This is a genomic window from Oceanibaculum nanhaiense (genome assembly GCF_002148795.1).
Taxonomy (GTDB): domain Bacteria; phylum Pseudomonadota; class Alphaproteobacteria; order Oceanibaculales; family Oceanibaculaceae; genus Oceanibaculum; species Oceanibaculum nanhaiense.
On the sequence record NZ_MPOB01000001.1, the window covers coordinates 1 to 55,829 of the forward strand.

The window sequence follows — 55,829 nt, forward strand, 5'->3', positions numbered from 1 at the left end:
CAGGATACGACAGACAGCCAAACCTACAGGCCGCCGCCCACGCATCCCTTCTCAGAATATTAACTTGTCAATGAGCGTTTGCTTGAGGTTTCCCCCAGGCTTTCCCCACAACCGCCGGGCCGTTTCGTTGGCCCCGCACCGTGGCGAGGCCGGGGTTATAGGCGGCTGGTTCCGACCTGTCAAACGGTTTATTGCAGATTTTTTCCGATCGTTTCGTTACGCCCGGAAAACCCCCCTTATAGAAAGACTTCAGCCTCGTGCACGGCCTGACATTACCTACCGGGCCTTTCCCGGATAGTGAAACAGGTCGCCCTTCCCGCCGGAACTGCCGGTGGGGGGGAACGGCCCTTGGGGGAACTGCCCTTGGGGGGAACTGTTCACGGGTACCTGTTCGTGGGTACCTGTTCGTGGGTACTGGCGGGGATGCTGCGGCAGACCCCTCACGCATCGCTCCATCTATCACGAGGAAGCCCTTGTTTCATAAGGATAGCCCGTTGACTTCCCGTGCTGAAACCCGCATCGTTGTGCCTGATTCCATACAAACGGTGGGGGATGGCGGCCAGCAGGGCCGGCATCGCAACGGCTAAAGCGAAAGATGGGGGGCACGCATGCGGGCCGATGGCATGGCATGAGGGGACGGATTCTGGCCGTGATCGCGACGGCGGCGGTGCTCGGGATCGGCTATTTCGCGCAGGATCTGGCCGCGCGCGATGCGCAGCCGTCCCCGCGCGACGCGTATCCGGTCACGCAGCGGCCGCAGGTCGCAGCCACGCCGAGCTTCCCCGCAGCCGCCCAGGTGGGCACCCAGGCAGCCACCCCGGCTGAGCGCACCGCTTCGCGCGGTTCCAGCGCCGAGCAGGCGCGCGACTGGACCTGGCTCAGCCGCTGGTTCGGCGACGGTGACAATGCCAGTCGGCCGGGCGGTTTCGCCGAGCGTGAGCTTGACCCCAGCACCTATGCCCATCTCGCCTCCACCCGCCTGCCCGAGGGTGTGGTCGCCGCGCTACAGCGCGCGCCCACCGAACAGGTGGTGACGGTAAAGCGCGGCGACACGCTGATGAAGCTGCTGGTCGATGCTGGCATCGAGCGCGGCGAGGCGCATCAGGCGATTGAGGGGCTGAGCAGCGTCTACGATCCGCGCCAGCTACGCCCCGGCCAGGACATCACCCTGACCTTCCTGCCGCCGGCCAGCCTGAAGCTGCCGCTGGAGATCGAGATCGAGCGCAAGAGCGCGCTGCTCGGCCTCGCGCTGCAGCCCGATGTGGCGCGCGAGGTGCAGGTGCGCCGCGACGGCAATGGCGGTTTCGCCGCCGAACAGATCGAATTCCCGCTTCAGACGGTGACCGTGCTGCGCGGCGGACGCATCAATTCCAGCCTGTACGAGACCGCCATCGATGCCGGCATCCCGATCGCCGCACTGTGGGAAATGGTGCGGGCCTTCAGCTTCGATGTCGATTTCCAGCGCGACATCCAGCCCGGCGACCGCTTCGACATATTGTTCGAGGAGCTGCGCAACGAGGCGGGCGACGTGGTGAACACCGGCGCCGTGCACTATGCCAGCATGACGCTGTCCGGGAAGACCATGCCGATCTACCGCTTCGAGCCGCGGCCCGGCGAGTTCGACTTCTACGATCCGCGCGGCGAATCGGTGCGCAAGGCCCTGCTGCGCACGCCGATCGACGGTGCCCGCCTGTCCTCCGGCTACGGCATGCGCCGACACCCGGTCCTCGGCTATGGCAAAATGCATCGCGGCATCGATTTCGCCGCCCCCACCGGCACGCCGATCATGGCGGCCGGCAGCGGCACAGTCGCCAAGGCGCAATGGTTCGGCGCCTACGGCCGCTATGTCAGCATCCGCCACAACAGCGAATTCTCCACCGCCTATGCGCATATGAGCCGCATCGCCCCGGGCATCAAGCCGGGCGGACGGGTGCAGCAGGGCCAGGTGATCGGCTATGTCGGCACCACCGGCCGCTCGACCGGACCGCATCTGCATTACGAAGTGCTGAAGGGCGGCGGCCAGGTGAATCCGATGAATGTGAAATTCCCGGCCGGCGAGAAGCTGGAGGGAAAGGATTTCGCCCGCTTCCAGAAGGAACGGCAGGGTGTGGAGCGGCAGATCGCCGACCTCCGGCGCGAGATGCAGGTGGCGTCGCGCCCCGGATCCGCCTCTGGTTCGGCAAAAGCGGCCTGCCGCGAGGAAAAGCCCGACATCTGCTGAGCCGGAAATCTCCAGAACAAGAAACCAGCGACGAGGAAACGGGCATGTATCTTCTCTATGGCGGTCCCGGCAATGCCAATCTGGCGCCGCACGCGGCGCTGCAGGAAGCCGGGCTGGCCGAGGGGACGGACTACCGCTTCGTGAAGCTGGACCTGAAGGCCGGCGACAACCGCAAGCCCGACTATCTGAAGCTGAACCCGCATGGCGTGGTGCCGGCACTGGTGATCGAGCAGCCGGGCAGCAGCCGGGTGATCTGCGAATCGGCGGCGATCCTGATGCACATCGCCGATCTTTTCCCGCAAGCCGGCCTGGCACCCGCGCCGGGCAGCGCCGAACGCGCCGCGTACTATCAATGGATCACCTACCTGACCAACACGGTGCAGGCGCGCTTCATGAATTTCTACCATGCCGATTATTTCATCGATGGCGAAGCCGGGCAGGCGGCGGTGAAGGCGAAGGCCGACACCGCGCTGAAGGAGCATTTCGCCTATATCGACGGCAAGCTGTCGGCCGCCGGCCCCTACCTGCTGGGCGAGGCGTTCAGCGCCGCCGATCTGTACCTGTTCATGCTGACGCGCTGGGGCCGCAACCTCTCCCGTCCGGCGCGCGACTTCCCGCAAGTGGGCAAGCATTTCGAGCGCGTGCTGGCCCGCGCCGCCGTGCGCCGCACGCTGGCCATCGAAGGCATCAGCTAGGGCTTCAGCGCCAGCCGTTCCAGCACGGCGGTGGCGCGGTCGCGCTCCTCCATATTGCCGACAATCCGGCGGATCAACGCCTCGGCCTCACACTGGAAAAGCTCGCGGGCGATGCGGGCGATCATCGTGCGCCCGTCCATGGCGGCAAAGCGCCGCCCCTCCGCCCGCACATTTGTGAAGGCGACCGGCACACCGTCCGGCGCCAGCGCCCCGGTGAGCGCCAGATAGGCCGGCGCGTCGGACAGACCGCCGGAGAGATCGCAGGCCACACAGCCGGGCAAAGGCAGCAGCCGGTAGCGCGGCGTCGCCGCCGCCAACCCCTCCGAACGGTCCATGATCGCGCGCTGCGCCTCGGTCAGCCACGTGACATGCACCCGCACCCGCGTCCCGGGCGAGGGGTGCAGCGTCGCCGGTAGCGCGCCATAGAGTGCGAACTGCGCCGAGAACACCACGTCATAGCCGGTGAGCCAGACCGGCGTGACCGGCAGCTCGCCATCGGCACCCTGGCCCTCGCGGCCGAACTTGCGCAGCAGCTGCGCCGGCGCGCGGTTGGAGCCATGCGCCAGCACCGGCGCGCGGCCGGCAAGATCGTAGCCATCGGGCAGCGGCACGGCCTCGCCGGCGCGGAACAGATAGGCGCCGTCCGGTGCCGCATAGGGATAATCGAAGGCGCGGGCGAGAAGCTCCGCCTCATCCGGCGCGCCCAGAACCACACTCATGAGAAAAGCCTACAGCCGCTCAATGCGGAAGCGGGCGTTACAATCATCCACCGTGGACCAGGCCTTTTCCTGCCAGGCCTTCTTGGCCTGCTCATAGGCGTCGAACGGGCCGTGCCGCTCCTCCGGCCCGCCATTTGCCATCTGGGTGAAGCTGGTGTCGGTATAGATGCCTCCGACCACCCAATAGGCGCGGCCATCCTCCTCGATGATGCGGAAGCGCATATGGGCGTCATCCACATTGGCCCAGGTGCGGTTGGCCCATTCCTTCTTCGCCAGTTCGTAATTGTCGAACGGGCCGAAGCGCTGCTCCTCGCCGCGCGCCAGCTCGTTGAAGGAGGTGTCCTTGTACTCGCCGCCGACCACCCAGTATTTCGCCATGGCAGGCTCTCCTGATTTTCGCGGAAAGATGGCGCGTTTGTAGCGAAAATGCCGCGCTGCGGCAAGGGAGGGGTGGTTTCTGCCAGGCGGCATGCGATTGAAGAGACCCGAGGCCATTTGGGCGGACGGTTGCTTTTCGTAAAAACCCAACATCAGAACAGGACAGATTCAATAAAGTTACCCAAAAACTGGCCCCAATCATTCGGTTATTTTTTTGATTTTATCAAATAATCAAGAAACCGAACCAGGGTATTTTCCTTACTTTCGTTTCTTCAGAAAACACAGGCGCCGAAATCTTGATCCACCCGTGACACGGGGCCATATATACATTCTGCTGAATCAGAAAAGGCTGGCCTCCCGGTCACATTGCCGCCGGCCTGTCCATAGGGAGCCACACGATGAGCACCCGTACCACTCAGACCATCGTCCATTTTTCTTCTGCCTTCCAGCTGCCCGACTTCGAGGCGTCGCAGCCGGCCGGCGACTACCGTGTCGATCATGATGAGGAAGCGATCGAGGGCGTCTCCTATACGGCCTGGCGCCGTACCGGTGCCTTCATCCACCTGCCGGCAATCGGGGTCCAGGGGCCGAAGCACCAGATGGTCCCGATCGACACAGCCGATCTCGAGGCCGCCCTGCGATGGGACACCGCCCAGCCGCAAGCCGCGCTGATGCCGGAAACCGGCCCGGCAGCGGCGCGAATGCCCTGAACGCGTAGCGAGAACGCAGAACCGACACGTCCCCTTTCAAAAAGGATATCAAGCCATGGCCAAAGCACAAAAGCGCAGCAATCGCGAAGCCAAGAAGCCCAAGCAGGCAAAGGCCGCGCCGAAGCCTGAGGGTACATTCGCCAATCAGATAAAGCCCGACAACAACACCAGCGGCCCCGGCAAGCGCAAGAACTGAACGCTTCTTGCCCTGCCCCGAAGCCAAGACGATCAGCCAGGAGGCTCTTCAGCATGAATACCGGCACCAGGACCAATGGCAAGCAACCGGCCAAAACCGCGGTGGCGGTCTGGGAAAATGAAGGTGGCGCCCCCGCCAATGCGGGGGCCAATGCGGGAGGATGGGACTTGACCGGTCTCACGCGGGCGACGGCAAGCGACCGGATGCTGCCGCTGCATCGCTTCACGCCGCCGCCCCGGATGGAGCAGGCGGGCGGACGGTGACGATCTCCTTCCCTAATCCCAGCCGCAGCTTCGACGTCAACCGCAACGGCGTGCGCTTCGTCGGCCATGACGGCGTGTTCGAGATTCCGTTCATCGTCATGGCCAGCGCACTCACCCGGGCCCTTACCGGGCCGAGCCAGGATTCTGAAGAGGCGGTGGCGGGAGAAACCGAATATCTCGCGGGTTTCGACGCCTTGCGCGATGCGATCCAGAATGCCGCGCGTGCCGCCTATTCCAGATCAAACGCCCGCCGGACCCTGCACACCCTGACCGGGGCCGATGTCGCCAGGGCGTAGCCGCAAGGCCGATTCGCCAGGGCGACGCGATCAGCCTGACCTGCCCACACCCTTGACGCCGCCTCCCCCCTGCACCATCCATATCTCCGCACATCCTGCGGAGTGACCCCATGCCCTATGCCAGCCTGCGTGACTTCATCGACCGTCTGGAATCCAGCGGGCGGCTGGTGCGCGTCACCGCGCCGGTCTCCACCCATCTGGAGATGACGGAGATCCAGACCCGGCTGCTGGCCGAGAAGGGGCCGGCGGTGATTTTCGAGAATCCGGTAGGGCCGGACGGAAAACCCTACGGCATGCCGGTGCTGGTCAATCTGTTCGGCACGGTGGAGCGGGTGGCCTGGGGGATGGACCGCGAGCCGCATCAGCTGCGCGAGGTCGGCGAGACCCTGGCCTTCCTGCGCCAGCCGGAGCCACCGGGCGGCTTTCGCGAGGCGATGGAGATGCTGCCGTTGCTGAAGACCGTCATGGCGATGAAGCCGAAGACGGTGTCTCGCGCGCCCTGCCAGGAGGTGGTGCTGCAGGGCGAGGATATCGATCTCTCGAAACTGCCGATCCAGGGCTGCTGGCCGGGCGAGCCCGCACCGCTGATCACCTGGCCGCTGGTCGTCACCAAAGGACCGTCGGGCAAGCGCGAGGATGCCTTCAACCTCGGCATCTACCGCATGCAGGTGACGGGCAAGAACACCACGCTGATGCGCTGGCTGAAGCATCGCGGCGGGGCGCAGCATCACCAGCGCTGGAAGAATGCCAAGTCGGAGCCGCTGCCCGCCGCCATTGTGCTGGGCGCCGATCCCGGCACCATCCTGGCCGCCGTCACGCCGGTGCCGGACACGCTTTCGGAATACCAGTTCGCCGGGCTGCTGCGCGGCAAGAAGGTCGAGCTGGTCGATTGCAAGACCGTGCCGCTGAAAGTACCGGCCGAGGCCGAGATCATCATCGAGGGCCATGTCTCGCTGGATGAGTATGGCGATGAAGGGCCGTATGGCGACCATACCGGCTATTACAATTCGGTGGAGCAATTCCCGGTCTTCACCGTGTCCTGCATCACCATGCGGAAAAAGCCGATCTACCTCTCCACCTTCACCGGGCGGCCGCCGGACGAGCCCTCGGTGCTGGGCGAGGCGCTGAACGAGGTGTTCATTCCGCTGTTCCAGCAGCAATTCCCGGAGATCGTGGATTTCTGGCTGCCGCCAGAGGGCTGTTCCTACCGCATCGCCGTGGTGTCGATGAAGAAGGCCTATCCCGGCCATGCCAAGCGGGTGTTGCTGGGTGTGTGGTCCTACCTCCGGCAGTTCATGTACACGAAATGGGTCATCGTGGTGGATGACGATATCGACGCGCGCGACTGGAAGGATGTGATGTGGGCGCTCTCCACCCGCATGGACCCGGCGCGCGATATTACCGTCATCGAGAACACGCCGATCGACTATCTGGATTTCGCCAGCCCGGAAAGCGGGCTGGGCAGCAAGATCGGCCTCGACGCCACCAACAAATGGCCGCCCGAGACCAAGCGCGAATGGGGCGAGAAGCTGTATATGGAAAAGCAGGTGGTAGAAAAAGTGACGGAACGCTGGGCCGAGCTTGGCCTGCCCGGCACCGGCAAACCGATCTGGAAGTGAGCGCCCGATGACCGACATCAGTTTCCGCGATGCCACCCGCGCCGATGTGCCGGAAATCGTGCGCATGCTGGCCGATGATGCGCTGGGCGGCCAGCGCGAGCGCTATGAAGACCCGTTGCCAGCGGCCTATTACGATGCCTTCGCGGCGCTGACCGCACAGGCCGGCAACCGTATCGTGCTAGCGGAGATGGCGGGCCGGGTGGTCGGTTGCGCGCAGCTGGTCTTTCTGCCCGGCCTGTCGCTGGTCGGCATGAAACGCGCACAGATCGAGGGTGTGCGCGTCGATTCCTCGACACGCGGCCACGGCATCGGCGAGAAGCTGGTGCGCCACTGTCTCGTGCTAGCAAAACAGGAAGGCTGCGGGGTTATGCAGCTGACCACGGATAAGAGCCGCGCCGACGCCCATCGCTTCTACGAGCGGCTGGGCTTCGTCGGCAGCCATCTCGGCATGAAGCTGAAACTCTAGGCTCCAGCGACCGGAGGACGTCATGATCGTCGATCCCACATTGCTTGGCGTGTTCGTGCTGGCCTGCCTGGCGCTCACCCTCACGCCCGGGCCGGACATGATGTATGTGATGTCGCGCAGCATCGGTCAGGGCCGGGCGGCCGGGCTGCTCTCCGTGCTCGGGGTGATCGCCGGCTCGTCTGTGCATGCGCTGGCGGCCGGTCTGGGGCTGTCGAAGATTTTCGAATGGTCGCCGCTGGCCTATGACATCCTGCGCTATGCCGGGGCGGCCTATCTGGCCTGGCTCGCCTGGCGCGCCTTCACCGGCGGGGATGCCTATTTCGGCGTTTCGGCCAGGGCGCCGGCACAGTGGCGCACGATCTTCAGCCAGGCGATGCTGAGCAATCTTTTGAATCCGAAGGTGGCGCTGTTCTATCTCTCCTTCCTGCCGCAATTCATCCGGCCCGAGGCCGGCTCGGTCGCGGTGCAGATCTTCGTGCTGGCGCTGGTGCTGAACCTGGTGACGCTGGTGGTGAAGGGGCTGGTTGCGCTGTTCGCCGGCGGAATGGGCGACTGGCTGGCGGCACGGCCGCGCTTCCGGCGCTGGCAGCGCTGGTTCATGGGCTCGGTGATGGCGGCGCTGGCAATCCGGATACTCATCCCCGAGAAGCGCTAGGAAAAAGCCACAGGTTGCGGCGGCGCGCGTCCCGGCCTATCTGTTTGGGGCATATCTTCCTGCCCCGTGACCCAATCGAGACAGCATGCCCGACAGCAACACCGACTCGCTCTCCATCCTGTCCGACCTGATCGCCCAGGCGAAGAAGGCCGGCGCCGATGCCGCCGACGCCGTGCTGGTGGAGGGCGATTCGCTGTCGCATGGCCAGCGACTCGGCAAGCTGGAAAAGATCGAGCGCGCCGAGGGCAAGGATCTCGGCCTGCGCGTCTTCGTCGGCCAGCGCTCCGCCACGGTCTCCTCCACCGACTTCAAGAAGGACGCGCTGCGCGAAGCTGTCGAACGCGCCATCGCCATGGCGAAGCTGGCGCCGGAAGACAAATATGCCGGCATCGCCGAAGCGGGCCAGCTGGCGACAAGCTGGCCGGAGATCGACATGCTGGACCCCGCCGAGCCGACGCCGGAACAGCTGGCCGAACGTGCCGGCGCCATGGAAGAGGCAGCGCTTGCCGTCGCCGGCGTCAGCAATTCGGAAGGGGCCGAGGCAAGCTGGGGCCGGGCGACCGTCAGCCTGGTGACCTCCGCCGGTTTCGCCGGGCGCTATGCACGCTCCAGCCAGGGCGTCAGCGTTTCGGTCATCGCCGCGCGCGATGGCGAGATGGAGACCGATTACGATTATACCTCGGCGGTCTATGCCGCCGATCTGGAAGACCCGGCCCTGGTCGGCCGCCGCGCTGGCGAACGCACGGTGCGCAAGCTGGGACCGCGCAAGGCGAAGACCGCGCAGGTGCCGATCCTTTTCGAACCGCGTATGGCGCGCAGCCTGATCGGCCATTTGCTGGGTGCGATCACCGGCCCGTCAGTGGCACGCGGCACCAGCTTCCTGAAGGACCGGCTGGGCCAGCGCATCTTCGCGCCGGGCATCGCCATCATCGACGATCCGCACCGCACGCGCGGCATGCGCTCCAAGCCGTTCGACGGCGAGGGGCTGGCCAATGGCCGCACCGATATCATCCAGGATGGCGTGCTGACCACCTGGCTGCTCGACCTCGCCAGCGCCCGCCAGCTCGGCCTGTCCTCCACCGGCCATGCCGGGCGCGGCACCGGCGGACCGCCCTCGCCGACCAGCAGCAACACACATCTGGCGGCCGGCACGATGACGCCGCAGCAGTTGATGGCGGATATCGAGCAGGGTTTCTACGTGACCGAGATGATGGGCCACGGCGCCAACATGGTCACTGGCGACTACAGCCGGGGCGCTGCCGGCTACTGGATCGAGAAGGGCGAGATCGCCTATCCGGTCAGCGAGATCACCATCGCCGGCAATCTGAAGGACATGTTCCTGAGGCTGACGCCGGCCGACGATCTGGTATTCAAGGGCTCGACCGATGCGCCGACCGTGCGCATCGACGGCATGACCGTAGCGGGCAGCTGACCCTTCACGTCGAAAGAAACCGCCGTTCCTCGCCTGCCAGCACCAGGCAGGTGAGGCGGCCGGTCATGAAGGCGCCGGTGTCGATGCCGATGCGGTTCGCGCGTTCCTCCGGCGTCCAGGCAACGGTATGGCCATGCACCACTACAGCACCGTGATCGGCCTCTGACGAGAGGAACAGGTCGCGCACCCAGAGCAGCGTCTCCGCCGTCTGCTCCGCAAGTGCCACGCCGGGGCGGATGCCGGCATGCACGAACAGATAGCCGCCCTCGACGTGGTGCAGGCGCAGCCCCTCGTAGAAGCGCCGGTGCGCCGCCGGCAGTGCCTCGGCCAGCAGCCGGCTCATCCGCTGCCAGCCATCCGCCAGCCCGAGATAGCGTGACGGTTCGATGCCGTAGGAACGCAGGGTGGCATCGCCGCCATTGCCGATCCACAGCCGCGCGACATCCTCCGGTTCTTCCAGGAAGCGCAGCAGCAACTCCTCGTGATTGCCCTTCAGCGTGACCAGTTCCGCACCCGGCAGCGGGTCTTCCAGCAACATATCGATCACGTGCCGCGACCAGTCGCCGCGATCCACATAATCGCCCAGCGTAACCAGCACCGTGCGGCGTTCCGGCGCGCGCGCCGCATCCTTGCGGATTGTCTCCAGCAGATCGGACAGCAGATCGGCCCGTCCGTGAATGTCGCCGATGGCATAGACCCGCGTATCCTCAGGAACCGTGGCCGGCACCGGGAGGGCGTCGCGGGCGGTCATGGCTCAATCGGCGCCGGCCGTCAGCCGGCGGGGGGCGGCACCGCGTTCCAGCCGAACATGGCCGGAGGCGAAGGGGACGCTTGCCGTGTCCGCGATCCGCTTCGGATCGGCGCGGTTCAGCACCGTGCCGGCCAGCGCCGCGCCGGCGCCTTCCAGGCTGGCGAGACCGGCAAGGGCCGCCGCTCGTTTCGTCTTGCCGGCAGCCACCACATGGACCGTCTGGTCGGCATGGCGCGCCAGCAGCAGCGCATCGGCGGCCGGCAGCACGGCGGAACTGTCGATCACCACCAGATCGAAGCCGCTGGAGGCCGCCGCCATCAGGTCCCGCGCGACCGGGCGGGCAAGCAGGGCCGACGGGTCTTCCAGCCGGGCTCCGGCCGGGATGACATACAGCCCGTGGGCGAGATGAAACTCCGTGACCTCGGCAAGATCGGCCTCACCGCCCAGATAGTCGGACAGGCCGCGCGCATTCGGCACGCCCAGCGCCTCATGCAGGCCCGGATCGCGCAGATCGGCATCGATCAGCAGCACCCGCGCGCCGCCCTTGGCGGCCAGGGTCGCGAGGCCCAGCGCTACAGCGCTCTTACCCTCGCCCGGCAGGGAGGAGGTGACCAGCACGCTGCGCCCGGCCGTGATGTTCTGCGCCTCGCCGGCCAGCGCCAGCGTGGTGCGCAGGCGGCGCAGCGCCTCGGCATAAGGATCGTCCGCCTGTTCCAGCGCCAGTTCGTGCGGCGCCTGCCCGGCCAGCTGCCGCTTGCGCAGCGCCGGCAGCACCGCCAGCACCGGCAGGCCGGTTTCCGCCTCCAGCGCCTCCGCCCGGTCGAAATACCCGCCGCGACGGCCGGCAAGCCCGGCAGCCAGCAGCCCGGCGGCCAAAGCCACCGCTGCCGCCAGCAGCCAGCTGCCCCAGCCCGTCGCCGGTTCCGCCTGGCGTGGCAGGGTGGCGGCCGACACCAGTCGCGCATCGAAGCCCTGCTGGGCGCGCTGCGTCAGTTCGCTTTCATTGGCCCGGGTCAGCACCGCCTCATAGAGCTGGGTACGGGTGCGCAACTCCTCCTCCAGGGCACGGATGGCCGCTTCCGCCTCATTCTGGCCTTCGACCAGCGCGGTCAGCCGCTCGACCTCAAGCTGCAGCGCGCGCTCACGCACGTGCGCCACCTCGGCCTCATTCTCCAGGCTGGCAACCACCTTGCGCACTTCCTGCGCGATGGTGCCGCGCAGTTCTTCCAGCTCCGCCTGCGCCTCCCTGAAGCGCGGATGCTCCTCGCGGTACTGGGTGCGCAGCTCGGCAATGCGGCGCTGGATCACCGCTTCCTGCAGGCGCAATTCGCGCACCAGCTCGGTGTTCAGCACGATGGTCGCACTGTCGATGGCGCCGGGCCGGTCGAGCAGGCGGCGCACCTGCTGGGCGCGGGCCTCCGCCTCGGTGCGCTGTGCCACGGCAGCGACCAGCTGGGTGCTGACCTGGCCAAGCTGGTCGCGTTGCAGAGAGCCATCGCCAACCTCGACCACGCCGGAGCGGCGGCGATATTCCTCAAGATTTCGGGCGCTTTCCAGCACGTCGGCACGCAGGGAGTCCAGTTTCTGGCTGAGCCAGCGCCCGGCCCGTTCGGCGGCGCTGTCGCGGCGGGTCAACCGGCCGTCGAGATAGAGCTGCGCCGTCAGATTCGCTGCACGCGCCGCCAGCGCCGGATCGGCAGCGGTGAAGCCCACCGTCAGTAGCCGGGCGCCATCGGCCGGCGTGACGTTCAGCCGGTCGAGATAGGCGTCGGTCGCACGGTCCTGCGGATCGGAGGAATCGGTCGTGGACGCTGCCGGGTCCATCAGCCCGGCCAGGGCCTGACGCACCACCGCGATCGCCTGGTCGGCCCATCGCAGCGGCAAGGCGCGCCCGCCCTCCAGAAGTGCCGGATTATTGGCCAGCCCCAGCTCCTGCACGGCCTGGCCGGCAAGCGCGCGGGAGCGCAGCAGCCCCGCCTCGGTCAGCAGGACGGTGCGGTCGACACTGCCCGCGCCGCTCTGCGTACCGTCACGCGGCTCCAGCACCAGCACCGCCTCGGCACGATAGCGCGCCGGCTGGGTCAGGATAAAGCCGGCCGCCAGCGCGAACACCGCCAGCGTCACGCCGATCAGCAGCCCCTTGCGCCGGCCGATTGCCGCGGCAAAACCAGCTTGCGCGGGCGCCGGCCCGGCCCGGCCCATGCCATTCGAAACAACTGCCGATGAGACAGGCCGCGCCCTGTAGGGGGTCAGTTCCGTCATGCCCGCTTTCCCCCTTCTCTCGTGTCTAACGCGCCGGCCGGCTGATTTCGATGACATCGCCGGGCAGCACCGTCGTGTCCGGACGCCCGGCAATCTCCCGCCGGCCTTCGGCACCGTCGCGCAGGATCGTCACCGCCCGAACGGGATCGTCTCCCCGATAGCCGCCGGCCAGCGCCACGGCGCGGCGCACGTCGAGCGCCTGCAGATAGCCATAGCGGCCCGGCCTCTCGACACTGCCCAGAACGAAGACAGGCCGGTAGCGCACGACCTCCACGGCCACTTTCGGATCGACCAGATAGCGGGCATCAAGGGTCCCGGCGATGGCGGTGCGCAGATCGCCCGCGGTGCTTCCGGCGGCCTGCACGGCCCCCAGCAGCGGCATGACGATGCGCCCTTCGGCGTCCAGCTCGGCCTCGGTCGTCAGGTCGGGCTGGCCCCAGACGGTCACCCGCACGCGATCACCCGGCGCCAGTGTATAATCGGCGAGGCTGGCCACAGGCTCAGGCACAGCTTCCGGGGCGTTTTCCGGCGCGGCGGCACAGCCCGCCAGAACCGCCATGAGCAGGGGCGCCACCGCCCACGCCCTCATCGCGGCCGCAGCGCTTTCGAATATGTTGCGTTTCATCGGACGCCCACCCCAACCAATGCCCGGAATGACGGCATCATATCGCATTCGGCCGGTCAAGATGGAGGTTTGATGCGAAACCGGATCGCCGCATCGACTATCCATCTGGAATCCACGGCAGAATGACAGAATTGTGATGCCCGGAATGCGCATTTTATCTGGATATAGATAAAATTATATGTAATTATGTTGCCTTTCATTCTTCGCGGAATGCAAGAGAAACACTGATTTAATGATCGAACTTTGATAAAAGAGCTGCATATCGATAGAAGTTCCACCGCGAACCGTCGCGCAAGGGACCCGGTTCGAACCGGCCATGCCAAATCGCCGTCTTGCGATGGTGTGGACGGTACCCAAAAGAAAAATGCGCACATCAGAATGGCGCACCTACAGAGTGGCGCACCGGCGCCTAACGGCAAATACGATCCGCAAATCGGGGAGCGGTAAATGGCTATTTTGACGCAAGCAGCACAGGGCGGGCAGACCACCCGAGGTCCCAGCCAGGAATATATGCTGCTGGACTATCTGCAGCGCCTGAGCCGCAACAATCTGGAAGACCGCACGGCCGTGCATCTGCACCTGTCGCGTCTGCGGGCGAACAACCGGCGCGACCATCACATCCGCATCGCCGCCGCGACCTTCGAGGGCATCGTCCAGAATTACGAGGGCCAGACCTTCATCCTGTCGAATTCCGACATCTTCTTCATCTGCAAGGGCGCCACGCTGCAGGACATCGACACCGCCGTCATGAAGGTGCGGTTCCTGTTCAGCGAGGACCCGCTGGCCCAGGGCGACGAGGAAGAGGACATCCACAAATTCTGCACCTGGTACAATATGGAGAGCCAGTACGATGACGTGCTGGAAGTCTCCAAGAAAATGCACCGGGAGCGCGAGCGCCAGGCCCGCCTGACCGCCACCGCCGACCCCAAGGCCGCCGCCAAGCGCAGCGGCCGCCGGCCAATCGAGCCGGAGCAGCTGGGCAAGCTGGAGCAGTTCCTGGCGCGCGCCGACATGTCGAACCTGATGCGCCGGCAGTCGATCTGCGCGATCACGCCAGGCATGCCGCCGCAGCCGGTGTTCCAGGAACTCTACATCTCGATCCCCGACCTGCAGAACACGATGCTGCCGGAATATGATATCGGCGCCAATCCGTGGCTGTTCCAGCATCTGACGCAGACGTTGGACAGCCGCATGCTGTCGCTGCTGATGCGCAACGACGACAGCTCGATCGCCAGCTCCTTCTCGATCAACATGAATGTTTCGACGGTGCTGTCGCCGCAGTTCCTGAATTTCGATTCCAGCCTGAAAGCCGTGGCGCGCGGCACCGTGGTGGTGGAATTCCAGAAGATCGATATTTTCGGCGATATGGGCGCCTATGTCTTCGCCCGCGACTTCCTGCGCGAGCGCGGCTACCGCATCTGCCTGGACGGGCTGAACCATCTGACCATCCAGTTCATCGACCGCGAGCGGCTGGGCCTCGATCTGCTGAAGGTGATCTGGTCGCCGGACATGGCGGAAGATAATTCGGGCAACCGCCTGACCGAGCTGAAGCAGCATGTCGATCGCTGCGGCCGTGCCCGCATCATCCTGTGCCGCTGCGACAGCGACGAGGCAGTGCGCTTCGGCCAGTCGCTCGGCCTGACCATGTTCCAGGGCCGCCATGTGGACAAGATGCTGGCCGAGGGGCGGCGCATCTGACGCCGCCCTCCCGCCGCACTTTCTAGGTGATATCGATCAGCAGCGAACCCTGAATCTCGCCGGATTCCAGCGCGGCATGCGCGGCGGGAACCTGATCCAGCGGGAAGCGGCGATCGATGCGCTGCTTCAGGCCACCTTCCGTCAAACAGCGCGTGATGTCGGCAAAGGCCTGGCGCTTCGCCGCTTCCGGCATGTCGAAGATCGCCACCAGGCGGATGTTGATGTTCTTGTACATCAGCAGGTGGAACGGCAGCACCGGGGCCGGCACCGCGTCCGAGGCATAGGTCGCGATGGTGCCGTTCGGACGCATCAGCACCGTCACCGCCTCGATATTCGTGCCGAACGCAACATCCACCACATGATCGACGCCTTTCGGGGCGGCCTCTTTCGCCGCTTCCAGCAACTCCTTGCCATGCGGGATCGCCACATCGGCGCCCAGTGCCTCAGCCTCGGCACGCTTTTCCGGCGTGGAGGCGGTGGCGATGACCCGCGCGCCAGCCCATTTCGCCAACTGCACCGCATAGCGCCCGACCCGGCCGGTCGCCCCCGTCACCAGCACCGTCTTACCCTTGATGTCGCCATCGGCGAACAGGCTGCGATGCGCCGTCACCGCCGGCACGCCAAGGCAGGCGCCCGCGTCGAAGCCGGTGCCCTCCGGCAGGTCGATGGCGTAATCGGACGGCACGCAGGTGAAGTCCGCCGCCGTGCCGAAGGGCCGCTTGGCCTGCGCGGCAAACACCCAGACCCGGCGGCCGATGCGGGACGGATCGACGCCCGCGCCCACCTGGTCGATGGTGCCTGCCCCGTCCTGATGCGGCACGATGCGCGGAAAGCGGTCCAGCTCCCGCCCGTTCGAGCGGCGCTTGCTGTCGGTCGGGTTCACCCCGGAGACGGCGAGCCGCACCCGAACCTCACCGGCGGCGGGAACCGGATCGGGCATCTCGCCCAGCACCAGCACATCGGGCGTTCCCTTTTTCTCGTACCAGACGGCGCGCATCATTTTCTCCCTTGCATTAGTGGCGTCGGAACCCGGTCCTCCGCCCTGGCGTAATAAGCCAGCGCCAGCAGCGTCACCAGCGCCAGCGCCGCGAACATGATCCGATAGGGCAGATCGGCCGCACCCGGCACGGATGCCGCGACAAAGCCGATCAGTACACCGCTGGCCATCTGCAACGCGGCGGCGCCGGTCTGCACCGCGATGTTCACCGTGGTGATGCCGCGCCCGACCAGATGATCGGGGAACAACAGGCGGCCATGGGCGACGACGATCACGTTATAGGTGTTGAACAGGGTGAAGCCGATCAACAGCGCGGCGACCACCCACAGGCTGGATTCCGCGAACAGCGCAAGCCCGGCAAGGCAGGCCATGCTGCCGCTGCCGCCCACCAGCACCAGCCGGCGCCGGCTGGCGATGCGCCGGTCGAGCGGACTGTAGATCAGCGTGCCGACGATGATCGCGAGGCTCATCCCCAGCAGGATATTGCCCCGCTCCACACCCTCCAGCCCGTGCACATCGTGCAGGAAGGGGGCCGCCCACAGCCCCAGTACGGTGATGGTGCAGGCATAGGTCACGAAGCCCGGCGCCAGAATGTAGGGCAGCTGCGGATTGCGGAACACCGCCTTCAGCCCGGCCCAGATGTCGGCTCCGCTCTCGCGCTTGCGGGCGAGGAACTGGTGGCCGAGCGGAGCGTCGCGCACACCGGCCAGCACCGCCAGCACCACGGCCAGCGTCACCAGCCCCATGACCAGGAAGGTACCGCGCCAGCCCAGCCATTCGGTGGCCAGCGCCATCGGCGTGGTGGCCAGCAGATTGCCGCCATTCGACAGCGCGATCATCCAGCCCATCGTCATGGTGAAGGAACGCGCATCGAACCAGCGCGCCAGCACCACGAAGCCGCCCATCATGACGCCGGCGCAGCCGATGCCGATCAGCACCCGGGCCAGCACCACATGCCAGTAGCTTTCGGCCAGGTAGAACACCACGGAACCAGCGACGGCGAACAGCATGGTGCCGGCGATGGTGAGACGCGAGCCATAGCGGTCGAGCAGGATGCCGGTCGGAATCTGGGTCAGCGCGAAGGTCAGGAAGAAGGCCGCCGTCAGCATGCCCATCTCACTGGCCGACAGTGACAGGTCGCGCATCAGCTCCGGCGCGATGACGCCGGTGGCCGAGCGGAAGAACTGGCTGAGGATCGCCGCCAGGCCGAGGCACAGGAAGATCCGCGTGACCGTTCGCCGCCAGCCCGGCGGCCTTCCCGTGTCCTCATCCATGAACGGCTCAGTCCCCGGCCAGCGGCGTCTTGGTCGTTGCCGGCGGCACCAGGAAGTCGAAATCGACGCCCTTGTCGGCCTGCAGGATCGTCTCCATCAGCAGCTTGCGGTAGCCGCGATCATCCTCCGGCCGCAGCGGGCGCGGCGGCAGCGATGCCCGGCGGCGGTCCAGCTCGGCATCATCGACCAGCATGTCGAGCCGCCGGCCGGCAACGTCCAGCCGGATACGGTCGCCGGTTTGCACCAGCGCCAGCGGCCCGCCATCGGCGGATTCCGGCGTCACATGCAGCACGATGGTGCCGGCTGCCGTGCCGCTCATCCTGCCGTCGGAGATGCGCACAATGTCCTTCACCCCCTGACGCGCCAGCTTGCGCGGGATCGGCAGATAGCCGGCCTCCGGCATGCCGGGGTGGCCCTTGGGGCCGATATTCTGCAGCACCAGGATATCGTCGGCGGTCACGTCCAGATCGTCGGAATCGATGCGCGCGGCGAGGTCGGCGGCATCAGCGAAAACCACGGCCCGGCCCTCATGCTGCATCAGCTTCGGATCGGCCGCCGACTGCTTGATGATGGCCCCGCCGGGGCACAGATTGCCACGCAACACGGCGATGCCGCCCTCGCCATAAATCGGGTCCTTGGCGGTGCGCACCACATTCTGCGGCCAGGGCTTGGGCGCGGCCTCGATCTCCTCGCCCAGCGTGCGGCCGGAGACAGTGAGGCAGTCGAGGTTCAGCAGATGCTTCAGCTCGCGCAGGATCATCACCAGCCCGCCGGCCTTGTGCAGATCCTCCATGTAGTAGCTGCCCGACGGCTTCAGATCGACCAGCACCGGCGTATCGGCACCCAGCCGGTCCACCGCCTCCAGATCCACCTCGATCCCCATGCGGCCGGCCATCGCCGTCAGATGCACCAGCCCGTTGGTCGAACCGCCGATCGCCAGCAGCACGCGCAGTGCGTTCTCGAACGCTTTCGGCGTCATGATCCTGTCCGGGGTCAGCCGGTCGGCGGCGAGACGCACGGCGGCAGCGCCGGTTTCCTCGGCATGGCGCTGGCGCGCGGCGGAGACGGCGGGCGGGCACGCACCACCCGGCAGCATCATGCCCAGCGCCTCGGTCACCAGCGCCATGGTGCTGGCGGTGCCCATGACCGAGCAGGTGCCGGCAGTCGGCACCAGCTGGTCATTCACCTCGGCGATTTCCTGATCGTCGATCTCGTCGGCGCGGTAGCGGCCCCAGAAGCGCCGGCAATCGGTGCAGGCGCCGACCCGCTCGCCGCGATGGCTGCCGGTCAGCATGGCGCCGGTGACCAGCTGGATCGCCGGGACATTGGCGGAGGCCGCCCCCATCAGCTGCGCCGGCACGGTCTTGTCGCAGCCGCCGATCAGCACCACCGCATCCATCGGCTGGGCGCGGATCATCTCCTCGGTATCGATGGCCATGAGGTTGCGCAGATACATGCTGGTCGGATGCGCAAAGCTCTCATGCAGCGAGATCGTCGGGAAATCGATGGGCAAGGCGCCCTGCAGCATGACGCCGCGCTTCACCGCCTCCACCAGGTCGGGCACGTTGCGATGGCAGGCATTATAGCCGCTGAAGGTGTTCACGATGCCGATGATCGGCCGGCCCAGCGCGTCGTCCGTGTAGCCCATCGCCTTGATGAAGGCCTTGCGCAGGAACAGCGAGAAGCCGTCATCGCCATAACTGGTCAGTCCCCGCGACATGCCGCGTTTTTCGCTGCTCATTCCCGTTTCTCCCCGTTTGCACTCATGCCCTGACAATAGACCGTCCTTGAAATTGTCAACAATCCTGTTCTACGCATGGCTTGCCTATGCTTAGCTTGACGCTGCAAGGCAGGGAACAGCGCGATAACGATAAGGGGATGGGATGAACGAGGCGCTGGCGCTGGGCGGGGAGACCCCGCAGGACCGCATCGTGCAGCGGATCGAGGAGGATATCGTCTTCGGCCGGCTGCACCCGCGCGAGCGGCTGGTCGAGGAGGCGCTGGCCGAACGCTTCGGCGTGAAGCGCCATATCGTGCGCGAGGCGCTGGCCGATCTGGAACGGCGCGGGCTGATCGAGCGCTTCCGCAACCGCGGCGCCATGGTGAAGGCCTATACGCCGGAAGAGGTGGAACAGCTCTACGCCGTGCGCGCGCTGCTGGAGACCAGCTGCGCCGAGATGCTGCCGCTGCCGATGGACCCGGCCCGCCTCGCCGAGCTGGAAGCGCTGCAAGACGAGCATGATGCCGCAGTGGCGGCGCAGGACCTGCCGCGCATCTTCCGGCTGAACGTGCAGTTCCACCGTGTGCTCTATGCCGGCTGCGGCAACCCCTATCTCGCCGGTGTCATCGACGAGTTCGCGCAGAAGACCCACGCCATCCGCTTCTATTCGGTGGTGCAGCCGGAAACCATCGCCTATGCCCGCGACGACCACCGCGCCATCCTGCAGGCGATCCGCGACGGCGACCGGCAGAGCCTGATGGCGATCTGCCGTCGCCACCTGATGCCCTCCAAGGAAGCCTATATCGACGCCTACCGCCGCCGCTTCGGGCTGATCGAGTAGAGGCGCTTAAGCCACCTCGATCAGGCCCATCATGCCGGCTTCCTGATGCTCCAGCACATGGCAGTGCAGCATCCACATCCCCGGATTGTCGGCGAGGAAGGCGATCTCCGCCGTCTCGCGCGGGGCCAGCAGCACCGTGTCGAGGAAGGCGTCATCCGCCACCTTCTGGCCGTTACGGGCGATCACCCGGAAGGCGTGGCCATGCAGGTGGATCGGGTGGAACCAGGCGGTGTCGTTCTCCAGCACCATGCGGCAGCTCTGGCCGCGCGTCAGCCGGAACAGCGGATCGTGCAGATGGCCGCTGACCGCCGCGCCATTCACCGTCCAGGCAAGGCCGTGCTGGACCATCTCGCGCAGGGCGACCATACGACCATCCATGCGGGCGCTGGCCATCTGGCTCATCATGCCGCCGCCGAAATGCACGCGGTGGGTGACGGCATCGGCCAGATTGGGCGCCGGGACACTGTTGGCCGGCAACCGGATCGAGGCTGCCAGCGGGCTGTCACGGAGCGGCGCCTCGTCGGAATAGGCGAGATCGACGAAACGGTAGTGCATCTGCCGGTAGAACCGGTCCACCACCTCGAACCGTTCGCCGGGCCTGCCCTGCATATCGAGGATGATGTCGGCGCGCATGCCCGGCCCCAGCACGATCTGCCCGTCCTTCGGCGCGTGCGGCGTGACCGGATGGCCGTCCAGCGCCACCACCTGCGGCTGGTGCCCCTTGAACTCCAGCGCGAACAGCCGCGCATTGGCGACATTGACGAGGCGCAGCCGCAGCCGCTCGCCCGCCCGCACCGGCAGCTGCTCGGTCAGCCTTCCATTCAGCGTGACGGTGTTACCGATGCGGCCGTCATGGGTACGGTCATGCATGTCGCCGAAACCGCCTACGATCTGCGCATCGCGCCCCAGCCGCCAATCGTCCAGCAGCCAGACCATCTCGCGGTCAACGCGGATGGGTTCGCGTTCCTCGACGATCAGCGCGCCGGACAGGCCGCGCCCGAGCTGTTCGGAACTGCCGAGATGCGGGTGATACCAGTAGGTGCCAGCATCCGGCAGATTGAAGCGGTAGGTGAAGCGCCCGCCCGGCGCGACCGGCTCCTGCGTCACATGCGGCACGCCATCCATGGCGTTGGGCAGGCGGATGCCGTGCCAGTGCACGGTGGTCGCCTGATCCAGCCCGTTCTCGACATCGATCTCGACGGTCTCGCCCTGCACCGCGCGGATTTCCGGCCCCGGCACGCTGCCATTATAGCCCCAGACCGCGGTGTCAGGATGGCCGTTGCCCACCAGGGGCGCCACCGCCGGCATCGGCTTCAGCGCGAAGCGCCGGACTCCATCGGCCGCCAGAGAGGGCCGGGGCAACAGGCCGGAGAGCATCGCCGCCCCGCCAAGAGCCCCTCCGGCGATCAGCAGGTCACGGCGGGAAAGCGGCGGCAGGCGGCGGTCCATGACCCTACTCCTCGGCAGCAAGCAGCGTGGCTTTGACGGCGCGTTTCCAGCCCGCGAACTTGCGGGCGCGGGTGGCCTCATCCATGTCCGGCTCGAAGCGGCGGTCCAGCTTCCAGCGCTCGGCGAATTTCGCCGGCTCCGGATAGAACCCGGCCTTCAAACCGGCCAGATAGGCCGCCCCCAGCGCCGTCGTCTCCAAGACAACTGGTCTGTCCACCGGCGCGTTCAAGATGTCGGCCAGAAACTGCATGGTCCAGTCGCTGGCGACCATGCCGCCATCGACGCGCAGCACCGTATCGCCGCCAGCGCCCTTGTCCTTCTGGCCCCAGTCGCCCTGCATCGCCTGCACCAGGTCGCGGGTCTGGTAACACACCGATTCCAGCGCCGCGCGCGCCAGCTCCTTAGGGGTCGTGCCCCGGGTCAGGCCGAACAGCGCGCCGCGGGCCTTGGCGTTCCAGTAGGGCGCGCCGAGACCGGTGAAGGCCGGCACCAGATAGACATCCTGATTCTCGTCGGCGGCATCGGCCAGCGCCGCCGTCTCCGAGGCCTGTTCGATCACGCCCAGCCCGTCGCGCAGCCATTGCACGGCGGCCCCGGCGACGAAGATCGACCCTTCCAGCGCGTAGGTGCGCTTGCCATCCAGCTGGTAGGCGATGGTGGTGAGCAGCCGGTTGCGCGAGATCACCGACTGGCTACCGGTGTTCATCACCACGAAGCAGCCGGTGCCGTAGGTCGATTTCAGCATGCCAGGCTGGAAGCAGGCCTGGCCGACCGTGGCCGCCTGCTGGTCGCCGGCAACACCGAGAATACGGATCGTGCCGCCCAGAATGTCGGCGGCGGCATCGCCGAAATCGGCGGCACAGTCCTTCACCTCCGGCAGCAGTGAGGCGGGTACCTGGAACAGTGCCAGCATCTCCTCGTCCCATTGCCCGCGATGGATGTCGAACAGCAGCGTGCGCGCGGCGTTGGTGGCGTCGGTCACATGCGCCCGGCCTTGGGTGAGCCGCCAGATCAGGAAACTGTCGATGGTGCCGAAGGCCAGGTCGCCGGCCTCGGCGGCGGCGCGGGCACCCGCCACATTGTCCAGCGTCCAGGCGATCTTGCTGGCCGAGAAATAAGGGTCGAGCAGCAGGCCGGTCTTCGCCGTCACCTCGGCCTCATGTCCCTTCTGTTTCAGCGCGGCGCAGGCATCGGCGGTGCGGCGGTCCTGCCAGACGATGGCCCTGTGGATCGGCTTGCCGGTGCGGCGGTCCCAGATCACCACCGTCTCGCGCTGATTGGTGATGCCGATGCCGGCAATGTCGGCGGCCGAAACGCCGGCCTTCTCCATCGCCTCGCGGCAGGTCGCCACCACACTGTCCCAGATTTCCTCGGCATCGTGCTCGACCCAGCCGGAGCGCGGGAAATGCTGCGTGAACTCGCGCTGGGCGGTGCCGCGCACCTCGTAATCCTTGCCGAACAGGATGGCGCGGCTGGAGGTGGTTCCCTGGTCGATGGCCAGGATGCAGGACGGCATGATGGTCCTCCCTTTTGCTTTTTTTGATTCAGTGCCTCAGCTTGGACGGTTTCGCATCCAGCCGTCCAGTGCCTCGGCCTGTTCTTTCGTGAGCCTGAGGCCCAGCTTGGAGCGCCGCCACAGCACATCGGCGGCACTCACCGCCCATTCGCGGTCCATCAGATAGGCGACTTCGCGCGCATAGAGATCGGCGCCGAAATGAATCCCCAGCCCGGCGGCATCGGTGACGCCGTCCAGCAGTTCCGCCGCCTTCGTGCCATAGGCGCGCACCAGCCGCCTGGCGTGAGTCTCCGCCAGATAGGGATGGGCCGCGCGCAGCGCCGCAACCTGATCGGCGAAGCCCAGCACCGGGAAATCGCCGCCGGGCAGCGTCGCCCCCTCGGTCCAGGGCCGGCCCATGCCCGGCAGACGCGGCTTCAGCAGCGCCAGCGCCGATTCCGCCAGCTTGCGGTAAGTGGTGATCTTGCCGCCGAAGATGTTCAGCAGTGGCGCGGCACCTTCCGGCGCATCCAGCTTCAGCACATAATCGCGCGTGGCGGCCTGCGCCTTCGATGCGCCATCGTCATAGAGCGGCCGCACGCCGGCATAGGTCCACACCACCATCTCCGGCGTGACCGGCTTTTTCAGATAGGCGCTGACCGCCGCGCAGAGATAGGCGGTCTCCTCCTCGGTGATCGCGACATGTGCCGGATCGTCGCGGAAATCCTGGTCGGTGGTGCCGATCAGGGTGAAATCGCGCTCATAGGGGATGGCGAAGACGATGCGCCCGTCGCTGTTCTGGAAGATATAGGCCCTGTCATGGTCGAACAGCCGCGGCACCACGATGTGGCTGCCCTTCACCATGCGGATGCGCGCCGCCGCATTCTGCCCGACGCCTTCGGTCAGGAAGCGCGACACCCAGGGACCGGCGGCGTTGACCAGCGCCTTCGCCCGGATCGTCTCGCGGCTGCCATCGGCACCTTCCACCGTAACCTCCCACAGACCGTCGATGCGCCGGGCGCCGGTGCAGCGGGTGCGGGTACGGATGTCCGTGCCGCGCGCCGCCGCATCCATGGCGTTCAGGACGACGAGGCGGGAATCCTCGACCCAGCAATCGGAATATTCGAAGGCCTTCACGAAATCGTCGATCAGCGGCGCGCCGGCGGCATCGCTGCGCAGATCGAGCGTCCGCGTGCCCGGCAATATCTTGCGGCCACCCAGATGATCGTACAGGAAAAGCCCCAGCCGGATCAGCCAGGCCGGACGCAGACCCTTATGGTGCGGCAGCACGAAGCGCATCGGCCAGGCGATGTGCGGGGCCATGCCCAGCAGCACCTCGCGCTCGATCAGCGCCTCGCGCACCAGCCGGAATTCGTAATATTCCAGATAGCGCAGCCCGCCATGGATCAGCTTGGTGCTGGCCGAGGAGGTGGCGCCGGCAAGGTCCTGCTGCTCGCACAGGAAGACGGAAAGCCCCCGGCCGGCGGCATCGCGGGCAATGCCGCAGCCATTCACGCCGCCGCCGACGATGGCGATATCGAAAATCTTGCTCATGGAAGGTGATAACATCTGCGCGCGTTGGAGAAACGCATGATCTAGACCATCCGCCGGCACTGCGCCATGGGGTTATATCGCCGCAGGCCGGTCAGAAGCGCCTCATCAGAAACGACGCAGCAGCCGGTCGATATAGTCCAGCTCATAATCGGGCCGGCTGGTGTCGCCGGAACGGCGGCGCAACTCGTCGAAAATCTCGCGGGCGCGCTTCAGGTCGGACTGTTCAGGCACCTCGACATCGCCGGTCGCGAACTGGCCATCATTATTGTAGGGCCGGCCGAACGGATCGCGCTCGCCCTGGCGGCGGCCCTGCTGCCCCGGCCGGTCCTGCCCCTGCTGGCCCGGCTGCTGGCCGGCCATCATCTGCTGGGCCATCTGTTCGGCCATCTGCTGCGCGCCGGAGCGCAGCTGGTCCAGCGCCTCGGTCTCAGCCGGGATCGCCTCGCCCGGCTGGTTGCCGCGCAACGCATCGCTGGAATCGCGCATGGCGCGCTCCGCCTGGCCCAGCTGGCGCGGAATCTCGCCGACCTCACCCATGCGCCGCATCAGGTCGCCCAGCGCCCGGCGCAAGGCTTCCTGCAGGGCGGCACCGCGTTCCGGAGTCATGCGGGAACGCCCCTCGGCCTGGCCGCTGCGGCCCTCCTGCCCCATCTGCCGGTTCTGCTGACCCTGCTCCGGCCCCTGCTGGCCCTGCAATCCCGGCTGCTGGCCGCGCTGCGAGGGCTGGTCGGCATCGCCCTGCATCTGCTGCTGCATCTGGAAGGTTTCATCCAGCAATTGCTGCTGCCGGCGCGTCAGATCCTGCAATTCCTGCAACGATTGCATCTGCTGCTGCATCTGCTGGCTGTTCTGTTGCTGCTGCATCATGCCGAAGCGCAGATTCTCCATCATCTGCTGCATCTGGGAGAGCATCTGCTGCGCCTTGTCGCGCGCGCCGGAGCGCATCATCTCGCGCATCTGGTCCATCATGCGCTGCAGATCCTGCCGGTCGATCTGCTGCATCTGCGACGGGTCGAACTGTTCCGGCTGCATGCCCTGTTCAGCCATCTGCTGCATCTGCTCCATCATCGCTTCCATGAAGCGGTCCATGGCACGTTCCAGCTCGTCCATCAGCCGTTCGAGCTCTTCTTCCGGCGCGTTGCGGGCGAGCGCCTCCTGCAGCCGGCGCTGAATATCGCGCAAATCGCGCTCGGCCAGCGACACACCGCCATCCTCCAGCCGGAGCGCGGTATCCCACAGCAGATCCTGCACGGCAGCGATCTCGCCGCCCTCCTCATAGAGGCGCGTGACCGAGGATTTCAGCGCCAGGAACACCACCGTATCCTCGTTATAGGCCTGCGGCTGCGCGGCGATGCCGGTCAGCTGCTCGGCAATGTCCTCGCGCGCCTCGGGCTCCAGCGTCAGGCGCTTGCGCTGTTCGATGATGGCGCGGGCGACCGGATGGGTGAACTGCCGTTCCGGCAGCACCAGCAGGAACGGTCCGCTGCGTCCTTCCTGGCCGATGGCATCCTGCGCCGTCAGCTCGATCTGGACCGGCGTGCCAGCCCAGGGATGCGGCGTCAGATCATGGTAGGAGGCGGCGCGCGCCTGCTTCGGCGCCAGCGCCGGCAGCAGCAGCGACAAGTCGATACTCTCCTCGCCGATAGTCGCGGCCCCCGGCTCGGTCGAGGCGGCGCGACGGATAGTCGCCGTCACCGCTTCCAGCCCGTAATCGTCGCTGGCCTGATACTCCAGCTTCAGCGCATCGCGCTCGCCGGCCGCCGGATCGCTGGCGAAATCGATCCGCGGCGCGCCATCGGGCAGCACCTCGATGCGCCATTCCTGCAGGGTCGCGCCATCCTGCGCGATGCCGAGACGGGTGCCGCCGGTCAGCTCGGTCTCCAGACGGTGATTGCTGGCATCGATGCTGTCAAACGCGGTCTCCGCCGCGTCGAGACGCAGCACCGGCTGGCCTGTACCGCCATGCACCTGCACCAGCAGCTTGCTGCCGGTGGGGATGGAGAGCGGCGCCTGATCGGCTGGCTGGGCGGCTGGAACGGCAGCATCGGCTGCCTTGCGCAGATAAAGCGGCGGCAGGCCGGTATAGGCCGGCGGGTTGATCCAGGCATCGACCGTCGGCGGGCCGGCCGGAACCGCACCGGCGAAGCTGGGCGTCACCGCGCGCAACAGCCTGTCATCGGCATCGCGCCAGCCGGCGGCGACGGCGACCACCAGCAGCAGGCCGAGTGCCGCGCGCAGCCCCCAGACATCGCGCCGGGCGAGGCCGGGCGAGGGCAGACCAACGCGCAGGGTGCGCACCAGCCGGGCCAGCCGCGACTGATGCGCCTGCCACAGCGCCTGCGCCATCGGGTCCTTCGGGTTGGAGCCCAGCGTGTCCTGCAGGCCGGACAGCGGACGGTGGCCGAGGCCGCTGGCGGTTTCCAGCCGGCGCAGCGCGGCGCGGGCCTCGGGCAGGCGCAACCGGCGCAGATTGCGCACGGTCAGGAACAGGAAAACACCAAGGAACAGCACCAGCGCCGCCAGATGCAGCGCGAAGCCGAGAGAGGGCAGGATATCGAGCAATGCCAAGCTGAGGAACAGGCCGGCAACGCCGACACTGGGCCACAGCGCGGGCCAGGCCGCCTCCCAGAACAGGGCAAGCCAGGCCAGGCGCGGCTTCAATACACCGGCAAAAGCCGGGACAGCCGGCCGCGTATCCTGTTCCAGAGGGCTCTGATCCATGTCCGCTCCTTCTTACCCCATACAATCGAGATGGGGCGCTGCGCCGGATCGGAAAGACCCCCTTCCGAAACCGGGCTAATCTTCTCCGGCTGCCGCGCGCATGGCCGGCTGCGCCGGCGAGAGCCAGTCTGGCAGGCGGTCCTGGCCGATCAGCGCGTCATAGCTGGGCCGGGGCCGCACCACCGCGAACTCCCCGCCGCGCACCAGCACCTCGGGCGCCAGCAGGCGGGTATTGTAGCTTGATCCCATCACCGCGCCATAGGCACCGGCGGACTTCACCGCCAGCAGATCGTCCGGCTTCAGCTCCGGCAGCACGCGATCCTTGGCCAGATAATCGCCGCTTTCGCAGATCGGTCCGACGATATCGGCGGGATGCGGCGATTCTGGGGCACCGGCGCGCTCCATCACGATATCATGATGGGCCTCGTAGAGGGTCGGCCGGATCAGATCGTTCATCGCCGCATCGACGATGACGAAACGCCGGGCCGTGCCCTGCTTCACATAGATCACGCGGGTCAGCAGCACGCCGGCATTGCCGACCAGCAGGCGGCCCGGCTCGCAGATCATCTCGGCGCCCAGCGGCGCGATCTCTTCGCGCACGATGGCCGCATAGCCCGCCAGATCGACAATATGGTCGCCGCGATAATCGATACCGATGCCGCCGCCCAGATCGACGCGGCGAATGTCATGCCCCTCGGCGCGCAACGCCTTCACCAGATCGGCCATGCGGCGGTAGGCAGCGCGGTAGGGCGCCAGATCGGTCAGCTGCGAGCCGATATGCATGGCCACGCCCACCGGATCGATATGCGGCAGCGCCGCAGCGCGGGCATAGACCGATTTCGCCTGCTCGATCTCGATGCCGAACTTGTTTTCCTTGGTGCCGGTGGTGATCTTGGCATGGGTCTTGGCATCGACGTCCGGATTGACCCGGATCGCGACCGGCGCCATCAGCCCCAGCTGGCCGGCGACATCGTTCAGCAGCTCCAGCTCCGGCCCGGATTCCAGGTTGAACTGGTGAATCCCGGCCTTCAGCGCGAACGCCATCTCGTCCGCCATCTTGCCGACCCCGGCGAAGACGATCTTCGAAGGATGAACGCCAGCCGCCAGTGCCCGCCGCAGCTCGCCCTCCGACACCACATCGGCACCGGCGCCGCGCGCTGCCAGCGTGGCGATCACGGCCTGATTCGAATTGGCCTTCAGCGCATAGCAGATGCCGATCTTCATGTCGGCCAGCGCGGATGCCAGCGCATCGTACTGCGCCTCGATGGCGGAAGCCGAATAGACAAAGACCGGCGTGCCGACCTCGGCCGCGATGCGCGCCAGCGGCACGCCCTCGGCATGCAGACGTCCATCGCGATAGGTGAATGCGTCCATGATCCTGATTCCCGAACCGGTCAGCGCGCCGGGTAGGTGCGCGGGTACTTGTTTTCCTTCTGGCCCTCGCCGGAGGGCGGCGGCTCCAGCCCGCCCTTCTTGCCGCAGGCCGACAGCCCGCCGGCCAGCAGCAGCGTAGCCAGCAAAGTCACGATCAGGGTGCGCGCGGTCATCGCAGCCGCTCCTTCCATGCCTTCACCTGTTCCAGCACGCGCGCCGGGGCGGTGCCGCCATAGCTGACCCGGCTTCGCACCGAATTGTCGATGCCCAGCACCTCGAACACGTCCCGGGTGATGCGCGGCTCGACGGAATGCATCTGCTCCAGGCTCAGTTCCGAGAGATCGACGCCGTTATCCTCGGCCAGCTTCACCATATGGCCGGTAATATGGTGCGCCTCGCGGAACGGCACATTCAGGGTCCGCACCAGCCAGTCGGCAAGGTCGGTCGCGGTGGCGAAGCCGGGCAGCGTCGCCTCGCGCATCGACTGCCGGTTGGCCGTCAGGTCGCGCACCATGCCGGTCATGGCGGAGATGCAGAGGTCCAGCGTGTCGCGGACCATGAAGACCGGCTCCTTGTCTTCCTGCATGTCCTTGCCATAGGTCATCGGCAGGCCCTTCATGACGATCAGCAGCGTGTTCAGCGCGCCGACCACCCGGCCGGCCTTGCCGCGCACCAGCTCCGCCGCGTCGGGGTTGCGCTTCTGCGGCATGATCGAGGAGCCGGTGGAAAAAGCGTCGCTCAACCGCACGAAGCGGAACTGCGCGCTGCACCAGATCACGATCTCCTCGGCCAGCCGCGACAGATGCGTCGCCAGGATCGAGGCGGCGGCCAGATACTCCAGCGCGAAGTCGCGATCCGCCACGGCATCCAGCGAATTCGCCATCGGCCGGTCGAAGCCCAGATCCTTCGCCGTCATCTCCCGGTCGATCGGGAAGGAGGTGCCGGCCAGCGCCGCGGCGCCCAGCGGCGATTCATTCATCCGCCGGCGCGCATCCTGGAAGCGGCCCCGGTCGCGCGCGATCATCTCGACATAGGCCATCAGATGATGGCCGAAGGTGACCGGCTGCGCGGTCTGCAAATGCGTGAAGCCCGGCATCACCGCATCGGCATACTCCTCGGCGCGGGCGACCAGCGCGGATTGCAGGTCGGCCAGCTGCACATCGGCGCGGTCGGCGGCGTCGCGCACCCACAGCCGCACATCCAGCGCCACCTGGTCATTCCGCGAGCGCGCGGTGTGCAGGCGGCCGGCCGGCGCGCCGATGATTTCCGTCAGCCGCGCCTCGACATTCATGTGAATGTCTTCCAGCGAGCGCTTGAAGGTGAATTGACCGGCATCCATCTCGGCCAATATCTGGTCAAGGCCGGCCAGAATCTTGCCACCATCCTCTGCGGTAATGACGCCGGTGGCGACCAGCATGCGGCAATGCGCCCGGGAGCCTTCGATGTCCTGGGCGTACATGCGCTTGTCGAAATCGATGGAGGCGTTGATCTTCTCCATGATATCGGCAGGGCCGGTGGTGTAGCGTCCACCCCACATGCTGTTGCCGGCATCGGCGCCAGAGTTCTTGGTTTCGGCGTTCTTGGTTTCAGCGGTCATCTTGGCTCGCAACTCGGACAGGCTACCGGGATTGATGGAATGTTCAGCGTAACGACAAAGCACACGGCCTTCGCAGCCGCACTGTTCTGCCTCGGCCTTCTCGCCGGCCCTGCGCAGGCGCAGCCGCCGCTAGGGCCGGAAATGGCGGACTTTACCCCCATCCAGCCGCCGCGACCAGCGCCGGAAACGGGCTTCACGGACGAATCCGGAAAAAGCCTGACGCTTGCCGATCTGCGCGGCAAGGTGCTGTTGGTGAATCTCTGGGCCACCTGGTGCGCGCCCTGCGTCGAGGAAATGCCGGCGCTGGACGCGCTGCAGGCGAAGCTCGGCGGCCGGGATTTCCAGGTGCTGGCGGTTTCCACCGACCGCGGCGGGGCGAAGCAGGTGCGGCCGTTCTACGAGAAGCACGGGCTGAAGCGTCTGGCCATCTATCTCGACCCCAAGACCGCGCTAACCCGCGCGCTGGGCGCCAAGGGCCTGCCGACCAGCATCCTGATCGACCGCGAAGGGAAGATGGTCGGGCAGCTGGTGGGCGCGGCGGCCTGGGATTCGCCGGACGCCGTCGCCCTCATCCGGTACTATATGGAGAAGCCGGTTCCCACCAGCCTGCAGCGCGCGGCGGCGGACTGATCAGAGGACTGATCAGCGGGTCGGGACCGGCTTGTCGCCGCTATAGTCGTAGAAGCCGCGGTTGGTCTTGCGGCCAAGCCAGCCGGCCTCGACATATTTCACCAGCAGCGGGCAGGGCCGGTACTTGCTGTCGGCCAGCCCGTCATACAGCACATGCATGACCGCGAGGCAGGTATCCAGCCCGATGAAGTCGGCCAGTTCCAGCGGCCCCATCGGGTGGTTGGCGCCCAGCTTCAGCGCGGTATCGATGGCCTCGACCGAGCCAACACCCTCATAGAGCGTATAGACCGCCTCGTTGATCATCGGCAGCAGGATGCGGTTCACGATGAAGGCTGGGAAATCCTCCGACACGGCGACCGTCTTGTCGAGGTCGAGCGCCAGCTTGCGCACGATCTCGAAGGTCTGCTCGCCGGTCGCGATGCCGCGGATCAGCTCGACCAGCTGCATCACCGGCACCGGGTTCATGAAATGCATGCCGATGAATTTTTCCGGCCGGTCGGTGGTGGCGGCCAGCCGGGTGATCGAGATCGAGGAGGTGTTGGAGGCGATGATCGCGTCAGCCTTCAGCGCCGGCACCAGCGTCTTGAAGATCGAGCGCTTGATCTCCTCATTCTCGGTCGCCGCCTCGATGACGATGTCGCAATCGCCGAAGATCGTATAATCGGTGCCGGTCGCGATCCGCTTCATCGCGGCCTCGGCAGTGGCGGCGTCGATCTTGTCGCGCGCCACCATGCGCTTCAGATTCTGGTCGATCTTCTCGACCGCCGCATCGAGCCTCGTCTGTTCGAGGTCGGACAGCTTCACGTCATAGCCAGCCGTGGCACAGATCTGGGCGATACCGCTGCCCATCTGCCCGGCGCCGATGATGCCGATGATCTTCATGTCACCCACCCTTGCGCCTGTGTTTCCCGGCATCGCGCAACAGCGCGACCCGGCCACCCCTCACCAACCCCGTTTAACGGGGCGGGCGCGCCGCATCAGAATGCCCCCCGGGGCGGCGCACCTTTGTTTCTTATTTGCCGAGTTCGGCTTCCAGTTCCGGCACGATCTTGAACAGATCGCCCACCAGGCCGTAATCGGCGACCTGGAAGATCGGCGCCTCCTCGTCCTTGTTGATGGCGACGATCACCTTCGAATCCTTCATGCCCGCCAGATGCTGGATGGCGCCCGAGATGCCGACGGCGATGTAGAGTTCCGGCGCCACGATCTTGCCGGTCTGGCCGACCTGGTAGTCGTTCGGCACGAAGCCGGCATCGACCGCCGCACGGCTGGCGCCGACGGCAGCACCCAGCTTGTCGGCGATCTTGTCGAGCATATGGAAATTATCGCCCGACTGCATGCCACGGCCGCCCGAGACGATAACCCGGGCGCTGGTCAGCTCCGGGCGTTCCGATTTGGACAATTCCTGGCCGACGAAGCTGGACGTGCCGGCATCGCCGGTCGAGTCCACGCTCTCGACGCTGGCCGAACCACCCTCGGCGGCGACCGGATCGAAGCCGGTGGCGCGCACGGTGATGATCTTCAGCGCGTCGCTGGACTTCACCGTGGCCAGCGCATTGCCGGCATAGATCGGGCGGATGAAGGTATCGGCACCCTCGACATCGACGATTTCGGAAATCTGCTGCACGTCCAGCAAGGCCGCGACGCGCGGCATGACATTCTTGCCCGAGGTGGTGGCCGGGGCCAGCACATGGCTGTAGCCGCTGGCCAGCTTCACCACCAGCGGCGCCAGGTTCTCGGCCAGCGCATGGGCGTATTCCGCGCTGTCGGCGACCAGCACCTTGGCGACACCGGCAATCTTGGAGGCGGCCTGCGCGGCGGCATCGCAACCGGTGCCGGCGACCAGCACGTGAATGTCCCCGCCGCCGATCTGCTGGGCAGCGGCCACGGTGTTCAGCGTCGCCGGCTTCAGCGACGCATTGTCGTGTTCTGCAACGACAAGAATGCTCATTTTCTGTTCCTCGCGTCCTGCTGCCTTAGATGACCTTGGCTTCGTTGCGGAGCTTGTCTACCAGCTCGGCAACGCTGCCCACCTTCACGCCGGCCGAACGCTTCGGTGGCTCGGTGACCTTCAGCGTGGTCAGCCGGGGCGCGGTATCGACGCCGAGATCGGCCGGGCTCATCTGGTCGATCGGCTTCTTCTTCGCCTTCATGATGTTCGGCAGCGAGGCATATCGCGGCTCGTTCAGGCGCAGGTCGGTGGTGACGATGGCCGGCAGCTTCAGTGCCACGGTCTCCAGACCACCATCGATCTCACGCGTCACCTGCACCTTGTCGCCTTCCGGCGCCACCTTGGAAGCGAAGGTGCCCTGCGGCCAGCCCAGCAATGCCGCCAGCATCTGGCCGGTCTGGTTGCAATCATCGTCGATCGCCTGCTTGCCGAGGATGACCAGCTGCGGCTGCTCCTTCTCGATGATGGCCTTCAGCAGCTTGGCGACCGCCAGCGGCTGCAGCTCGTCGTCGGTCTGCACATGGATGCCACGGTCGGCCCCCATGGCGAGCGCGGTGCGGATCGTCTCCTGTGCCTGCTGGACTCCCAGCGAAACGGCGACGATCTCCTCGGCCTTGCCGGCCTCCTTCAGACGCACGGCCTCCTCGACGGCGATTTCGTCGAAGGGGTTCATGGACATCTTCACATTGGCCGTCTCAACGCCCGACCCATCCGCCTTCACGCGGACCTTGACGTTGTAATCGACGACACGCTTAACGGCGACGAGAACCTTCATGGTGGCGCGGTTCCTTCAGGAAAATTCCTCCGATAGAGACGCCTGTGTTAGGGGAGGCGGCTTTTTGTGTCAAGCGACCCTAGCCGATTCTTTCGGCAACGCACAATAAACCATGGCACATGGCAACGATCTTGCCGGCCGTCATTCCGCGTCGCGCGTGCCGCCCGGAATCCACAGCACGTCGCCAGCACCCTTGTCGTTCAGGAAACGGCCCAGCACGAACAGGTGATCGGACAGCCGATTGATGTATTGCAGCGCAGCAGGGCTGACCTGTTCGCGCCGCGACAGCCGGGTAATGGCGCGTTCGGCGCGGCGGGCCAGCGTGCGCGCCAGATGCAGATGCGCCGAGGCCGGCACGCCTCCCGGCAGCACGAAGGAGGAGAGCGGCGCCAGGTCGGCGTTCATCGCGTCGATCTCGCGCTCCAGCCGCGTGACCTGGCCGGGCAGGATGCGCAGCGGCTCATAGCCGAGGTCTTTTCCCTCATCGGGCGTGCAGAGATCGGCGCCGAGATCGAACAGATCGTTCTGAATGCGCGCCAGCAGGGCGTCCGCCTCCGGCATATCGGCCGTGTGCAGGCGCACCAGGCCGATGGCGGCGTTCGCCTCGTCCACCGCGCCATAGGCGGCGACGCGCAGCGCGTGCTTGTCCACCCGCTTGCCGTTGCCCAGCGAGGTTTTGCCCTTGTCGCCGCCGCGCGTATAGATGCGGGTCAGCTTGACCATGGGAGGCACACCGTCCGGGGGCTCAGCGCAGCAGCATGGCAGCGGCGAACATCGCCAGCGCCACGGCCTGGGCCAGGATGCGCAGCCGCATGATCTTGTTGGCGTTGCGGCGGTTGAACTCGCCGCCGCGCGCCATCGAGAACAGGCCGCTTGCCAGCACCGCCAGCGTGATCAGCATGGCGACGATGGTCAGGGTGAAGAAGATATCGCTCATGCCATCCATATAAGCCGGCCCGGCCCGAAGTCACAATGCCAAGGGCGTCCTAGCAGTCCCGTTAGTTGCGGCCTTCCATGCGCCGCGACAACAGGCCGCGCCCCACGACATGGGCCTGAATCTCCGCTGCGCCCTCGAAGATGTTCAGGATGCGGGCATCGCACAGCACCCGGCTGATCGGATATTCATGGGCGTAGCCATTGCCGCCATGCACCTGCAGCGCATTGTCGGCATTCGACCAGGCGACGCGGGCAGCCAGCAGCTTGGCCATGCCGGCCTCGATGTCGCAGCGCCGGTCGCTGTCCTTCTCGCGCGCCGCGAAATAGGTCAGCTGGCGGGCGATCATGGTCTCCACCGCCATCCAGGCCAGCTTGCCGAAGACGCGCGGGAAATCGTAGATCGGCCGCCCGAATTGCTGGCGCTCGCGGGCATAGGCGAGGCCCAGCTCCAGCGCGTTCTGCGCCACGCCGACGGCGCGCGCCGCTGTCTGAATGCGGGCGCTCTCAAAAGTCGCCATCAGCTGCTTGAAGCCCTGCCCCTCGATGCCGCCCAGCAGATTCTCCGCCTTCACGGTGAAGCCGTCGAAGCCCAGCTCATATTCCTTCATCCCGCGATAGCCCAACACATGGATCTCGCCGCCGGTCATGCCCTCGGCGGGGAACGGGTCCGCCTCCGTACCGCGCGGCTTTTCCGCCAGGAACATCGACAGGCCGCGATAGCCGCTGTCCGGCGAGCCGGTGCGCGCCAGAAGGGTCATCATGTCGGTGCGGGCGGCATGGGTGATCCAGGTCTTGTTGCCCTGGATCGCATAGGCATCGCCGTCACGGACCGCGCGGGTGCGCAAACTGGCCAGGTCGGAGCCGGTATTGGGCTCGGTGAACACGGCGGTCGGCAGGATCTCGCCGCTGGCCAGCTTCGGCAGCCAGTGCTCCTTCTGCTGCGGCGTGCCGCCGAGGCGGATCAGCTCGCCGGCGATCTCCGAGCGGGTGCCCAACGAGCCGACGCCGATATAGGCGCGGGACAATTCCTCGGTCACCACGCACATCGCCATCTTGCCGAGGCCGAGGCCGCCATTCTCCTCCGGGATGGTCAGGCCGAACACGCCGAGTTCCGCCATCTGCTCGACCACCGTGATGGGGATCAGCTCGTCCTTCAGGTGCCACTCATGGGCATGCGGCGTCACCTGCTCCGCGCCGAAGCGACGGAACTGGTCGCGCATCATCTCCAGCATCTCGTCATCCAGGCCCAGCGCGCCGAAATCGCCGCTGGTCAGCCCGTCCGCCATCAGCTCGGCAAGCCGCAGCCGCACCGCATTGGTGAAGCCGCCGGCGATCAGCTTTTCGACCGCCTCCGTGCGGAAACCCGCGACATCCGCTTCTTCCAGCCCGAAATCGCGCGGTCGCACGATCTCCACCTGCGAGATCGCGATGCCGCCCGCGATCTGCGCCAGATATTCCCCGAAGCCCGCCTGCAGGATCAGCGCCTCGAACTCACGCAGCGCGCCCTGCGCCTCCAGCCGTTCCGCCCAGCCCATCAACTGCCGCAACGATTCCGTATAGGTCGCCAGCCAGGAAATTCCGTGCACCGCCAGCTGTTCCCGGTCGAGCAGCGCACCGCTGATCTTGCCGTCCGGCGCCACCATCAGTCCGACGCTGCGGAGCGCCGCATCGGTCAGCCGGTCGGCGGCCTCGACCGCGTCGCGGCAGGCCGGCAACAGATCGGCGATCACGGCTTCCTCTGGCGGGGATTTCGGCGCGGCGCTGGACATGGCGGTTTCCTCGAAAGCTCGGTTCTTATCGGTCGATGGTTACTAATTTGCACAAATCGGGCGGTTTGCCACCCTCGCCCCGTGCAAGGCTCCCCTTCCGCCTAGTTGGGCTTCACCCCGGTAGAGACTTCCACGCCGCCCAGCGCCTCGGCCAGACGGGCGGCGGCGCTGCCCGGTTTCAGCGGCTTCTGCTGGGTTGCGGCATCGGGCACCCAGCCGGCGAGGTAGAGCACCTGGAAGGTCGCCGGGATGCGTCCGTCCGGCCTGGCAAAGCGTTCCTGATAGAGCTCCGCCGCGCGCAGCAGCGTGGCGCGCTTGGTGAAGCCCTTGCGGCGTTCCAGATGCGCGTTGGTCTCGCCCATGCCGCGCAGATCGCGCATCAGCGCCAGCGCGTTGTCGTAGGTCACGGTCAACCAGTCACTGTCCACCACCGGCAGGGCGAAGCCGGCGCGCTGCAGCAGCCCGCCGGCGTCACGCACATCGGCGAAGGGCGACAGCCGCGGCGACATCCCGCCCTCGACATCGATCTCCGCCTGCGCCATCACCTCGCGCAGCTCGACCAGCGTGGTGCCGCCCAGCATGGCGGCGAGGAACAGCCCGTCCGGCTTCAGCACCTGGCGGATCTGCAGGAAGGTGCCAGGCAGATCGTTCACCCAGTGCAGCGACAGGCAGGAGGCGACGAGGTCGAGCGACCCGGCAGCGAAGGGCAGCGCCTCCTCGTCCAGCGCCAGCGCCGGATGGCCCGCCGCGCGCGCGGCATCCGCCATGGCCGGCGACAGATCGGCGGCGATGACCCGCTCGATGCCGTTGCGGCCGGCCAGCGCTGCCGCCAGCGCACCGTCATGGCTGCCAAGGTCAAGGGCCAGCGGAAAGCGCCGGTTGATGCCGTCCAGCCGGTCGGCAAGCCGTGCGGCGACCTCCTGCTTCAGGAAGGAAAAGCCGGCATAGCCGGCGGCCGCCCGGTCGCGGCGGGCACGCACGGCAGCGCGGTCGAAGACGAGCATGGAATCGGACATGCCGGGAATATGGCGCGCCGGACCCGCTCTGCCAATCACGCATGTGAAGTCTCGACCCCTGCGCGCGGGGCTTGTAAGGTCGCGGCGCCATGCAAGCCGTATTCAACGTCGCCCTGCCCGTCTTCGGGATCATGTTCGCCGGATACATGTCCGGGCGGCTGGGCCTGCTGGGCGAAAGCGCCTCGCAGGCGTTGAACAATTTCGTCTATTACTTCGCCCTGCCGCCGCTGCTGTTCCTGTCGATGGCGCAGGTGCCGCTGGAGCAGATCTTCAACTGGCCCTATCTCGCGGCCTATACCGGCGGCGTGCTGGCGGTGTTCGCGGCGGCGATGATCGCCGGGCTGATCCTGTTCCCCGGCCGGCCGGCGCTGCACTGCATGCAGGGCATGGCGGCGACCTTCTCCAACACCGGCTATATGGGCGTGCCGCTGTTCATCGCCGCGTTCGGCGAGCAGATGCTGCTGCCGGCGCTGATCGCCACCGTCTATAACGGCGCGCTGGTGGTCGGCGTCATGGTGGTGCTGATCGAGCTGGACATGAAGGCCGGCAGCCGGCCGCTGCTGATCCTGCGCGGCGTGGTCGTGGCCATCGCGAAGAACCCGCTGGTCATGTCCACCGTGATCGGCATCCTGTTCTCCGCCTGGCAGATCGCGGTGCCGGTGCCGATCGAGAATTTCTCCAAGATACTGGGGGCGGCCGCCGGACCGGCGGCCCTGTTCTCGATGGGGCTGTTCCTCTATGGCAAGCCGATGACGGCGGGCCTTGGCGAGGTCGGCATCATGACCTTCCTGAAGCTGATCGCGCAGCCGCTGATCACCTGGTGGCTGGCCGTGCCGGTGATGAATCTCGACCCGTTCTGGGCCGCCTCGGCGGTCATCATGGCGGCGCTGCCGACCGGCGGCCTGGCCTTCGTGCTGTCGCTGCGCTACGGCATCTACACCCAGCGCATGAGCGGCACGATCCTGATGTCCACCGTGCTGTCGGTGGTCACCGTCTCCTTCGTGCTGGTCTATTTCGGCATCGAGTAGGGTTCACCCGCGCGCCCGGTCTGCCTCGTCCGCCGCGCCGAAGAACTCCCGCACGCCGGCCACCGCCTCGGCGAGGCCGACGCGCTGCACCGCCACCCCTTCCGGGAAGGCGCCGGCCAGCCGCGACGGCATCATCGGGTCGAGCAGCACGAACACGCCGTGATCGTCGCCGCGCCGCACCAGCCGGCCGAAGGCCTGCTTCAGGCGCAGCCTTGTGATCATGTCATCATAGGCGCGCTTGCCGAAATGCTCCCGCCGGGCGCGGTGCAGGATATCCGGGCGCGGCCAGGGAACCCGGTCGAACACCAGCAGGCGCAGCGAGCGCCCCGGCACATCGACGCCATCGCGCACCGCATCGGTGCCGAGCAGGCAGGCCGCCTCCTCCGCCCGGAAGATGTCGATCAGGGTGGAGGTGTCCAGCCCATCGACATGCTGGGCATAGAGCGGGATGCCGGCCTGATCCAGCGGGGCGGCGATGCGGCCATGCACGGCGCGCAGCCTGCTGATCGCGGTGAACAGGCCAAGTCCGCCGCCGCCGGAGGCGAGGAACAGCGACCGGTAGGCGGCGGCCACCTGACCGAGATCGTCCTTGCGCACATCGGTGACGACATAGACGCGGGTCTGCGCCGGATAGTCGAAGGGCGAGGGCACCGCGACACGCACGGCCGGCGCCGACAGATGGCGGCTGCCGGTGCGCGCCTCAGCGGCAGCCCAGTCGCGCTCCACCTCGCCGGACCCGTCGCGCAGCGTGGCCGATGTGACCAGCACGCCCTGCGCCGGCTCCACCACCGCGCGGATGAACGGCACCGTCGGATCGATCCAGTGCCGGTGCATGCCGTAATCCATGTCGCGCCCGTCGAAGCGGTCCACCGCGAACCAGTCCACGAAATCCGCATCGCTGTCTGATGCGGTTTCCCCGGCCAGCGCCTTCAGCATGGCGCGCCAGCCACCGATCTGCACCTCGCCGCGCCGCGTGAGGCTGCGCAGCACCGCCTCCATGCGCTGCCGGGCGGCGGTGTCGAGCTGGTCCGCCTCGACATCCAGCTTGGCGGATATCCGTTTCTTCAGCTCCTGAATCGGCTGCAACAGCGCCCCCAGCGCCCCCTCCAGCGCCGTCGCCGCATCAAGCAGCCCGTCGATGAGCGGATGCGCGTCGGTCTCCATGCCATAGGGGCTGGAGCGGTCGGGCTGCCGGGCGTAGGTCTGCTTGCGCACCAGCGCCAGCAGCGCCTCCGCCGGCCCATCCGGCTGACCCTCGCCGATGCGGCTGCCCCAGCCCTCGCCCGGCAGGATGCGCGCGGCGTGCAGCACCCGGCGCAACGCCTCCTCCGCCCGGTCGTCACCGGCGATCATGTCCTCGACGCGGGTCTTCAGGCCGCGCGCCCGGCTGGTGCCGCGGCCTTCGGCGCCGAGCAGCCAGCGCCGCAGCTCGATCATCTCCAGTGCCGTCAGATGGCCGGAGAAGGCGCCATCGGCGGCCTCGAACACATGATGCCCCTCGTCGAACACATAGCGCGTCGGCAGGCCGGCGGCATTCTCCCCACCGCCATCGCCGCCGCCCAGCGCCGCCTGGATCATCACCAGCGCATGGTTGGCGATGACGATCTCGGCGCGCCGCGCCCGGCGGATCGACTTCTCGACAAAGCATTTATGGTAGTGCTGGCAGGCGGCATAGACGCATTCGCCGCGCCGGTCGGACAGGCCGCTGGTGCGCGGCCGGCCCAGCAGATGGGCCAGCCAGGCCGGGAAGTCGCCGCCGACCAGATCGCCGGCGCGGGTTGCCGCCGCCCACCGCGCCATGAGCCCCAGCGCCACCCCGTCCTGCGGGCGCATCGGCAGGGCGCGCACCGCCTCCTCCAGATTCAGCAGGCAGAGATAATTCTCGCGCCCCTTGCGCACCACCACCTTCTGCGCCTTCAGCGCCGGGTCAGGGAACAGCCGGTCCAGCTCGCCATCGATCTGATGCTGCAGATTGCGGGTGTAGGTCGAGATCCAGACCGTGCCGCCATTCTTCTCCGCCCAGACACTGGCCGGGGCGACATAGCCCAGCGTCTTGCCCACACCCGTCCCGGCCTCGGCCAGCACCAGGGCGGGCGCATCCTCCTCCTCGCGCGGGGCGAAGGCGGCGCTGACGGCGGACGCATAATCGGCCTGGCTGGGCCGCGCCTCCGCCTCCCCGCCCAGCAGTTCCGCCAGCCGGGCGCGCGCCTCGGCGGGATCGACCGGGAAGTGGCTGGGGCCGGGCGGCGGCGCATCCTCCGACCATTCCGGCAGGTCGCGCCAGATATCCATGCCGACCGGGCGCACCGGACCGGAATGGACCGGCACCGGCTCGCCCAGCGCCGTCAGCACATAGGGCGCCCAGCGCCAGCCGCAGGCATGCATGGCGCGCGCGACCGGCCGGGCGTGGCGATCATACTCGATGCCGCCGGGGCCACGCGTCGGATCGGCGAGATCGGCCAGCAGCCGCTGCGCCACCTGCAGCAGGCCGGCGGCCTGGTCGGCGAGGCTTACCGCCGCCGGCAATTCCAGCGCCGCGATCAGCCCGCGTGGTGTGGGCAGGCAGAAGCGCGCCGGATGCACGAAGGCGAACAGCTCCAGCAAATCATAGGCGGCGAAGCCCTGCTGGCCGAGCCGCTCCGCCGTGGCCCGGCCATGGCACAGGATCGGCGGCTCCAGCACGACGCGGGCGGCGGCATCGGCAAGGCGCAGCGTCTCGATCTCGCCATCGGCATCGATCCAGACGGCTTCGGTGCGGCCGGCGACCAGTACCGGCGCCCGGGGCAGAAGAAGGGTGGGGGCGTCATTCATCGGCGCGACTATAGCCAACGGCCCGCCGGCAGGCGAACCGTTAACGCCGCGCCGTCAGGAAAATCCGCCGGAACGGGAACAGCGTCTTGCCGTCCGGCTGCTTCGGATAGGCAATGCGCAGGGCAGCGCCATATTCGGCAACGAAATCGGCGCGCTCCGCCCCGTCGATGAGGGCGAAGACGGGCGTCAGCGCCGTGCCCTTCACCCATTCCAGCACCGGATCGTCGCCGTCGAGCACATGCAGGTACTCGGTCTCCCAGATATCGACATGGGAGAAGCCCAGATCGCCGAGCAGCCGGTAATAGACCTCCGGATCGGCCACCGGGTCGCGCAGCAACGCGCTACCGATCCTGTCCTTCCAGCGCGGTCCCGCCGCCGTCTCGCGCGCCAGCACATGCGACGGTGCATTGAAATTGCGCGGCATCTGGATGGCAAGCCCGCCCGTGGCGTTCACCATACCGGCGACATGGCGCAACACCGTGGGATGGTCGGGAATCCATTGCAGCACAGCGTTGGAATAGACCAGATCGACCGGGTCCGCCGGGGTCCAGCGCATCAGATCGGCCTCGACCCAGTCAATGTCTGCCCCGTGCCTGCGCGCCTTCGCCAGCATGTCCGGCGAATTGTCCATGCCGGTGATGCGCGCCTTGGGGAAGCGCGCCTGGATCGCCAGCGTCAGATCGCCGGTGCCGCAGCCCAGATCGACGATGCTTGCCGGGTCGGCTATGGGTGCCTGGGCCAGCAGATCGAGGCCCGGCCGGAAGCGCGGACCGGAGAATTTCAGATATTGATCGGCATTCCAGCGGTCCCCATCACGCGCCATGTCCCGTTCCCCCCTATCGCCTCGCCTTGCCGACTGGCAGCAGGATGCGGAAGCAGCTGCCCTGCGGCCCGGTACGCGCCAGTTCTACCGTGCCGCCATGGGCCTGCACCAGATCCTTCACGATGGCGAGGCCGAGGCCGGTGCTGGCCTTGGTCGATCCGGCGAAGGGCCGGAACAGGGTCAGCTGGATCGACTCAGGCAGGCCCGGCCCGTCATCCTCGACCAGGATTTCGGTCATCTTACCCTCAGGACCGCCCGTATGGCTCGCCGTCACGCGGATGCGCGCGGCGCCGGCCTCGGCGGCATTGCGCGCGAGATTGGCCAGCACTCGGTGAAACTGGTGGCGGTCGATCTCGGCCACCAGATCGTCCGGGATGTCCGGCACCAGCTCGGCCTGGCGCTCGGCCGGAAAGAAGCCGGTATCGATTTCCTCGGCGATCTCCGCGACGAAGGCGCGCAGCCGCACCGGCGCCTTGCTCACCGGCGGATGTTCCTGGGTGAAGTTCAGCGTCTGGGTGCAGATGGTGATTGCCCGGTCGATGGTGCGGTACAGCGTCGGCACCACGCGCTTCACATGCGGATCCTCGCTGCGCGACAGCGTGTCATAGACCAGCGAGGCGGTGGCCAGCATGTTGCGCAGATCGTGATTCACCTTGGAGACCGTGGCACCCAGCGTCGCCAGCCGGGTCTTCTGCCGCAGCGCCGCTTTCAGGTCGGTCTGCATCGAGGCCAGCTCGCGCATCGCCGTGCCGATCTCGTCGCGCCGGTTGCTGGCCGGCAAGACCGGCGTTTCCTCCGGGTCGCGGCGAAACGCCGTCATGCTCCCGGTGATGCGCTGCATCGGCCGAACCAGCATGGTGCGCAGGGTGAAGAAAACCAGCGCCGCGGTGATAAAGGAGATCACCAGCGACAGCGCCAGGATGCGCTCGGAGAAGGCGATCATCTCGGCACGCATCGGCTGTTCGTCGAAGATCACCGAGACCACGACCTCGGCATCCTTGGGCGAGGCGCCGGTCGCCTGGATAATCCGATCCTCGGTCCGCAGCATGGCGGCGAAGGCGTCCAGGATCAGATCGAAAGCCATCGTCTCGCGCAGGTCGAAGATATCCGCCGGGCGAAGCGAATCCTCGCTGCCCAGCATGTGCGTCATCCGGCCATCCTTGAACAGATCGATGGCGTGCGCCCCGACATGGGCCAGCAGGGCCTGTTCAAGATCCTGCGTCACCATGCGGTCAGGGGCGGCATCGATGGTCAGCGCCGCCAGATGGGCAGAGGCCAGCTTCTCCTCGATATAGGTTTCGCGGAACCGGGCGATGGAGGGCGTGTAGATCAGCACTTCGGCCAGCATGACGAAGCCGATGGTCAGCACCAGCAGGCGGGCGGACAGCGACCGGGTGAAGGCGTCGAACGGCATGATCCTGTTTTAGCCGAACTTCAGCAGGAAGCGCACGATCTTCCGTGTCCGCTCGCTGAACAGCTTCGGCGTATAGAAGCTGCCGGCGGCCCGTTTGCTGACCTCGCCCAGTGTCGGATAGGGCAGGATCAGCGAGGCGATGGCGCCGATTTTCATTTTCTGCGAGATCGCCAGCGCCCACAGCGCGATCAGCTCGCCGGCCTGCGGGCCCAGGATCGTCGCCCCCAGGATACGGCCGTTCGGCAGGGTGACGATCTTGGCATAGCCTTCCGTCTCGCGTTCGGCCTGCGCCCGGTCATTCTCGTGGAAGCCCCAGCGCAGGAGGCGAATTTCGCCATGCCTCTCCCGCGCTTCAGCCTCGCTCATGCCGACCTGCGCCAGCTCCGGCTCGGTGAAGGTCACCCAGGGCACGGCGGAATAATCGACCTTCGCGGGCAGGCGGAACAGTGCGTTGCGGATGACGATGCCGGCCTGATAGCCGGCCATGTGGGTGAACTGGTAGGGCCCGGCGACATCGCCGATGGCGAAGATGCGCTTGTTGCCGGTGCGCAGCCGGGCATCGACATCGATGCCCTTCCTGCCGTAGCGCACGCCGGCTGCCTCAAGGCCCAGCCCCTCGACATTGGGCGCGCGGCCGGTGGCAACCAGCAGATGGCTGCCGGCGACTTCCCCGGCGACGCCATCCTTCTCCGTCATCACGCAGACCCCGCCACCCTTCGCGGCGACGCCCAGCGCCTTCGTATGCTCCAGCAGCCGGATGCCCTCGGCGGCGAGCCCGCTGCGCAGCAGTTCGACCAGTTCCGGGTCATCCTTGCCGGCGATCGACGCCATCTCGATCACCGTGACCTCGCAACCGAGATTGCGGTGCGCCTGTGCCATCTCCAGCCCGATCGGCCCGCCGCCCAAGATCAGCAGATGCGTGGGCTTTTCCGGCACCCCGAAAATCGTCTCGTTGGTGAGATAGGGCAAATTGTCCAGCCCCGGCACCGGCGGCACCGCGGGGCGGGAACCGGTGGCGATGACAAAGCGTTTCGCGCGGACCACCGTGTCGCCGGCGACCAGCTCGTCCGGCCCGGTGAACCGGGCATCGGCCTGGATCACGGTGACGCCAAGCCCCTCGAACCGCTCCACCGAATCATGCGGCGCGATGGCGGCGATGACCCCGGCGACATGCGCCTGCACCCGGGCGAAATCGACCGTGGCGTGACTATCGATGCCAAAGCCGGCACTGTGGTTGGCGATGCGCGCGCGGCGGCCAGCGGCAAGCAGCGCCTTGGAGGGCACGCAGCCGTAATTCAGGCAGTCGCCGCCCATCTTCGCGCGCTCGACCAGCACGGTGCGCGCACCCATCTGGGAGGCGCCGGCGGCCACTGACAGGCCGGCGGAACCGGCGCCGATGACGCAGATATCGGTCTCGATGCGCGCGTTCATTTACGGGATCTTTTCCATGTCTTGTAGGCCACCGGCAGCAGCGACAGCACCGCCAGCCCGAGCAATGGCAGCAGGATTTCCGGGTCGAAGATCAGGCCAAGATCGGGCGCCCCGCCCCGATCGAAGATCGCCCCCAGACCGTTGCCGACACTGACATAGACGAAGCTGCCGGGAATGATGCCGGCCAGCGTGGTCAGCGCGAAGACGCGCAGGGACACACCCAGCAGCGCCGGCACAATGTTCACCACGAAGAAGGGAAACAGCGGCACCAGCCGCAACACCAGCATGTAGGAGACCGCATTCTCGTTGAAACCGCCCTGCATCCTGGCCAGCCAGGGACCGGCGCGCCGGCGCAGCGCATCCTGGCACATATGGCGGGCGGCCAGGAACACCGCGACGGCCCCCAGCGTAGCGCCGGTTACAACGATTGCGCTGCCGAGAAAGGGTCCAAAAAGAAAGCCGGCCAGCAGGGTCAGCAGCGTCGCCGCCGGCAGCGAGAAGGCGACAAACAATGTATAGAGCGCGATATAGCCAACGACCGCCAGTGCGCCATTGCGCTGGACCAGGCCGAGCAGTGCCTCGCGATTGTCGCGGATCGCCTCCAACGAGAAATACTGGCCGAGATCGAGGATAAGGAACGCCGCCAGCCCGGCCAACAACACCAGCGCCGGCCAGAACCGGCGCAGCACCGGTGCGAGCACCGCCCGCTCCGCCTTCTTCTCCTCGGTCTGTGCCATGCCGCTCACTTCCCACCTCTCATCATCCTCAGCGTATATAAAGAACCGGGGCAAACACAGCCACTCACCATAGCGTGAAGAAACCGCCGGCCGGATAAACAGGTCAGACAAACAGACAGGTCAGCGGCGGGAATCATTCAGCGCCCAGTCATAGCGGTGATCATCGATCCCGCGCCGCGCTGCCAGCGCGGCCGCCAGTTCCGGCGCGGCATGGCGGCGCAGATGCGCCAGCACGCCGGCTTCGCCACCGCCGAAATCCGCCTCGAACCAGTCATAGATCGAGGAAATCACGAGACGACCGTCGGCCAGCGAGACGCCGCGCGGATGATTTACGTAGGCGTGCGCGCCCGCCTCCATCAGCCGCTCTGTATTGGCAGCGGTGAAGGCTTCCGGCAGCAGGTCCGGACAGCCGATGGAGGCGCAGTTCACCGCGTAATGCACCCGTGGATCGCGCCAGATCGGACGCAGGATACGGTGTTCGATATCGTCGAGGCTGAGCGGCTCGCCCTCGACGGAGATCAGCTTCCTGCCCCAGGGTCCGATACTGAACAGCCCGGGCGAGATGCGAATATCGCGGATACTGTCCACCGGATAATGTGCCAGCACGGTGTGCACGGTCAGCGCGTTGTAAAGATTGATCCAGAAGGCGCGCTGTTCGTCCCGGTTCAGGCGTGACACCAGCGCCGCCGACAGCCGTTCCAGATAGGCGTCCAGCGGCGCGGCATCGGCCTGGGCCGCAGCGTAATCCAGCCGGGTGACACCATCGTCACCGGGCCGCAGATGGCGTTTCAGGAAGGCATCCCATGCCGTGTGATCGACACTGCCTGTGGCGGCCGGGTCATGAGCCGTCCAGCGTGCCCACAGCTCGGCCTCCGGCGCGGCGGTGGCCGGAAGAGAAAACAACAGCAGGAACAGGCAGGTCACAGCTAGGCGGTGCATCAGGCTTCCATTGGCGGTCTGGCTTGCCGCTTCTGGGTACCGCACGCCTTGTCCGCCGGCAAATCAACCCGCTTCACGCCCCGGTGAAGATACCGGTGCAGATGATGATGGGCATGTACGGTTGGGATCGGCACGATAGCGACAGTTGACCCGAACCGGACTCCGGCCTAGCTTCCGCCGCTCAAATTAGCGGAAAGTTACGTGCCATGATCCCCATCCAGCCCTTCGAGCGAGAACTCGCCCCCGCCGCCCGCGCCTGGCCGTTCGAGGAAGCGCGCAAACTGGTGGAACGGACAGCAGGCAAAACGCCGGAGAAGGGTTATGTGCTGCTGGAGACCGGCTATGGCCCGTCCGGCCTGCCGCATATCGGCACCTTCGGCGAGGTGGCGCGCACCACCATGGTGCGCCAGGCCTTTCAGCGCCTCAGCGACATCCCGGCCCGGCTGTTCTGCTTCTCCGACGATATGGACGGTTTCCGCAAGGTGCCGGACAATGTGCCGAACAAGGACATGCTGGCGGCGCATCTGGGCAAGCCGCTGACTTCCGTGCCCGACCCGTTCTCGAACGAATATTCGAGCTTCGGCGAGGCCAATAACGCGCGGCTGCGTGCCTTCCTCGATTCCTTCGGCTTCGAGTACGAGTTCCAGTCGGCAACCGACTGGTACAAGTCGGGCCGGTTCGATCCGATGCTGCTGGCGATGCTGCGGCATTACGAGGAAATCCAGGCAGTCATGCTGCCCACGCTGGGCGCCGAGCGGCAGCAGACCTATTCCATCTTCCTGCCGATCTGCCCGAAGACCGGCCGGGTGCTGCAGGTGCCGGTGGTCGAGACCAGGCCGGACGACGGCACCATCATCTATCGCGGCGAGGATGGCGCGCTGGTGGAGACGCCGGTGACCGGCGGCAATGTGAAGCTGCAATGGAAGGCCGACTGGGCCGGCCGCTGGTTCGCGCTGGGCGTCGATTACGAGATGTACGGCAAGGACCTCATCCCCTCGGCCGAGCTGTCGGCGAAGATCGTGCGCATCCTCGGCGGCAAGGCCCCGGAAGGCTTCGCCTACGAGCTGTTCCTGGACGACAAGGGCCAGAAGATTTCCAAGTCGAAGGGCAATGGCCTGTCGGTCGAGGAATGGCTGACCTATGCCCCGCCGGAGAGCCTGGCGCTGTACATGTTCCAGTCGCCGCGCAAGGCAAAGCGGCTGTATTTCGACGTGATCCCGCGCGCCGTGGACGATTACCGCACCTTCGTCGGCAAGTTCGCCGAGGAGGAGGAGGCGAAGAAGCTGGAGAACCCGGCCTGGCACATCCATGCCGGCAATCCGCCGGCGCCGGACAGCACCGGCCTGACCTTCGGCATCCTGTTGAACCTCGCCAGCGCCTGCCATGCCGAGAGCAAGGACGTGCTGTGGGGCTTCATCAAATCCTACGCGCCGGGCGCCACGCCGGAGGGCGACCCGCAGCTCGACGGGCTGGTCGGCTTCGCGCTGAACTACTACCGCGATTTCGTCGCCGCCCATAAGGCCTACCGCGCGCCGAGCGAGGCCGAACGCGCCGCCTTCGAAAAGCTTGCCGCCGACCTGCAGGCAGCACCGGCCGACGCCAGTGCCGAGGATCTGCAGAATATCTTCTACGAGGTCGGCAAGACCATCCTGCCGGACGATCTGCGCGGCTGGTTCAAGACCGTCTATGAGGTGCTGCTGGGCCAGGAGCAGGGGCCGCGCATGGGCTCTTTCGTGCAGCTTTACGGCCGCGACAACATGGTGGCGCTGATCCGCAAGGCGCTGGACGGCAAGCTGGCCTAAGCGGTGGAAGCGGCGGGCGGCAAATGATTGTTCCCGCCGCCCCGCTGTCGTAGCTTAACGGCGTTTCCCCCGCCCCGTCCCCGAACAGGATGATGACAGAGCAGACGACGCCAACCGCCGAGGCAACGCCGGCCCTACAGGGGCCGTATCGCGTCCTTGCGCGCAAATACCGGCCGCAGACCTTCGCCGAGATGATCGGCCAGGAGGCGCTGGTGCGCACGCTGCGCAACGCCATCGCGTCTGGCCGGCTGGCGCATGCCTTCATGCTGACCGGCGTGCGCGGCGTCGGCAAGACGACCACGGCGCGCATCCTGGCCCGCGCGCTGAATTGCATCGGCCCCGATGGCCAGGGCGGCCCGACCGTCAGCCCGTGCGGCGTGTGCGAGGCCTGCCGCGGCATCGCCGAGGACCGCCACCCCGACGTGCTGGAGATGGACGCCGCCAGCCGCACCGGCGTGAGCGACATCCGCGAGCTGATCGAGGGCGTGCGCTACCGCCCGGTCTCGGCGCGCTACAAGATCTACATCATCGACGAAGTGCACATGCTCTCCACCGCCGCCTTCAACGCGCTGTTGAAGACGCTGGAGGAGCCGCCCTCCGACGTGAAATTCATCTTCGCCACCACGGAAATCCGCAAGGTGCCGGTGACCGTGCTGTCGCGCTGCCAGCGCTTCGACCTGCGCCGGGTCGAGCTGGACGTGCTGTCCAGCCATTTCGCCGCCATCGCGCAGAAGGAAGGCATCGGCATCGAGGACGGCGCGCTGCGCCTGGTCGCCCGCGCCGCCGACGGATCGGTGCGCGACGGGCTGTCGATCCTCGACCAGGCGATCGCGCTGGCCGGAACCGACTCTGAAGGCGGAACGGTCACCGAAGAGTCGGTGAAGGGCATGCTGGGCCTCGCCGACCGCGACCAGGCGCTGGACCTGTTCGACGCGGTGATGCGCGGCGACCCGGCAGCGGCGCTGGACCGGCTGGCCGGGCTGCATGGCGTCGGCGCCGATCCGGTGGTGATCATCCAGGACCTGCTGGAGCTGACGCATTTCCTGACCCGCCTGAAGGTGGCACCGGAAGCGGTGGCCGCCAGCGGCCTGTCCGATGCCGAGCTGGCGCGCGGCCGCGAAATATCGTCCCGGCTGGGCATCGCCGCACTGGCCCGCGCCTGGCAGGGGCTGCTGAAGGGGCTGCAGGAGGTGCAGACCGCGCCGCAGCCGCTACAGGCCGCCGAGATGGTGCTGATCCGCCTCGCCCATATGGCGGAGCTGCCGCCCCCGGCCGAGTTGATCCGGCAGGCCCGGGATGGCGGTGGTGGTGGTGGTGGCGGTGGCGGGGGCGGGGGCATGGCGCAACCGGCGCCCCCAACACCGTCCCCGGCGCGCCCGTCCGCACCGCCGCAGGCCTCCGCGCCCGCCGATGCTGTCGGCAGCAGCCCTGGCGGCATTGGGGACGACATGCCGCCCTGGGTGACCGAGTCTGATGGCAGCAGCTCTGCCGGGAGTGGTGGCGGGGGACCGCAGGCGTTGCGCCAGCCCGCCCCGCAGCCCGCGGTACAGGCGGAACCGGCCCCGGCGCCGCTGCCCGATCCGCGCAGCTTCGCCGAGGTGGTGGCGCTGTTCCGCGACAATCGCGAGGTGCTGCTGCAGACCGAGCTGGAAATGAAGGTGCAGCTGGTGCATTTCGAACCGGGCCGCATCGAGTTCCATCCCGGCCCCGGCGCCCGGCAGGACCTCGCCAACCAGATCGGCCGGTATCTCAGCGAATGGACCGGCCGGCGCTGGGTCGTCTCGGTGTCGCGTGAACCGGGCCAGCCGACCCTTGCCGAACAGCGCCACGCGGCCGAGAACGAACGCCGCGACCGCGCCAGCCGGCACCCGCTGGTGCTGGCCGTGCAGGACCATTTCCCCGGTGCCGCCATCGCCGATGTGCGGGCGTTGCGGCCGGCCGAACCGCCGGTTGCCGATGCCCCCGACACGATGGACGATGTGATGGAAGACGGCCTAACCGGCGACGATCAGACCGAAGAGGATTGAGGCGATGAAGAATCTGGCGAACATGATGAAGCAGGCGCAGGAAATGCAGAGCCGCATGACGGAGATGCAGGCCGAGCTGGCGCGCCACGAAATGACCGGCCAGTCCGGCGGCGGCATGGTGACCGTCACGCTGAACGGCAAGGGCGAGATGCGGGCGATCAAGATCGACCCGGCGCTGGCCACGCCCGACGATGTTGAGGTGCTGGAGGATCTGATCGTCGCCGCCACCAACGACGCCAAGGCCAAGGTCGAAGCGCACATGGCCGAGCAGATGCAGAAGCTGACCGGCGGGCTGAAACTGCCCGAGGGAATGAAACTGCCGTTCTGAGGGTGCTTGCCTACCGTCTGAACTGCTTGCCCAGCGTCAGCCCCTGGCGCTGGTAGGAGGAGCCGATGCCCTGCCCGTACAGCTTGTCGGGCGCGGCCGCCAGCTTCTCATAGATCAGCCGGCCGACGCGCTGGCCATCCTCGATCAGGAAGGGCACGTCGTGCGAGCGCACTTCCAGCACGCCGCGCGAGCCGATGCCGTCGCCTTCTCGCCCGCCAGCCGCGCCATGGCCGAAACCGGGATCGAAGAAGCCGGCATAATGCACGCGGAATTCGCCGACCGAGGTGTCGTAGGCCACCATCTCGGCGGCATGGTCGGGCGGCACCGCCACGCTCTCCTTCGACGCCAGGATGTAGAAATCGTCCGGGTCCAGCACCAGCCCGCCCCGGACGGCAACCAGCGGCTCCCAGAAATCCTCGATCGCATAGGCGCCGATATTGTCGAAATCGATCAGCCCGGCATTGCGCCGCGCGCGATAGCCGATGACACCGCCGGCAAAGCCGGGGGCCGCCGTCTCGCCCGACAGATCGACGCTGAACGGCACGCCGCCGCGCAGATCGTCGCGCTCCAGCGGCCGGTCGGTCAACTGCTGCGCGGCGTGCAGCGCGTGCAGTTCGGTGGCGCTGAGGCCGGGCTGGCCCTTGCGCAGCCGCAGCTGGTTCAGCCGCGTGCCCCGATGCACCAGGATCGAGAAGGTGCGCGGTGCGATCTCGGCATAGAGCGGCCCTTCATAGCCGGCGGGGATCGCCTCGAACGCCTCCCCGCCATCGGTGATGACGCGGGTGAAGATATCGAGCCGCCCGGCCGAGCTTTTCGGGTTGGCGAGGCCCGCGATGCCGGCGCGCAGGCGCAACCGCTCCATCAGCGGCACGATATAGACGCAGCCGCGCTCCAGCACCGCGCCGCGCGACAGATCGATCTCGTGCATGCCGAACTGGTCGATCTTCTGCCGCACCGTGACACCCTGGCCGGGCAGGAAGCTGGCACGCACCCGATAGGCGACGGCGCCCAGCCGGAGGTCGAGGCTGGCCGGTTGCACCTGGTCCTCGCCAATCGGCGCATCGGCCTGGATATCCCCGGATTCGATCAGGTGGCGCAGCATCTGCGACGGCAGAATGCCGCTGCCGCGCACCGGCTGCGCGGCAAAGGACGCGGCGGAAACGGTCGCAGGGGGTGAGGCGGTATCGGCCATGAGGATCAAGCTTTCCTGTCGCGCCTGGAGATGCCGTCATACCGTTGCAACGGCACTTGTGGCAATATAACTGAATTCACCGGAGTCCTGTGGGGTCCCTGTGAGGTCACCGCGGGGGGTGCGCTGGCTTTCTTTGCGCCATAAAGCACGCACTCACATTGACTGCCGCACATTGACTCTTGCGGGCGTTGCGCTTATACACCGGCGCTCGATTTTCAGAAATTCTCGACGTTGGCCAACGGAGAAAACCCGTGAAGCGTACTTTTCAGCCCAGCAAGATCGTTCGTGCCCGCCGGCACGGTTTCCGCTCCCGCATGTCGACCGTTGGCGGCCGCAAGGTGATCGCCAATCGCCGGTCGCGCGGCCGCAAGCGCCTGTCGGCCTAACACTATTACCTGTTCCGCTGCCGCCACTGCTGAACAGCCGGCGGCAGCGATGGCCGAGGTGGCAATGGCCGACCCGCAACAGGCTGGCCCGCAACAGGCCAACCCACAGCCGGCTCGCCAGCAGCAGGCCGAACGAACCCGTCTTGCCCGTCTCAAACGGCGCGCGGATTTCCTGCGTGTGGCCGGTCTGCGCCGCAAATGGGTCACGCCGGGCGTGATGCTGCAGGTTGCTGGCGCCCTGCCGGGCGAAACCGGGCCGGACCAGGGCGGCACGACGATCCAGATCGGCTTCACGGCCAGCCGCAAGGTCGGCAATTCCGTGGTGCGCAACCGGGCCAGACGCCGCCTGAAAGCCGTTGTGGACGAGGTCATGCCGCTGCACGCCAAACCCGGGCTCGACTATGTGCTGATCGCCCGCCGCGACACGCCGACGCGTCCCTATGCCCTGCTGGTCGAGGATCTGAAGCTGGCTCTGCGCAAGACCGGCGCGCTGCGAAGCGAAAGGGAGGCATCATGAGCCCGCTCGCCCATCTGCTGCGCCTGCCGATCCATTTCTATCGTTACGTCATCTCGCCGCTGCTCGGCGTGAACTGCCGCTTCGCGCCCAGCTGTTCGGAGTACGCGCTGGAAGCGCTGGCGACGCATGGCGCGCTGAAAGGCGGCTATCTTGCCGCACGGCGCATTCTGCGCTGCCATCCCTGGGGCGGATCGGGCTATGATCCCGTGCCCTCCACCGGGGCGACCGGACAGGACGGCACCGCCGCGCCTGCCTGCACACATTCCTCCCACAAGCACGCCCATGGCGGGCATGAAACGGTTACGGGCTGATTTGCGATGACCGATCAGAAGAATCTTATCCTCGCCATTGGCGTCTCGCTGCTGATCCTGCTGGGCTTCCAGTATTTCTTCGAATTCCCGAAGATGCAGGAAAGCCAGCAGCCGCAGACGACCGAGCAGATCGCCCAGCAGGCGCGCGAGCTGGATTCCTCGCGCCCCAGCCCGGCGGCGCCCGGCGCCGATGTGACGGCGGGGACCGTGACCGCGGCCAACCAGCCGCAAACCCGTGAAGAAGTGATCGGCGCCAGCCCGCGCGTGCGGATCGATTCGCCGAGGCTGCGCGGTAGCCTGTCGCTGACCGGCGCGCGGCTCGACGACATCACGCTGAAGGATTACCGCGTCAATCCGGACAAGAGCAGCCAGAACATCACGCTGCTGACGCCGCGCGGCCTGTCCAACCCCTATTACGCCGAACTCGGCTGGGTTGCCGGCGGCGGCAGCACCGGCATCGTCGTGCCCGGCCCGGACACGGTCTGGCAGACTGACCGCGAACTGCTGGCCCCCGGCCAGCCGGTGACGCTGTCCTGGGACAATGGCCAGGGACTGCGCTTCGAGAAGAAGATCGCGCTGGACAGCGACTATATGTTCACGGTCACCCAGAGCGTGGTGAACGAGAGCGGCCAGCCGGTGAACCTGCACAGCTATGCGCTGGCCTCGCGCGGCGGCACGCCCAAGACCTCCGGCTTCTTCATCCTGCATGAGGGGCTGCTCGGCGTGTTCGACGGCACGCTGAAGGAAATCGATTACGACGATATCCAGGAAGACAAGCAGGTCGAGACGCCCTCGACCGGCGGCTGGATCGGCATCACCGACAAATACTGGCTGGTGGCCCTGATCCCCGGCCAGCAGGAGCAGGTGAAGGGGCGCTTCCTGCATACCACGCGCAACAATGACGACCGCTATCAGGTCGATTATCTGGATGCCGGCCGCGAGGTCGCCCCCGGCGCCACGCTGGAAACCGTCAACCGCCTGTTTGTCGGCGCGAAGGAAGTGCGGACCCTCGACCGTTACGAGGAACAGTACGGCATCACCAATTTCGACCTCGCCATCGATTTCGGCTGGTTCTACTTCCTGACCAAGCCAATCTTCTACGCCATCGACTGGCTGTATCATTTCCTGGGCAATTTCGGCCTCGCCATCCTGGCGCTGACCGTCGGCATCAAGCTGCTGTTCTTCCCGCTCGCCAATAAGTCCTACAAGGCGATGAGCAAGCTGAAGGAGCTGCAGCCCAAGATGATGGAGCTGCGCGAGCGGATCGGCGACGACCGCCAGCGCCTCAATCAGGAGATGATGACGCTCTACAAGAAGGAGAAGGTGAATCCGGCCGCCGGCTGCCTGCCGATCCTGGTCCAGATTCCGGTGTTCTTCGCGCTCTACAAGGTGCTGTTCGTCACCATCGAGATGCGCCACGCCCCCTTCTTCGGCTGGATCAAGGATCTCTCGGCACCCGATCCGACGACGATCTTCAACCTGTTCGGCCTGATCCCCTGGGACCCGCCGCAGATGCTGATGATCGGCGTCTGGCCGCTGATCATGGGCGTCAGCATGTTCCTGCAGCAGAAGCTGAACCCGCAGCCGGCCGACCCGATCCAGGCCAAGGTGTTCATGTTCCTGCCGATCGTCTTCACCGTCATGCTGGCCAGCTTCCCGGCCGGTCTGGTGATCTACTGGGCGTGGAACAACACGCTCTCCATGGCGCAGCAATATGTCATCATGCGCCGCATGGGCGTGAAGATCGGTGGCGGCAGGGACAAGACAGTCACCCCGCCGGCCGTCGCCAAGCCGAAGACCGAGTCTGACTCTGGCAACTCCTCCGGCAAGTCCGCTGGTAAGCCCGCCGGCAAGACCAAGCCCGCCAAGAAGAAGTCCTGACGGCCGGATGGAAAGCACCGCACAGAGCGAAGCCGAGAAAGCCGCCGCCATCGAGACCGGACGGCTGCTGTTCGCGCAGGAATGCGGCTTCGTGGCGGCAACGACAACGCTTGACCGGCTGCCGCCCGACAGCCTGCCGGAGATTGCCTTCGCCGGCCGCTCCAATGTCGGCAAGTCCAGCCTGATCAATGCGCTGACCGGCCGCAAGACGCTGGCCCGCACCTCCAACACACCGGGCCGCACGCAGCAGATCAATTTCTTCGATCTCGGCCGCCGGATGCTGCTGGTCGATCTGCCGGGCCACGGCTTCGCCAAGGTTTCCAAGACGCAGGTGCGCGACTGGACCCGGCTGGTGAAGGATTATCTGCGCGGCCGGGTCTCGCTGCGACGGGTGTGCCTGCTGGTCGATGCAAGGCACGGGCTGAAGGATAATGACCGCGAGGTGATGGCGCTGCTGGACCAGGCCGCCGTGGTCTATCAGGTGGTGCTGACCAAGACCGACAAGACCAAGCCGGCCGAGCTGGAAGCGACGCTGGCAAAGCTGACCGCCGAGCTGGCGAAACACACTGCCGCCTATCCCGTGCTGTTCCCGACCAGCGCCAATACCGGGGATGGCATTCCCGAATTGCGGGCCGAACTGGCCACGCTCGCCTTGCAGGTGTAACGCGCGCCTGCTAGCCATTGACGAAACAGCAAGACCGCCAATGAGGGACCGCCGCGCCATGACCAGCAAGACTCCGTCCGCCCCCAGCATCAGCCCGCGCGACTGGCTCTCCACCGCCAAGGTATTGTCGGAAGCACTGCCCTATATGCGCCGCTATGCCGGCCGCACCGTGGTCGTGAAATATGGCGGCCATGCCATGGGCGACGCGCGGCTGGCCGCCCTGTTCGCCGCCGACATGGTGCTGCTGAAGCAGGTCGGCATTCACCCGGTGGTGGTGCATGGCGGCGGCCCGCAGATCGGCGAGATGCTGAAGAAGCTGCAGATCCAGAGCGAGTTCATCGACGGGCTGCGCGTCACCGACAAGGCCACCGTCGAGGTGGTCGAGATGGTGCTGGCCGGCTCGATCAACAAGCAGATCGTCAGCGCCATCCAGGCCGCCGGCGGCCAGGCCGT

General features: G+C 66.8%; 52 protein-coding genes (1 of these 52 running past the window's edge). 23 read left to right on the top strand and 29 right to left on the bottom strand.

What is annotated here, in order from left to right:
• Window positions 1-628: 628 nt before the first annotated feature.
• Together BKM74_RS00005 and BKM74_RS00010 are read left to right on the top strand one after the other, a co-directional pair.
• Window positions 629-2,221, top strand: a complete 1,593-nt coding sequence (locus BKM74_RS00005; RefSeq protein ID WP_245825670.1) for a M23 family metallopeptidase — start codon at window positions 629-631, stop codon at window positions 2,219-2,221.
• A gap of 44 nt (window positions 2,222-2,265) precedes the next feature.
• Window positions 2,266-2,916, top strand: a complete 651-nt coding sequence (locus BKM74_RS00010; protein ID WP_086463660.1) for a glutathione S-transferase family protein — start codon at window positions 2,266-2,268, stop codon at window positions 2,914-2,916.
• Here BKM74_RS00010 and BKM74_RS00015 read toward each other — a convergent pair.
• The gene (locus BKM74_RS00015) at window positions 2,913-3,635 is read right to left on the bottom strand and encodes a hypothetical protein (protein WP_086463661.1); all 723 of its coding nucleotides are present in this window, start codon (window positions 3,633-3,635) and stop codon (window positions 2,913-2,915) included. The two genes, BKM74_RS00010 and BKM74_RS00015, sit on opposite strands and share 4 nt — an antisense overlap.
• Window positions 3,636-3,644: 9 nt before the next feature.
• Window positions 3,645-4,013 carry a DUF4170 domain-containing protein gene (locus tag BKM74_RS00020; protein ID WP_086463662.1) on the bottom strand — a complete coding sequence of 123 codons (369 nt, stop codon included), beginning with the start codon at window positions 4,011-4,013 and terminating at the stop codon, window positions 3,645-3,647.
• A gap of 398 nt (window positions 4,014-4,411) precedes the next feature.
• Here BKM74_RS00020 and BKM74_RS00025 point away from each other — a divergent pair, with 398 nt between their 5' ends.
• From BKM74_RS00025 to BKM74_RS00055, 8 genes are all read left to right on the top strand, one after another.
• The gene (locus BKM74_RS00025; protein ID WP_217895423.1) at window positions 4,412-4,723 is read left to right on the top strand and encodes a hypothetical protein; all 312 of its coding nucleotides are present in this window, start codon (window positions 4,412-4,414) and stop codon (window positions 4,721-4,723) included.
• A 55-nt stretch (window positions 4,724-4,778) separates the two neighbouring features.
• On the top strand, window positions 4,779-4,919 hold the full coding sequence (locus tag BKM74_RS18645) for a hypothetical protein (RefSeq protein ID WP_176342317.1): 141 nt from the start codon (window positions 4,779-4,781) through the stop codon (window positions 4,917-4,919).
• 53 nt (window positions 4,920-4,972) lie between these two features.
• A complete protein-coding gene (locus BKM74_RS00030; protein ID WP_086463663.1) occupies window positions 4,973-5,182 on the top strand; it encodes a hypothetical protein in 210 nt (69 codons plus the stop codon).
• Window positions 5,179-5,478 carry a DUF1488 family protein gene (locus BKM74_RS00035; protein ID WP_086463664.1) on the top strand — a complete coding sequence of 100 codons (300 nt, stop codon included), beginning with the start codon at window positions 5,179-5,181 and terminating at the stop codon, window positions 5,476-5,478. The genes BKM74_RS00030 and BKM74_RS00035 overlap by 4 nt, the downstream gene beginning before the upstream one ends.
• Before the next feature lie 110 nt (window positions 5,479-5,588).
• Entirely contained in the window at window positions 5,589-7,097 is a 1,509-nt protein-coding gene (locus BKM74_RS00040) for a UbiD family decarboxylase (protein WP_086463665.1), read from the top strand.
• A gap of 7 nt (window positions 7,098-7,104) precedes the next feature.
• On the top strand, window positions 7,105-7,563 hold the full coding sequence (locus BKM74_RS00045) for a GNAT family N-acetyltransferase (RefSeq protein WP_086463666.1): 459 nt from the start codon (window positions 7,105-7,107) through the stop codon (window positions 7,561-7,563).
• A 22-nt stretch (window positions 7,564-7,585) separates the two neighbouring features.
• Window positions 7,586-8,218, top strand: a complete 633-nt coding sequence (locus BKM74_RS00050; RefSeq protein ID WP_217895424.1) for a LysE family translocator — start codon at window positions 7,586-7,588, stop codon at window positions 8,216-8,218.
• A gap of 85 nt (window positions 8,219-8,303) precedes the next feature.
• Entirely contained in the window at window positions 8,304-9,650 is a 1,347-nt protein-coding gene (locus BKM74_RS00055) for a TldD/PmbA family protein (protein ID WP_086463667.1), read from the top strand.
• A gap of 4 nt (window positions 9,651-9,654) precedes the next feature.
• Here BKM74_RS00055 and BKM74_RS00060 read toward each other — a convergent pair whose 3' ends face one another.
• The 3 genes from BKM74_RS00060 to BKM74_RS00070 are packed head-to-tail and all read right to left on the bottom strand — an operon-like array spanning window position 9,655 to window position 13,237.
• Entirely contained in the window at window positions 9,655-10,401 is a 747-nt protein-coding gene (locus tag BKM74_RS00060) for a metallophosphoesterase family protein (RefSeq protein ID WP_086463668.1), read from the bottom strand.
• Between the two features lie 3 nt (window positions 10,402-10,404).
• Window positions 10,405-12,663: a GumC family protein gene (locus BKM74_RS00065; protein ID WP_176342318.1), complete on the bottom strand. Its 2,259-nt coding sequence runs from the start codon at window positions 12,661-12,663 to the stop codon at window positions 10,405-10,407.
• A 25-nt stretch (window positions 12,664-12,688) separates the two neighbouring features.
• A complete protein-coding gene (locus BKM74_RS00070; RefSeq protein ID WP_176342319.1) occupies window positions 12,689-13,237 on the bottom strand; it encodes a polysaccharide biosynthesis/export family protein in 549 nt (182 codons plus the stop codon).
• 498 nt (window positions 13,238-13,735) lie between these two features.
• Here BKM74_RS00070 and BKM74_RS00075 point away from each other — a divergent pair, with 498 nt between their 5' ends.
• On the top strand, window positions 13,736-14,986 hold the full coding sequence (locus BKM74_RS00075; RefSeq protein WP_245825672.1) for a hypothetical protein: 1,251 nt from the start codon (window positions 13,736-13,738) through the stop codon (window positions 14,984-14,986).
• A 22-nt stretch (window positions 14,987-15,008) separates the two neighbouring features.
• On the opposite strand, the gene BKM74_RS00080 is transcribed toward BKM74_RS00075, so the two are convergent.
• From BKM74_RS00080 to BKM74_RS00090, 3 genes are read right to left on the bottom strand one after another with little or no spacing between them, the layout of a single operon-like run.
• Window positions 15,009-15,986: an NADPH:quinone reductase gene (locus BKM74_RS00080; protein ID WP_086463672.1), complete on the bottom strand. Its 978-nt coding sequence runs from the start codon at window positions 15,984-15,986 to the stop codon at window positions 15,009-15,011.
• A complete protein-coding gene (locus BKM74_RS00085) occupies window positions 15,983-17,257 on the bottom strand; it encodes an MFS transporter (RefSeq protein ID WP_086463673.1) in 1,275 nt (424 codons plus the stop codon). The genes BKM74_RS00080 and BKM74_RS00085 overlap by 4 nt, the downstream gene beginning before the upstream one ends.
• 7 nt (window positions 17,258-17,264) lie before the next feature.
• The gene (locus BKM74_RS00090) at window positions 17,265-18,998 is read right to left on the bottom strand and encodes an IlvD/Edd family dehydratase (protein ID WP_086463674.1); all 1,734 of its coding nucleotides are present in this window, start codon (window positions 18,996-18,998) and stop codon (window positions 17,265-17,267) included.
• Between the two features lie 142 nt (window positions 18,999-19,140).
• Here BKM74_RS00090 and BKM74_RS00095 point away from each other — a divergent pair, with 142 nt between their 5' ends.
• Window positions 19,141-19,818 carry a GntR family transcriptional regulator gene (locus BKM74_RS00095; RefSeq protein ID WP_086463675.1) on the top strand — a complete coding sequence of 226 codons (678 nt, stop codon included), beginning with the start codon at window positions 19,141-19,143 and terminating at the stop codon, window positions 19,816-19,818.
• Window positions 19,819-19,824: 6 nt separating this feature from the next.
• On the opposite strand, the gene BKM74_RS00100 is transcribed toward BKM74_RS00095, so the two are convergent.
• The 7 genes from BKM74_RS00100 to argH form a co-directional block, all read right to left on the bottom strand.
• A complete protein-coding gene (locus BKM74_RS00100; protein WP_086463676.1) occupies window positions 19,825-21,267 on the bottom strand; it encodes a multicopper oxidase family protein in 1,443 nt (480 codons plus the stop codon).
• 4 nt (window positions 21,268-21,271) lie between these two features.
• Window positions 21,272-22,783 (bottom strand): glycerol kinase GlpK, encoded by a 1,512-nt coding sequence (gene glpK, locus BKM74_RS00105; protein ID WP_086463677.1) that lies wholly within the window; start codon window positions 22,781-22,783, stop codon window positions 21,272-21,274.
• Between the two features lie 36 nt (window positions 22,784-22,819).
• Entirely contained in the window at window positions 22,820-24,316 is a 1,497-nt protein-coding gene (gene glpD / locus BKM74_RS00110; RefSeq protein WP_086463678.1) for a glycerol-3-phosphate dehydrogenase, read from the bottom strand.
• 105 nt (window positions 24,317-24,421) lie between these two features.
• Window positions 24,422-27,037, bottom strand: a complete 2,616-nt coding sequence (locus BKM74_RS00115; RefSeq protein WP_086463679.1) for a TIGR02302 family protein — start codon at window positions 27,035-27,037, stop codon at window positions 24,422-24,424.
• A gap of 75 nt (window positions 27,038-27,112) precedes the next feature.
• The gene (gene lysA, locus BKM74_RS00120; protein WP_086463680.1) at window positions 27,113-28,411 is read right to left on the bottom strand and encodes a diaminopimelate decarboxylase; all 1,299 of its coding nucleotides are present in this window, start codon (window positions 28,409-28,411) and stop codon (window positions 27,113-27,115) included.
• Window positions 28,412-28,431: 20 nt separating this feature from the next.
• Window positions 28,432-28,584, bottom strand: coding sequence for an LPS translocon maturation chaperone LptM (gene lptM / locus BKM74_RS18650; protein WP_176342320.1), 153 nt, complete (start codon window positions 28,582-28,584; stop codon window positions 28,432-28,434).
• The gene (argH, locus tag BKM74_RS00125) at window positions 28,581-30,008 is read right to left on the bottom strand and encodes an argininosuccinate lyase (RefSeq protein WP_176342321.1); all 1,428 of its coding nucleotides are present in this window, start codon (window positions 30,006-30,008) and stop codon (window positions 28,581-28,583) included. The genes lptM and argH overlap by 4 nt, the downstream gene beginning before the upstream one ends.
• A 39-nt stretch (window positions 30,009-30,047) precedes the next feature.
• Here argH and BKM74_RS00130 point away from each other — a divergent pair, with 39 nt between their 5' ends.
• The gene (locus tag BKM74_RS00130; RefSeq protein ID WP_086463681.1) at window positions 30,048-30,638 is read left to right on the top strand and encodes a TlpA disulfide reductase family protein; all 591 of its coding nucleotides are present in this window, start codon (window positions 30,048-30,050) and stop codon (window positions 30,636-30,638) included.
• A 12-nt stretch (window positions 30,639-30,650) separates the two neighbouring features.
• Here BKM74_RS00130 and BKM74_RS00135 read toward each other — a convergent pair whose 3' ends face one another.
• From BKM74_RS00135 to BKM74_RS00165, 7 genes are all read right to left on the bottom strand, one after another.
• Window positions 30,651-31,520 carry a 3-hydroxybutyryl-CoA dehydrogenase gene (locus BKM74_RS00135; protein ID WP_407668599.1) on the bottom strand — a complete coding sequence of 290 codons (870 nt, stop codon included), beginning with the start codon at window positions 31,518-31,520 and terminating at the stop codon, window positions 30,651-30,653.
• A 130-nt stretch (window positions 31,521-31,650) separates the two neighbouring features.
• Window positions 31,651-32,589, bottom strand: coding sequence for an electron transfer flavoprotein subunit alpha/FixB family protein (locus tag BKM74_RS00140; protein ID WP_086463683.1), 939 nt, complete (start codon window positions 32,587-32,589; stop codon window positions 31,651-31,653).
• A gap of 25 nt (window positions 32,590-32,614) precedes the next feature.
• Complete coding sequence (locus BKM74_RS00145) at window positions 32,615-33,364, bottom strand: electron transfer flavoprotein subunit beta/FixA family protein (RefSeq protein ID WP_086463684.1); 750 nt, start codon at window positions 33,362-33,364, stop codon at window positions 32,615-32,617.
• Between the two features lie 141 nt (window positions 33,365-33,505).
• Window positions 33,506-34,087: a cob(I)yrinic acid a,c-diamide adenosyltransferase gene (locus BKM74_RS00150; RefSeq protein ID WP_086463685.1), complete on the bottom strand. Its 582-nt coding sequence runs from the start codon at window positions 34,085-34,087 to the stop codon at window positions 33,506-33,508.
• Between the two features lie 22 nt (window positions 34,088-34,109).
• Complete coding sequence (locus BKM74_RS00155) at window positions 34,110-34,301, bottom strand: twin transmembrane helix small protein (RefSeq protein ID WP_245825674.1); 192 nt, start codon at window positions 34,299-34,301, stop codon at window positions 34,110-34,112.
• A 61-nt stretch (window positions 34,302-34,362) separates the two neighbouring features.
• Entirely contained in the window at window positions 34,363-36,069 is a 1,707-nt protein-coding gene (locus BKM74_RS00160; RefSeq protein ID WP_086463687.1) for an acyl-CoA dehydrogenase family protein, read from the bottom strand.
• 101 nt (window positions 36,070-36,170) lie between these two features.
• Entirely contained in the window at window positions 36,171-37,085 is a 915-nt protein-coding gene (locus BKM74_RS00165; protein WP_086463688.1) for a methyltransferase domain-containing protein, read from the bottom strand.
• 89 nt (window positions 37,086-37,174) lie between these two features.
• Here BKM74_RS00165 and BKM74_RS00170 point away from each other — a divergent pair, with 89 nt between their 5' ends.
• Window positions 37,175-38,113, top strand: coding sequence for an AEC family transporter (locus BKM74_RS00170; protein WP_086463689.1), 939 nt, complete (start codon window positions 37,175-37,177; stop codon window positions 38,111-38,113).
• 3 nt (window positions 38,114-38,116) lie between these two features.
• Here BKM74_RS00170 and BKM74_RS00175 read toward each other — a convergent pair whose 3' ends face one another.
• The 6 genes from BKM74_RS00175 to BKM74_RS00200 all read right to left on the bottom strand — a co-directional run bounded on the left by BKM74_RS00175 (window position 38,117) and on the right by BKM74_RS00200 (window position 46,268).
• A complete protein-coding gene (locus BKM74_RS00175) occupies window positions 38,117-40,924 on the bottom strand; it encodes an ATP-dependent DNA helicase (protein WP_086463690.1) in 2,808 nt (935 codons plus the stop codon).
• A 40-nt stretch (window positions 40,925-40,964) separates the two neighbouring features.
• Window positions 40,965-41,747: a methyltransferase domain-containing protein gene (locus tag BKM74_RS00180; protein WP_086463691.1), complete on the bottom strand. Its 783-nt coding sequence runs from the start codon at window positions 41,745-41,747 to the stop codon at window positions 40,965-40,967.
• 13 nt (window positions 41,748-41,760) lie between these two features.
• Window positions 41,761-43,161 (bottom strand): sensor histidine kinase, encoded by a 1,401-nt coding sequence (locus BKM74_RS00185; protein WP_086463692.1) that lies wholly within the window; start codon window positions 43,159-43,161, stop codon window positions 41,761-41,763.
• A gap of 9 nt (window positions 43,162-43,170) precedes the next feature.
• On the bottom strand, window positions 43,171-44,592 hold the full coding sequence (locus BKM74_RS00190; RefSeq protein ID WP_086463693.1) for a dihydrolipoyl dehydrogenase family protein: 1,422 nt from the start codon (window positions 44,590-44,592) through the stop codon (window positions 43,171-43,173).
• Window positions 44,589-45,329, bottom strand: coding sequence for a TVP38/TMEM64 family protein (locus BKM74_RS00195; RefSeq protein ID WP_176342323.1), 741 nt, complete (start codon window positions 45,327-45,329; stop codon window positions 44,589-44,591). The genes BKM74_RS00190 and BKM74_RS00195 overlap by 4 nt, the downstream gene beginning before the upstream one ends.
• A gap of 120 nt (window positions 45,330-45,449) precedes the next feature.
• The gene (locus BKM74_RS00200; RefSeq protein ID WP_086463694.1) at window positions 45,450-46,268 is read right to left on the bottom strand and encodes a DUF547 domain-containing protein; all 819 of its coding nucleotides are present in this window, start codon (window positions 46,266-46,268) and stop codon (window positions 45,450-45,452) included.
• A 206-nt stretch (window positions 46,269-46,474) separates the two neighbouring features.
• Between BKM74_RS00200 and BKM74_RS00205 the strand changes: the two genes are divergently transcribed.
• The 3 genes from BKM74_RS00205 (at window position 46,475) to BKM74_RS00215 (ending at window position 50,425) form a co-directional block, all read left to right on the top strand.
• The gene (locus BKM74_RS00205; RefSeq protein WP_086463695.1) at window positions 46,475-48,070 is read left to right on the top strand and encodes a lysine--tRNA ligase; all 1,596 of its coding nucleotides are present in this window, start codon (window positions 46,475-46,477) and stop codon (window positions 48,068-48,070) included.
• Between the two features lie 92 nt (window positions 48,071-48,162).
• Window positions 48,163-50,097 (top strand): DNA polymerase III subunit gamma/tau, encoded by a 1,935-nt coding sequence (locus BKM74_RS00210; RefSeq protein ID WP_086464208.1) that lies wholly within the window; start codon window positions 48,163-48,165, stop codon window positions 50,095-50,097.
• 4 nt (window positions 50,098-50,101) lie between these two features.
• On the top strand, window positions 50,102-50,425 hold the full coding sequence (locus BKM74_RS00215) for a YbaB/EbfC family nucleoid-associated protein (protein ID WP_086463696.1): 324 nt from the start codon (window positions 50,102-50,104) through the stop codon (window positions 50,423-50,425).
• Window positions 50,426-50,435: 10 nt separating this feature from the next.
• Here BKM74_RS00215 and BKM74_RS00220 read toward each other — a convergent pair whose 3' ends face one another.
• Entirely contained in the window at window positions 50,436-51,617 is a 1,182-nt protein-coding gene (locus BKM74_RS00220) for a 2'-deoxycytidine 5'-triphosphate deaminase (RefSeq protein ID WP_086463697.1), read from the bottom strand.
• 251 nt (window positions 51,618-51,868) lie between these two features.
• On the opposite strand from BKM74_RS00220, the gene rpmH reads away from it, so the two are divergent.
• The 6 genes in view from rpmH to argB are tightly spaced (at most 58 nt apart) and all read left to right on the top strand, a layout consistent with a single transcriptional unit that may run on beyond the window.
• A complete protein-coding gene (gene rpmH / locus BKM74_RS00225; protein WP_086463698.1) occupies window positions 51,869-52,003 on the top strand; it encodes a 50S ribosomal protein L34 in 135 nt (44 codons plus the stop codon).
• 49 nt (window positions 52,004-52,052) lie between these two features.
• Complete coding sequence (gene rnpA, locus BKM74_RS00230; RefSeq protein WP_086463699.1) at window positions 52,053-52,520, top strand: ribonuclease P protein component; 468 nt, start codon at window positions 52,053-52,055, stop codon at window positions 52,518-52,520.
• Window positions 52,517-52,831, top strand: coding sequence for a membrane protein insertion efficiency factor YidD (yidD, locus tag BKM74_RS00235; RefSeq protein ID WP_086463700.1), 315 nt, complete (start codon window positions 52,517-52,519; stop codon window positions 52,829-52,831). Before rnpA ends, yidD begins: the two co-directional genes overlap by 4 nt.
• Window positions 52,832-52,837: 6 nt before the next feature.
• Window positions 52,838-54,712: a membrane protein insertase YidC gene (yidC, locus tag BKM74_RS00240; protein WP_086463701.1), complete on the top strand. Its 1,875-nt coding sequence runs from the start codon at window positions 52,838-52,840 to the stop codon at window positions 54,710-54,712.
• Between the two features lie 7 nt (window positions 54,713-54,719).
• Window positions 54,720-55,376, top strand: a complete 657-nt coding sequence (gene yihA / locus BKM74_RS00245; RefSeq protein WP_086463702.1) for a ribosome biogenesis GTP-binding protein YihA/YsxC — start codon at window positions 54,720-54,722, stop codon at window positions 55,374-55,376.
• A gap of 58 nt (window positions 55,377-55,434) precedes the next feature.
• Window positions 55,435-55,829, top strand: partial view of an acetylglutamate kinase gene (gene argB / locus BKM74_RS00250; RefSeq protein ID WP_086464209.1) — the start only. Its footprint extends 523 nt past the window's final position; only the first 395 of its 918 coding nucleotides appear in the window; the start codon lies at window positions 55,435-55,437; its stop codon lies off the right edge, out of view.

What these genes read in the sequence shown, in the direction of transcription:
- BKM74_RS00005 (WP_245825670.1), top strand. Translation starts at nt 629, where the DNA reads ATGAGGGGACGGATTCTGGCCGTGATCGCGACGGCGGCGGTGCTCGGG.
- BKM74_RS00010 (WP_086463660.1), top strand. Translation starts at nt 2,266, where the DNA reads ATGTATCTTCTCTATGGCGGTCCCGGCAATGCCAATCTGGCGCCGCAC.
- BKM74_RS00015 (WP_086463661.1), bottom strand. Translation starts at nt 3,635, where the DNA reads ATGAGTGTGGTTCTGGGCGCGCCGGATGAGGCGGAGCTTCTCGCCCGC.
- BKM74_RS00020 (WP_086463662.1), bottom strand. Translation starts at nt 4,013, where the DNA reads ATGGCGAAATACTGGGTGGTCGGCGGCGAGTACAAGGACACCTCCTTC.
- BKM74_RS00025 (WP_217895423.1), top strand. Translation starts at nt 4,412, where the DNA reads ATGAGCACCCGTACCACTCAGACCATCGTCCATTTTTCTTCTGCCTTC.
- BKM74_RS18645 (WP_176342317.1), top strand. Translation starts at nt 4,779, where the DNA reads ATGGCCAAAGCACAAAAGCGCAGCAATCGCGAAGCCAAGAAGCCCAAG.
- BKM74_RS00030 (WP_086463663.1), top strand. Translation starts at nt 4,973, where the DNA reads ATGAATACCGGCACCAGGACCAATGGCAAGCAACCGGCCAAAACCGCG.
- BKM74_RS00040 (WP_086463665.1), top strand. Translation starts at nt 5,589, where the DNA reads ATGCCCTATGCCAGCCTGCGTGACTTCATCGACCGTCTGGAATCCAGC.
- BKM74_RS00045 (WP_086463666.1), top strand. Translation starts at nt 7,105, where the DNA reads ATGACCGACATCAGTTTCCGCGATGCCACCCGCGCCGATGTGCCGGAA.
- BKM74_RS00050 (WP_217895424.1), top strand. Translation starts at nt 7,586, where the DNA reads ATGATCGTCGATCCCACATTGCTTGGCGTGTTCGTGCTGGCCTGCCTG.
- BKM74_RS00055 (WP_086463667.1), top strand. Translation starts at nt 8,304, where the DNA reads ATGCCCGACAGCAACACCGACTCGCTCTCCATCCTGTCCGACCTGATC.
- BKM74_RS00060 (WP_086463668.1), bottom strand. Translation starts at nt 10,401, where the DNA reads ATGACCGCCCGCGACGCCCTCCCGGTGCCGGCCACGGTTCCTGAGGAT.
- BKM74_RS00065 (WP_176342318.1), bottom strand. Translation starts at nt 12,663, where the DNA reads ATGACGGAACTGACCCCCTACAGGGCGCGGCCTGTCTCATCGGCAGTT.
- BKM74_RS00075 (WP_245825672.1), top strand. Translation starts at nt 13,736, where the DNA reads ATGGCTATTTTGACGCAAGCAGCACAGGGCGGGCAGACCACCCGAGGT.
- BKM74_RS00080 (WP_086463672.1), bottom strand. Translation starts at nt 15,986, where the DNA reads ATGATGCGCGCCGTCTGGTACGAGAAAAAGGGAACGCCCGATGTGCTG.
- BKM74_RS00085 (WP_086463673.1), bottom strand. Translation starts at nt 17,257, where the DNA reads ATGGATGAGGACACGGGAAGGCCGCCGGGCTGGCGGCGAACGGTCACG.
- BKM74_RS00090 (WP_086463674.1), bottom strand. Translation starts at nt 18,998, where the DNA reads ATGAGCAGCGAAAAACGCGGCATGTCGCGGGGACTGACCAGTTATGGC.
- BKM74_RS00095 (WP_086463675.1), top strand. Translation starts at nt 19,141, where the DNA reads ATGAACGAGGCGCTGGCGCTGGGCGGGGAGACCCCGCAGGACCGCATC.
- BKM74_RS00100 (WP_086463676.1), bottom strand. Translation starts at nt 21,267, where the DNA reads ATGGACCGCCGCCTGCCGCCGCTTTCCCGCCGTGACCTGCTGATCGCC.
- glpK (WP_086463677.1), bottom strand. Translation starts at nt 22,783, where the DNA reads ATGCCGTCCTGCATCCTGGCCATCGACCAGGGAACCACCTCCAGCCGC.
- glpD (WP_086463678.1), bottom strand. Translation starts at nt 24,316, where the DNA reads ATGAGCAAGATTTTCGATATCGCCATCGTCGGCGGCGGCGTGAATGGC.
- BKM74_RS00115 (WP_086463679.1), bottom strand. Translation starts at nt 27,037, where the DNA reads ATGGATCAGAGCCCTCTGGAACAGGATACGCGGCCGGCTGTCCCGGCT.
- lysA (WP_086463680.1), bottom strand. Translation starts at nt 28,411, where the DNA reads ATGGACGCATTCACCTATCGCGATGGACGTCTGCATGCCGAGGGCGTG.
- lptM (WP_176342320.1), bottom strand. Translation starts at nt 28,584, where the DNA reads ATGACCGCGCGCACCCTGATCGTGACTTTGCTGGCTACGCTGCTGCTG.
- argH (WP_176342321.1), bottom strand. Translation starts at nt 30,008, where the DNA reads ATGACCGCTGAAACCAAGAACGCCGAAACCAAGAACTCTGGCGCCGAT.
- BKM74_RS00130 (WP_086463681.1), top strand. Translation starts at nt 30,048, where the DNA reads ATGTTCAGCGTAACGACAAAGCACACGGCCTTCGCAGCCGCACTGTTC.
- BKM74_RS00135 (WP_407668599.1), bottom strand. Translation starts at nt 31,520, where the DNA reads ATGAAGATCATCGGCATCATCGGCGCCGGGCAGATGGGCAGCGGTATC.
- BKM74_RS00140 (WP_086463683.1), bottom strand. Translation starts at nt 32,589, where the DNA reads ATGAGCATTCTTGTCGTTGCAGAACACGACAATGCGTCGCTGAAGCCG.
- BKM74_RS00145 (WP_086463684.1), bottom strand. Translation starts at nt 33,364, where the DNA reads ATGAAGGTTCTCGTCGCCGTTAAGCGTGTCGTCGATTACAACGTCAAG.
- BKM74_RS00150 (WP_086463685.1), bottom strand. Translation starts at nt 34,087, where the DNA reads ATGGTCAAGCTGACCCGCATCTATACGCGCGGCGGCGACAAGGGCAAA.
- BKM74_RS00155 (WP_245825674.1), bottom strand. Translation starts at nt 34,301, where the DNA reads ATGAGCGATATCTTCTTCACCCTGACCATCGTCGCCATGCTGATCACG.
- BKM74_RS00160 (WP_086463687.1), bottom strand. Translation starts at nt 36,069, where the DNA reads ATGTCCAGCGCCGCGCCGAAATCCCCGCCAGAGGAAGCCGTGATCGCC.
- BKM74_RS00165 (WP_086463688.1), bottom strand. Translation starts at nt 37,085, where the DNA reads ATGTCCGATTCCATGCTCGTCTTCGACCGCGCTGCCGTGCGTGCCCGC.
- BKM74_RS00170 (WP_086463689.1), top strand. Translation starts at nt 37,175, where the DNA reads ATGCAAGCCGTATTCAACGTCGCCCTGCCCGTCTTCGGGATCATGTTC.
- BKM74_RS00175 (WP_086463690.1), bottom strand. Translation starts at nt 40,924, where the DNA reads ATGAATGACGCCCCCACCCTTCTTCTGCCCCGGGCGCCGGTACTGGTC.
- BKM74_RS00180 (WP_086463691.1), bottom strand. Translation starts at nt 41,747, where the DNA reads ATGGCGCGTGATGGGGACCGCTGGAATGCCGATCAATATCTGAAATTC.
- BKM74_RS00185 (WP_086463692.1), bottom strand. Translation starts at nt 43,161, where the DNA reads ATGCCGTTCGACGCCTTCACCCGGTCGCTGTCCGCCCGCCTGCTGGTG.
- BKM74_RS00190 (WP_086463693.1), bottom strand. Translation starts at nt 44,592, where the DNA reads ATGAACGCGCGCATCGAGACCGATATCTGCGTCATCGGCGCCGGTTCC.
- BKM74_RS00195 (WP_176342323.1), bottom strand. Translation starts at nt 45,329, where the DNA reads ATGGCACAGACCGAGGAGAAGAAGGCGGAGCGGGCGGTGCTCGCACCG.
- BKM74_RS00200 (WP_086463694.1), bottom strand. Translation starts at nt 46,268, where the DNA reads ATGCACCGCCTAGCTGTGACCTGCCTGTTCCTGCTGTTGTTTTCTCTT.
- BKM74_RS00205 (WP_086463695.1), top strand. Translation starts at nt 46,475, where the DNA reads ATGATCCCCATCCAGCCCTTCGAGCGAGAACTCGCCCCCGCCGCCCGC.
- BKM74_RS00210 (WP_086464208.1), top strand. Translation starts at nt 48,163, where the DNA reads ATGACAGAGCAGACGACGCCAACCGCCGAGGCAACGCCGGCCCTACAG.
- BKM74_RS00215 (WP_086463696.1), top strand. Translation starts at nt 50,102, where the DNA reads ATGAAGAATCTGGCGAACATGATGAAGCAGGCGCAGGAAATGCAGAGC.
- BKM74_RS00220 (WP_086463697.1), bottom strand. Translation starts at nt 51,617, where the DNA reads ATGGCCGATACCGCCTCACCCCCTGCGACCGTTTCCGCCGCGTCCTTT.
- rnpA (WP_086463699.1), top strand. Translation starts at nt 52,053, where the DNA reads ATGGCCGAGGTGGCAATGGCCGACCCGCAACAGGCTGGCCCGCAACAG.
- yidD (WP_086463700.1), top strand. Translation starts at nt 52,517, where the DNA reads ATGAGCCCGCTCGCCCATCTGCTGCGCCTGCCGATCCATTTCTATCGT.
- yidC (WP_086463701.1), top strand. Translation starts at nt 52,838, where the DNA reads ATGACCGATCAGAAGAATCTTATCCTCGCCATTGGCGTCTCGCTGCTG.
- yihA (WP_086463702.1), top strand. Translation starts at nt 54,720, where the DNA reads ATGGAAAGCACCGCACAGAGCGAAGCCGAGAAAGCCGCCGCCATCGAG.